Here is a 55,682-nt window from a genome sequence, read left to right as displayed (position 1 = left end):
GTCGTCGCCCAGGTGGGCTGACCGCACGCCACCGCTACGTCACCAGTCGATCTTCGGGGAGCGGTAGAAGTCGACGCCCATCGCCTCCCATCGCGGGGCCTCCGCCGCAAGGCGGGTGCGCATCGACGACCAGTCGTGGGTCGACCACGGGGACCAGCCCAGCTCGGCGATCGCGGGCAACCTCGGGAACGCCATGAACTCGATGTGGTCGCTGTTCTCCAGGGTCTCCGACCACAGCGCGGCTTCCACGCCCAGGACCGACGACTCCTGTACACCCTCGACGAACGTGCCCGGGTTCCAGTCGTACGCGTCGTCCACCTCGGTGAAACCGGCCCACGACAGGCCAAGCGGGGTGTTCTCGTCGTACTTCATGTCGATGTACGCCTTGCTCGCGGGCGACATCAGGATCTTGTGCCCTTGTGCGGCACCCTCGCGTACCAGGTCGTTCGTGTTGGTGGTGCCCCAGTACTGGGCGACGGCCGACGTCGGCGGGGTGGCCTTCAGGTACTCGTGCCAGCCGAGCAGCTGCTTGCCGGTCGCCTCGACCATCGGGAAGACCCGGTCGAAGAACTTGATGAAGTCCGGGTCGGTCGTCGAGTGGGCCTCGTCGCCGCCCAGATGCAGGTACGGGCCGGGCGTCAGTTCCGCGACCTCGGTGATCACGTCCTGCACGAACTGGTACGTGATCTCCTTGTCGATGCACAGCGAGCTGAACCCGACCTCGATACCGGTGTAAAGCGGTGGGGCCACGCCGTCACAGTTCAGCTCCGCGTACGACGCGAGCGCGGCGTTCGTGTGCCCCGGAATGTCGATCTCCGGGACGATCGTGATGTTGCGGGCCGCCGCGTACGACACCAGGTCGCGGTACTGCGCCTTCGTGTAGTACCCGCCGGGACCGCCGCCGACCTCGGTTGAGCCGCCGTGCGTCGTGAGGTTGGGCCAGCTCTCGATCTCGATGCGCCAGCCCTGGTCATCGGCCAGATGCAGGTGCAGGCGGTTGATCTTGTACAGCGCGATCTGGTCGATGTACCTCTTCACCTCGTCCGGGTTGAAGAAGTGCCGCGCCACATCGAGGTGCGCGCCGCGGTACTCGAACCGCGGATAGTCGACGATCTTGCCGGCGGGCACGGTCCACGGGCCGCGCTGCTTGGTGCGCGATTCGACGGAGCCGGGCAGCAGCTGCCGCAGCGTCTGCACACCGGTGAAGAGACCGGCCGGGGTCCGCGCCTTCAGCGACACACCCCGCCGGTCGACCTTCAGTTCGTAACCCTCGGTGCCCAGCCGCGCCGGGACGTACCCCAGCGACAGGTCGATGCCGCTGCCTTGGCGACGGTCCGTCACCACCGGCAGCCGGTACCCGGTCGACGGGCGCAGCACGCCGGCCAGGAAGTTCCCGACGCCCTTCGCGGCGCGGTCGACGGTGATCGCGGTGCCGGGCGACAGGGTGAAACCGCCGCCGTGGCGGTCAGGTGTGACCGACACGGGGGCCGGTATCACCTGGGTCATACGGGACTCCTCAGCAGTGGTGGCCGAGGTGGGCACACCAAGGCCTAGCAGGGCCATGCCGCCGATGGCCAGCACGACTAGCGAACGGGACGCAGGGAACCTGGACACAAGATCCTCCCGAAAGGTTCGGACCTCCAGGTATAAGTGGTCCAGACCACCAGGTCAACCCTTGAGCGCTCCAGCGGTGGCCCCGGACACCAGCTTGCGCTGCACGATCAGGAAGAACACCAGCGCGGGCAGCGCGTACATCACCGAGGCCGCCATGATGCCGCCCCAGTCGGTGCCGAACACCGTCTTGAACGTCGACAGCCACACCGGCAGCGTCTGCTTGTCCTTGTCACGCATGAACACCAGCGCGTACAGGAACTCGTTCCACGCCGTGATGAACGCGAACACCGACGTCGCGACGAGCCCGGGCCCGAGCAGCGGCAGCACGACCCGGCGGAACGCGCCGAACCGGCCGCAGCCGTCGACCATCGCGGCCTCCTCCAGCTCGTACGGGATGCCCTGCACGAACCCGCGCAGCGTCCACACGGTGAACGGCAGCGTGATCGCGAAGTACACGAGCAGCAGCGACGGCAGCTTGTTGAGCAGCCCGGCGTCCTGCATGAGCAGGAACATCGGGATGAACAGCGCCTCCATCGGTGCCATCTGCGCGATCAGCACCAGCAGCAGGAACCCCTTGCGGCCGCGAAAGCGCAGCCTGGCCAGCGGGAACGCCGCAAGCACCCCGGCAACGAGCGAGCACAGCACGGCGCCGACCGTCACGATGAGACTGTTCGACAGGTGCGTGAGGAAGCCCGGCTTCTCCCACGCGCTCACGAAGTTGTCGAACGTCACCGACAGCGGGATCAGGTCGTAGTCCGGCGTCAGCAGCGCGGTCGACGGCTTGAGCGAGCTGGTCAGCAGCCAGTAGGTGGGGAAGGCGAAGAACAGCGCCACCACCACGCCGACCGTGTTCAGCGCGATCCGCTGACCCTTGGTCTTCACCGTGCCTCCTCTTTCGCTCCGCAAGCTCCGCTCATGAAACGTCAGCCTCCCGACTGCGCAGCAGCAGCTGCAGGTAGCGCGCGGTGAGCACGACGAGGACGAGGATCATCAGGACCGCGACCGCCGACGCGATGCCGAAGTGCCGCCCGGCGATGCCCCGCAGGTACAGCAGGACCGGCAGCGTGGTGCTCTCGCCGTCCGGCCCGCCGCCGCGGATCGCCCAGACCTGCGCGAACACCTTGAAGTCCCAGATCACCGACAGGAACGTGGCGAGCGTGACCAGCGGCCGGATCGCCGGCCAGGACACGGTCGTGAACGACTGCCATGCGGTCGTGCCGTCCATCGCCGCCGCCTCGTACAGCTCGCGTGGCGCCTGCAGCAGGCCCGCGTAGATCGTGAAGCAGACGAACGGCACGGCCTGCCACAGGATCAGAAGACCGATCACGGTGAGGGTGCTCGTGCCGGACGAGAACCACGAGTAGCCCTGGAACGAGTCGAAACCCAGCTTCACCAGCGTCTTGTTGAGGATCCCGTACTGCTGGTCGAAGATCCACTGGAACACCGTGGTGGTCGCGAGGATCGGCGTCGCCCACGCCAGCACGAGCGTGACCTGCACGAACACCCGGACCGGGCCGGAAACGTGCCGCATGAGCAGCGCGATCAGCAACCCGGCGACGACCGTGCCCGCCACGACCGCGCCCGTGAACACGATCGTCCGCAGGGTGATCGTCCAGAACTCCGGGTCGGACAGCACCTTCGCGTAGTTGTCGAACCCGACCCAGACCAGTTCGCCGCGCACCAGCTCACCGAGGTCGAGCTTGCGGAAGCTGATGCCGATGACCTGGATGGCGGGCCAGGCGAGCAGCACCAGCATCACGATCACGGCCGGTGCGAGGAGCAGATAGGGGATCGTCTTCTCACCGAGTCCGACGCGCTTGCGCCCCGACGCGCGCGCCGGTGCCGGCGGGGAGGTCCCCGCCGGCACCTTGGTGTGGATGGTTGCCGTCATCAGCCGGTGAAGGCGGCGTCCAGCGCGGTGTCCGCGTCCTTGGTCGCGGTGTCGATGTCCTTTGTGCCGGTGAGGTAGGCGGTGAGCATGTCCTTCAGCGGGTTCTGACCTGCCTCGATGGTCGCCCACGTCGGGGTGGCCGGGACCGACCGGCCGTTCTTCGACGCTTCCGCCATCGCCTTGCTGACCGGGTTCGCGTCCAGCGCGGACAGGTCGGTCGAGGCACCCGGCACCATGCCGGCCTCGGCGAACTGCGTCTGGTACTTGTCGGACAGCATCAGGCGCAGGTAGTCCTTCGCGAGCTCCGGGTTCTTGCTGTTGAGCGGGATCGCGAGGTTCGAGCCGCCCTGGAACACGGGCGCGGTCTCCCCGGCGTTCTTCGACGGGATCGGGAACGCGGAGCTGCTCTTCTCGATGTCCGGGTTGTCCTTCGCGGCGGTGCCCAGCTCCCACGGCAGCGCGACCATCATGGCGACCTTGCCCTGGCCGTAGATGCCTGCCTGCTCGGGGTTCTGCTCGTCGTTGTCCTTCGGCGCGGTGGTGCCCGACGCCTCGACCAGCTCCTTGTAGAACTCGAGACCGGCCTTGGCCTCGTCGGAGCTGACGGTCGCCTTGAACTCGGTGCCCTTCGCCTCGGCGATGTCGCCGCCCTCGTCGTAGATGAAGGACAGCAGCGTGTACCAGTTCTGGCCGGGCAGGTAGAGCGCCTGGAACTGCGGGTCACTGCCGAACTTGGCGCGCAGCTTGGTGATCGCGTCGAGCCACTCCTGGCGCGAGGTCGGCGGTGCGGTGATGCCGGCCTGCTCGAACATGTCGGTGCGGTAGATGACCGAGCGGTTCGCGGCGTAGAACGGCGTGGAGTACTGCTTGCCGTCCCACTCGCCGGAGGCCTTCAGCGAGTTCAGCCACTGGTCGCCGTTCATGCTGTCGACGTCACCGGTCAGGTCGGTCAGCACGCCGTCGTCCGCGAACGATGGCGCCTGGGTGTTGCCGAGCTCGATGACGTCCGGCGGGTCCTGGCTGGCCAGGGCCGTGGTGAGCTTGTCCTGGATGCCGTTCCACTCCTGGACCTCGTACTTGACGGTGACCTGGTCGTTCGCGCCCTCGAACTCCTTGTTGAGGGCGTCGGTCAGGGTCTCGGGAGCCGAGCCGTTCATCAGCCAGACCGTCAACGTGCGCGGGCCGCCGCTGCTCTCTTCGCTGCTGCCGCCCCCCGAGCCGGCACAGCCGGCCGTGGCTAACGCGATGGCCGCGGCACCGGCCATCACCTTCGTCAAGCGCTTCACGATCTTGTCCTTCCATGCGCTGGCCGCGCGATCACCCAGTGGTATAGACCTACTGGTATAGACCTAGTGGTTTAGACCAATGGGTGAACTTTGGGCGCACGAGGGCGCTGTGTCAAGACAAACCTGGAAGACGTTGCCGGTCTGTTTTGGTTACACGTCAACGAGATGTGCGATTGGTGCGAGAACTACTCACGTATTCGGGTGGGCGGGGCGCGGGGGCGGCGTGTGGGAGGCCGTCTCCGCAAGTCGCACACCTACCGGGCGGCAGGTACGCGATTTGGGCGAGGGGTGGCCTCCGGCCCCCGGTTGCCAGCCTACGACCGGGCACCGACGGCGACGGTCGATCGTGGGCCGTCCTGTGGACAGATCACCCGGCTGTGGACAACTCGCCACGATCGCGTCTTGGCAGGTCAGAACTGTCGGTGGCCTGCCGTAGCGTGGTTCGAGGGGGCCGGCGGCCACGCCCGGCACCGTGGGCGGCGGAGAGGAGTCCGCTTCGCCTAGGGTTGGGTCGTGAGTACACATTTCAATGTCGTGGTTCTCGGGGCCGGACCCGGTGGGTACGTGGCCGCGGTGCGGGCGTCGCAGCTGGGGCTCTCGACCGCGGTCATCGAGGAGAAGTACTGGGGCGGTGTCTGCCTCAACGTCGGCTGCATCCCGTCCAAGGCGCTCCTGCGCAACGCGGAGCTGGCGCACATCTTCACCACCGAACAGAAGACGTTCGGCATCCAGGTCGACGGCACCGTCCGGTTCGACTTCGGGACCGCACACGCGCGCAGCCGCACCGTCGCCGACGGGCGGGTCAAGGGCGTGCACTACCTGATGAAGAAGAACGGCATCACGGAGTTCACCGGCCGCGGCACGTTCACCGGCCCGAACGAGATCGAGGTGAACGGCGAGACCGTCACCTTCGACAACTGCATCATCGCCGCGGGCGCCTCCGCGAAGTTGCTGCCCGGCACGTCGCTGTCCGAGCGGGTCGTGACCTACGAGGAGCAGATCCTCACCGACGAGCTGCCCGGCAGCATCATCATCGCGGGCGCGGGCGCGATCGGCGTCGAGTTCGCCTACGTGCTCGCCAACTACGGCGTCGACGTCACGATCGTCGAGTTCCTCGACCGGATGGTGCCGCTCGAGGACGCCGAGGTGTCCAAGGAGCTGGCGCGCCACTACCGCAAGCTCGGCGTCACCGTGCTGACCGGCACGAAGGTCGAGTCGATCGACGACTCCGGCGACCAGGTCACCGTCGAGGTGTCCACCAAGGGCGAGCGCAAGACGCTCAAGGCCGACAAGGTCATGCAGGCCATCGGGTTCCAGCCGAACATCGAGGGCTACGGCCTGGAGAACACCGGCGTGGCGACCACCGAGCGCGGCGCCATCGACGTGGACGAGCGCAGCCGCACGAACGTCCCGCACATCTTCGCGATCGGCGACGTGACCGCGAAGCTCATGCTGGCCCACAACGCGGAGGCCATGGGCATCGTCGCGGCCGAGACCATCGGCGGCGTCGAGACCATGGCGATCGACTACCGCATGGTCCCGCGCGCCACCTTCTGCCAGCCGCAGATCGCGAGCTTCGGCTACACCGAGGAGCAGGCCCGCGAGGCCGGCTATGACGTGCAGGTCGCGAAGTTCCCGTTCACCGCGAACGGCAAGTCGCACGGCCTCGGCGACACGCGCGGCTTCGTGAAGCTGCTGTCGGACAAGAAGTACGGCGAGCTGCTCGGCGGCCACCTGATCGGCCCGGACGTCACCGAACTGCTGCCCGAGCTGACGCTGGCCCAGCAGTGGGACCTCACCGTCCACGAGGTCGCACGCAACATCCACGCGCACCCCACGCTGAGCGAGGCCGTCAAGGAAGCGGTTCACGGCCTGGCGGGCCACATGATCAACCTCTGACCCGGCGCGGCCGGAAGGGCCCCTTCAGGACGGTCACCGTCTCGAAGGGGCCTTCAGCGCATCAGGCCTCGCCGCCGCGGAGGACGGGGCGGAGCGCGTCCAGCACGCCAGGGTCCTCGATCGTCGAGGGGACCGGCTCGTCGCGGCCGTTGGCGATGCCGCGCATCGTCTTGCGGAGGATCTTCCCGGAACGGGTCTTCGGCAGGCCGTCGACGACCGAAACGTCGCGGAACGCGGCCACCGGGCCGATGTCGCGACGGACCGCGGCCACCAGCTCCGACCGCAGCGTCTCCTCGTCGATGTCCACGCCCGCCTTCAGCACCACCAGCCCGCGCGGCAGCTGCCCCTTCACCGCGTCCGCGACCCCGATCACCGCACACTCCGCCACCGCGGGGTGCGACGCCAGCACCGCCTCCATCGACCCGGTCGACAGGCGGTGCCCGGCCACGTTGATCACGTCGTCGGTGCGGCCCATGACGAACACGTACCCGTCCTCGTCGACGTAGCCGCCGTCGCCGCTCAGGTAGTAGCCCTCGTAGCGGGACAGGTACGACTCGACGTAGCGGTCGTCGTCGCCCCACAGCGTCGGCAGGGTGCCGGGCGGCAGCGGCAGCCTGATCGCGATCGCGCCCTCCTCACCGCGCGGCATCTCGTTGCCGCCTCCGTCGAGGATCCGCACGTCGTAGCCCGGGACCGGCACGGACGGCGAACCCGGCTTGATCGGCAGATCGTCGAGGCCGCGCAGGTTCGCGCAGATCGGCCAGCCCGTCTCGGTCTGCCACCAGTGGTCGACTACCGGCACGCCGAGCTTGTCGCTCGCCCAGTGGTAGGTCTCGGGGTCCAGCCGCTCACCGGCCAGGAACAGCGTCTTGAAGCCGGACAGGTCGTACTTGGCCAGTTCCGCCGCGTCCGGGTCGACCCGCTTGATCGCGCGGAACGCCGTCGGCGCGGTGAACAGCGCCTTCGCCCTGTGCTCGGCGATGACCCGCCAGAACGCGCCAGCGTCCGGGGTGCCGACCGGTTTGCCCTCGTAGAGCAGGGTTGTCGCGCCGATCATCAGCGGGGCGTACACGATGTAGGAGTGACCTACGACCCAGCCGACGTCCGACGCGGTCCACCACACCTCGCCCGGGTGGAGGTCGTAGATGTTCGGCATCGACCACGCCAGCGCGACCGCGTGCCCGCCGTTGTCGCGGACCACGCCCTTCGGCTTACCGGTCGTGCCGGACGTGTACAGGATGTAGAGCGGATCGGTCGCCGCCACCGGCACGCACTCCGCGGGGGACGCCGTCGCGACGGCCTCGTCCCAGTCCACGTCCCGGTCGCCCAGGGTCGCGATGGCCTGCTCCCGCTGCAACACCACCACCGCGTCCGGCTGGTGCGCGGTGGCCGCCAGCGCCTCGTCGATGATCGGCTTGTACTCGACCACCCTCGTCGGCTCGATGCCGCAGGACGCCGCCACGATCACCTTCGGCGTCGCGTCCTCGATGCGGCTGGCCAGCTCCCGTGGCGCGAACCCGCCGAACACCACCGAGTGCACCGCGCCGAGGCGTGCGCAGGCGAGCATCGCGACGACCGCGCGTGGCACCATCGGCATGTAGATGATCACGCGGTCGCCCTTGCCGACCCCCAGGTCGCGCAGGACGCCTGCGAACACGGCCACCTCGTCACGCAACTCGCGGTAGGTGAAGGACGTCCTACTGTTCGTGACGGGGGAGTCGTGGATCAAGGCGGTCTGGTCCGCGCGACCATTGGCCACGTGCCGGTCGAGCGCGTTGTGGCAAGTGTTGAGCACACCGCCGGGGAACCAGCGGTACAGCGGGGCCGTCTTGTCGTCGAGGGCTCTGTCCGGCGGGTTTACCCAGTCGATCGACTCGGCGGCCGCCAGCCAGAAGGCTTCCGGGTCCGCGAGACTCCGTCGGTACGCGTCCTGGTAGCTACCCATGGAAAGTCAACTTAGCCCTCTGCGGCAACCTGGTCACCGTCGTCAGCGTCGACATAACAGCTCGACATAGGGTGGATCCACGAACGTGTTCGTCTGGTCTCATGGACTGAAGGGAGGAGAGGGACTGTGAATCTGCTTGTCGAGATGGGTAGTTCGCTGATCTCTCTCGCCCACGACCTCTTCCAGCCCAACTTCTGCCCTGGTGAATGGGTGTGGGCGACAGTGATGGCGGGTTTCCTGGTCGGGCTGCTGCCCGCGCTGGGCGCCGTGCTGATCGCACTCGTCCGCAAGGGCACGGGCAATACCTACAACCCCGTCACGCTCTCCGTGTTCGGCCTGATCGGAGGCGTGTTCGCGTTCCTGCTGCCGTGGCTGTACACGATGGGGACGTCCGAGACGTTCCTGACCGTGTACGGCAACCGGCGGGCCAACATCGCGCGCAACACCGGTACCGGGCTCACCATCCCCGAGGCCGACTCGATGGAGCGCGGTGTCTGTGGCTGGGTGGATCAGCAGGACTACTTCCTCGGCGGCAGGCCGACGGTGTACGAGGTGCTGTTCCACCCGTTCGAGAGCGGCCCGATGCTGCTGTTGCGGTACGCGATGTTGATCCTCGTGCCGGGCATCGCGCTGCTGTTCGTGTGGCTGCAGTCCCGCCTCGCGTTCCGGCGCGGGGCGAAGTGGCCCGGCCGGTTCTTCTGGGTGCCGTTCCTGGCCGCGCTGCTGCTGAGTGCCGCGGTGAAGGTCAACGTCGCGACCTACATGTGGGTCGGGCTGCTGCTGGCGAGCGTCCTCGGGATGCTGCCGTTGCTGGTGGTGGGGCCGCCGAGCTGGTCGGTCATCGAGCGGCGGCAGAAGGCGGAGGGCGCGGCCGAGCAGCGGCGTGCCGAGCAACGGGCGGAGCAGCAACGGGCCGCCCAACTGCCGCCGAGGCAACAGCAGCCGCCGCCCTACGTGCCACCGCCACCGCCGCCGCCGTACGTGCCGCCGTCGCAGTCCCAGCCGGCGCGGACGCCGCCGCCGACGAAGGTGGCGCCGCAGATGCCGGAGCCGGAACCGGACCGGCAGGCGCTCGCCGCGCTGGCCGCCGACCCGGGGCCGCTGCCGTTCGCGTCGGAGAAGCCGACGACGGTGCTCAAGCCGTCGACGGGGCGGTTCCAGCGGTTGCGCCAGCTCGGCACCGGCGGGTTCGGCACCGTGTGGCTCGCGAAGGACACGCAGCTCAACCGCACCGTCGCGATCAAGATGGCGCACGCGCCGGACGCCGAGACCGAGGAGCGCATGCTGCGGGAGGCGCGGGCGCTGGCCGCCGTGCACCACCCGAACTGCGTGCGGGTGTACGACATCGTGTCCGAGGCCGACGGGCTCGGGCTGATCATGGAGTACATCGAGGGCGAGCAGCTCGCGGAGGTCGTGCACGGCAAGAGCACGCTGTCCGACCTGCAGGCCGCGCGGCTGTGGCTGACGATGGCGGGCGCGTTGATGGCCGCACACGCCAAGGGCGTCCTGCACCGGGACGTGAAGCCGGCGAACGTGATCGTCGACCCGGACGGCAACCCGCACCTGATCGACTTCGGGATCGCGCGCTCCAAGGGTGATCAGACGCTGACCGCCGCCGGGATGATGGTCGGCACGCCGGACTTCCTCGCGCCGGAGACGGCGACCGGTGCGCAGGCGACACCCGCGTCGGACGCGTGGCAGCTGGCCGCGACGGTGAGCTTCGCGCTGGCCGGGAACCCGCCACGCGGGGTCCGGGAGAACGCGATGGCGGCACTGATGGCGGCGGCGAAGGCCGAGCCGCTGTCACAACTACCGCACCGGAGCACACACCTGCGACTACTGACCGCGTCCCTGGACAAGGACCCGGCCCGTCGGCCCACTCTGGCAGCCATCCAACGGGAAATGACCGCATGGATCGCCCGCGCAGGCCAGGAAACAGCAGGCCCAGTAACACAGGTAGTCCCAAGAACCCAAATAAACCCAAGCAACTAACCCCGCGAGTCCACGGTTCGGAACCCGCGAGTCCACGGTTCGGAACCCGCGAGTCCACGGTTCGGAACTCGCGAGTCCACGGTTCGGAACTCGCGAGTCCACGGTTCGGAACTCGCGAGTCCACGGTTGGGGACTCGTGAGTCCACGGTTGGGGACTCGTGAGTCCACGGTTGGGGACTCGCGAGTCTGCCGTTCAGGACATCCGAGTTGGCGGTTCGGCTCTAACGCTGTTCGACCCGAAACGCCAACTCATCGGTCCCGAACCGAAGACTCGCGGGTTCCGAACCGTGGACTCGCGGGGTCTGAAGCGTGGACTCGCGGGGGTTCAGGTGGGTTAGCGCCAGCTTGGGAGCCATAGTTCGGATTGCCAGTGGCCTTCTGTGATGGAGTCGCCGTTCAGGATTGGCCACAGCCAGACGAAGTTGGCGACTACCAGGCCCACGTACAGGGCGACTACGAGCATGCCGGTGCCGCGGCGTTCGTAGCCGTCTCGCACCGTGCCCATGATCTGGCCGAGGACCAGGACTATGCCCAGTACCAGGAACGCGGCCATCGGGGTCGCGTAGAAGAAGTACATCTGGCGGTCCAGGTTGGTGAACCACGGCAGCAGGCAGGTCAGGTACGCGACCACGACCGCCGCGTAGCGCCAGTCCAGCCTGCCGATCATCCGCCACAGGCCCCAGCCAAGCACCGGCAGTGACACCCACCAGAGAGCCGGCGTGCCGATCAGCATGGTGGCGCTGACGCACCGCTTCTCACCACAGGAAATGGTGCCGCTGTCGTAGTAGTAGAGCATCGGGCGCAGGCCCATCGGCCACGTCCACGGCTTCGACTCCCACGGGTGCTGGCTCGTCGCCGGTGTCTTGAGGTTCTCGTGGAAGTCCAGGACGTTGCCCGAGTACTGCCACAGCGACCGCAGCGCCGTCGGCAGGAAGTCGTACCAGCCGTGGTGGTTCGCCGCGTCCGCGAGGTGGCGGTCGACGCCCGTCTCGGACATCATCCAGCCCCACCACGTCGCCAGGTACACGAGCAGCGCGACGCCGACCAGCGCCCACAGACCCGGCAGCACGTCCCGCACGATCGAGCCCACCCACGGCCGCGCCACCCCCGCGGAACGCCGGGCCGTCGCGTCCCAGAGGACCGTCATCAGGCCGAACGCCATGACGAAGAACACACCGGACCACTTCGACCCGCACGCCAGGCCCAGCGACACCCCGGCCAGGAAGCGCCACCAGCGAAAGCCCAGCCACGGCCCGTACGCCGTCTCGTTGGCCCAGCCCTCGCGGACCGCCACCGCCAGCCGTTGCCGCACCTGATCTCGGTCGAGCAGAAGGCAGCCGAACGCCAGCAGTACGAAGAACGCCAGGTAGATGTCGAGCATGCCCATGCGGCTCTGCACGTGGGACACGCCGTCGCAGATCAGCAGCACACCCGCGATGCCGCCCAGCAGCGTCGACCGGGTCAGGCGGCGGGCGATGCGGATGATCAACAGGATCATCAGCGCACCGGCGAGCGCCGCGGTGAAGCGCCAGCCCCAGCCGTTGTAGCCGAACAGGAACTCGCCGACCGCGATCAGCTGCTTGCCGAACGGCGGGTGGACGGTCAACTCGTAGGCGGGGTTGTCCTCGTACCCGCCGTTGCGCAGCATCTCCCACGCCTGCGGCACGTAGTGCTTCTCGTCGAAGACCGGCGTGCCCTTGTCGGTGGGAAAGCCCAGGTTCTGGAACCGGACGAGGCCGCCGAGGATCGCAAGGAAGCCCGCGACCAGCCAGCCACGGAGGCGGTCGGCCGGCATGGGCTTGCCGATCAGGTGGATCTCGGCGAGGTCACCCTCGGACAGCGGTCTCCCGCCCGCGCCACCCAGGTCGGGTGTTTCCGCGGTTCGGCGGGTGACGGTGAGGCTCACGTCGCCCCCTCACCGGCTCGGTGTCGCCGCTCGCGGTCGCCCTGTGTCATTGGTTCGCGCGCAAGCTCCCTCACGGGCAGACATCGTAGGCGGCCGCATGTGGCATCCGCGTCGGGATCGCCGAGTCGGGCCGTGTTGACTGTCGGTGATGGCTGAACACGCTGGACCCGATGGCAGGCTGGTGCTCGCGGCGACCCCGCTAGGGGACTCGCGGGACGCGTCTCCGCGTCTCGCCGAGGCCCTGCGCGGCGCGGACGTGATCGCCGCGGAGGACACCCGCAGGACCCGCGCGCTCGCCGCCGCGCTCGGCGCGGCCCCGACCGGCAGGGTGGTGAGCTTCTACGACGCCGTCGAGACCAGCCGCATCGGTGGGCTGGTGGCGGCCGTCGAGCAGGGACAGACCGTCCTGCTCGTCACCGACGCGGGCATGCCAAGCGTGTCCGACCCCGGGTTCCGCCTGGTCGCGGCCTGTGTGGAGAAGGGCCTGCCGGTCACCTGCCTGCCGGGCCCGTCCGCGGTCACGACCGCGCTCGCACTGTCGGGGCTGCCGTGCGAGCGGTTCTGCTTCGAGGGATTCGCGCCGCGCAAGGACGGGGAGCGGCGGCGGTTCTTCACGGCGCTCGCCGACGAGCCGCGCACGGCCGTGTTCTTCGAGTCGCCGCACCGGATCGCCGCGACCCTGGCGACCGCGGCCGAGGTGCTTGGCGCGGACCGGCGGGCGGCGGTGTGCCGGGAGCTGACGAAGACGTATGAGGAGATCCGCCGCGGCGGCCTCGGTGAGCTGGCCGAATGGGCAGAGGACGGCGTGCGCGGCGAGATCACCGTCGTGGTGGCGGGCGCGCCGCCCCGGCAGCGGGACATCGGGGACCTGGCGGAAGAGGTCCGCCGCCTCGCGGACGATGGCATGCGGCTCAAGGACGCGGCCGCGCAGGTCGCCGCCGCGCACGGGGTGAGCAAGAAGGCGCTGTACGACGCCGCGCTTTCCGTTTGACCTGGAGTGCGCTCCAGGGTGTTGGGTGGAATCGACACCCACACCGGAGGAGGAGCACGTGGACAAGCGCACGCTCGGTGACCTGGAGGTTTCGGCACTCGGGCTCGGCTGCATGGGCATGTCGCAGATCTACGGGCCTGCCGACGACACCGAGTCGATCGGGGTCGTCCACCGTGCGATCGAGCTGGGCGTGACCTTCCTCGACACGGCCGACGTCTATGGCGAGGGCCACAACGAGGAGCTGGTGGGCCGCGCCATCGCGGACCGCCGCGACCAGGTGGTGCTGGCCACCAAGTTCGGCATCCGCCGCATCGTGGGCGGCGGGGTGGTCGAGGTCGACGGCAGTCCGGAGTACGTCCTCGGCGCGATCGACCGGTCACTGACCCGGCTCGGCGTGGACACGATCGACCTCTACTACCTGCACCGGCGCGACCCGGACGTGCCGATCGAGGACACCGTCGGCGCGATGGCGGAGCTGGTGACCGAGGGCAAGGTGCGCCACCTCGGCCTGTCCGAGGTGAACGCGGAGACGCTACGCAAGGCGCACGCGGTGCACCCGATCACCGCCCTGCAGTCGGAGTACTCGCTGTTCAACCGCGACTTCGCGGCCGCGGTCCTGCCGACCGCGATCGAGCTGGGCGTGGGCGTCGTGCCGTACTCGCCGGTGGGCCGCGGCATGCTGACCGGCGACCTCGACACGATGCGCAACCTGCCAGACGACGACTTCCGCCGCGGCCTGCCGCAGTTCCAGGGCGAGAACCTGGCCAGCAACATCGCGCTGGCGGAACGTGTCCACGGCGTCGCGAAGACCCTCGGTGTGACGCCGGTCCAGGTGGCGCTCGCGTGGCTGCTCGCGCAGGACGAGCACGTCGCGCCGATCCCGGGCACCAAGCGGGTGAAGTACCTGGAGGAGAACGCGGGCGCGGCCGACGTGACGCTGACCGAGGGCCAGCTGGCGGAGATCACGTCGGCCATCCCGGCAGGCGCGGTGTCCGGCGCCCGCTACACCCCGGAGGGCCTGCGGGCCGTCAACCGCTAGGTGTTCTCCTTCTGGAAGGTCCGCGCGCCCCACCACACGGCGAGCACGGTGATCACCAACAGCACGACACTGCCGGTGAGCAGGCCGTCCACGGAGAAGTCACCCCGGAACGACGCGCGTTCGGCGTCCATCACGTGTGCGAACGGGTTGATCCGCGACAGCACGTACAGCCATCGCGGCGCGAGGTCCGTGGTGATCGGGATCAGAATGCCGGTGAGCAGCAGCAACGGCACCGAGATCGTGGTGAGCAGCGCGGGGAACGCCTCCTCGTTGCGCACCAGCAACGCCATCGCGTACGACGCCGAGGACAGCGTGACCGCCAGCAGCATCACCATGATCAGGCACAGCAGCACCCCGCTGACCGGCGCACGCATGCCGAACACCAGGTAGGCCACCAGCAACAGCAAAAGCGCCTGCACCACCAGCTGGACGGTGTCGTGCAGGACGCGGCCCAGCAGCAGCGCCAGCCGCGACACCGGCGTCACCCGAAGTCGTTCGACGACCCCGTTGCGCAGGTCGCTCAGCAGCGCGAACCCGGCGAACAGGCTGCCGAACAACCCGAGCTGCACCAGCAGCGCGGGCGCGAGGATCTGCCAGCTGTCACCGGGTGGGAAGCCGGGCGTCGAGGAGACGATCTTCTCCATCAGCGGCCCGAACAGCATCAGGTACAGCAGCGGCTGCATGATCCCGATCAGCACCCACGCGGGGTTGCGCAGCGAGATCGCCATGTGGCGGCGGAAGACCAGCCAGGTGTCAAGCAACATCGGCAGCCCCTTCCGCGTCGCGAAGGGAGCGCCCGGTCATGGTCAGGAACACGTCGTCCAGCGACGGCCGCTGCACCTGCAGCGAGGTCATCGGGATCCCCTTCCCGTCGAGCGCGCGCAGCAGTTCTGGCAGCGCGGTGTCGCCGCGTGGCACCCGGAAGCGCACGGTGTTCTCCACGGTCGTCACGTCGGTGGCGCCGGGCAGCTGGGCCGCGACCTCGGCCGCGTCGGCGACCGACTCGGCGGGCACGTCGACCGCGACACCGTCGCCGGACACCTGTGCCTTCAGCTCGTCGGGCCTCCCCTCCGCGACGATCCTGCCGTTGTCGATCACGAGGATCCGGTCGCACAGCGAGTCGGCTTCCTCGAGGTAGTGCGTGGTGAGGAAGACGGTCACGCCGTGTGCTGCCCGCAGGGCGCGGATGTGCTCCCACAGGTTCGCCCTGCTCTGCGGATCGAGCCCGGTGGTCGGCTCGTCGAGGAACACGAGGCCGGGGGAGTGGATCAGCCCGAGCGCGATGTCCAGCCGCCGCTTCTGGCCGCCGGACAGCGTGCGCACGAACCGCTGTTCGAGGCCGGCGATGTCGAGCTGTTCGGACAGCTCCGCGCCGCGCCGGACGGCTTCCGCCTTGGACAGCCCGTAGAACCGGCCCTGGATCTCGATCTCCTCGATCACCCGGCACTCGGGCGCGGTGCCGCCGCCCTGGGCCACGTACCCGATCTTCTTGCGCACCCCGACCGGGTCGGCGAGCAGGTCGACGCCGCCGACCGTCGCGGTCCCCGCGGTGGGGCGCAGGAGGGTGGTGAGCATGCGCAGTGTGGTGGTCTTGCCCGCCCCGTTGGGGCCGAGGAACCCGACCAGCTCACCGGCGTGGACGTCGAGGTCGACCCCTCGTACGGCCTCGACGTCACGGCCCCGGGCCTTGAAGGTCCGCGCGAGACCGCGTGCTTCGATCATGCCTGTCCTTTCGTAGTCAAGTTTGACTAGAGCGCGGACAGCATGACCCTGTGGCGTGCGTTAGTCAAACTTGTTTAGTTGGCGTGCCGAAGGCGGCTTCCCCGTCGTCCGCCATCACGTAGCCGCCGGACTCGAGGCGCGCCACCAGCCCGCGCAGCCACTCGTCCGTCGCGTCCATCGACGCCAGCCACAACCGGTACAGCTCCCCGACGTGTTCCGGCTGGCCCCAGCCCGACCCGTGCTCCAGCAGGTCCCGCGCGCTCGCCCGCTGCCCGGCGAGCTGGGTGATCCGGTGGCGCAACAGGCTCAGCGCCTTCGCCCTCGGCAGCGCGGGCAGGAACGTCACCGCGGCGGCCAGCCGGTACGCGCCCTGCGCCGAGTCGTCGCTCTCCGCCAGGTACTTGGCGAGCAGCAGCTGGAACTCGGTCTCGCCGTCCGGCGTGAGCCGGTAGGCGGTGCGGTCCGGGCCGCCGGGCTGGTCGTCGGTCGGGACCACCTCCAGCAGCCGGTCGGTCTCCATCTTCTTCAGCGCGTGGTAGATCGACCCGGGCGCGACGTTCGCCCACTTGTCCGCGGACCAGGACAGCAGCTCACGCCGCACCTGGTACCCGTGCGCACTGCCGTACATGCGCACGACCCCGAGCACCAGCAACCGCGTGGCCGACACCCCTGCCTCCCTGCAACCCGTTCGAACTCGGTAGACGCTGCTCCGTAGGCTATTCCGACATGAGCAACCCCGTGCTGACAGCGGTGGCCTGGCCCTACGCCAACGGTCCCCGCCACATCGGTCATGTGTCCGGATTCGGAGTCCCGTCCGACGTCTTCTCCCGGTACATGCGCATGGCCGGGCACAAGGTGCTCATGGTGTCCGGTACCGACGAGCACGGCACGCCGATCCAGGTCCAGGCCGACAAGGAGAACGCGACGCCGCAGCAGACCGTCGACAAGTACTCCCGCCAGATCGGTGGCGACCTGCAGGGGCTCGGGCTGTCCTACGACCTGTTCACCCGCACCACGACGGGCAACCACTACAAGGTCGTGCAGGACCTGTTCAAGGCGTTGTGGCGCAACGGATACGTCATCCCGAAGACCCAGCTCGGCGCCATCAGCCCGTCGACCGGCCGCACGCTGCCCGACCGTTACATCGAGGGCACCTGCCCCATCTGCGGCTACGAGAGCGCCCGCGGCGACCAGTGCGACAACTGCGGCAACCAGCTAGACCCCGCCGATCTCAAGAACCCGCGCTCGAAGATCAACGGTGAGACGCCGGAGTTCGTCGAGACAGAGCACCTGTTCCTCGACCTGCCGTCGTTCGCCGGCTCGCTGGGGACCTACCTCCAGTCCCGGCAGGACTGGCGGCCGAACGTGCTCAAGTTCAGTCAGAACCTGCTCGGCGACCTCAAGCCCCGCGCCATCACCCGCGACCTCGACTGGGGTGTGCCGATCCCCCTGGACGGGTGGAGCGACCGGCCGATGAAGCGGTTCTACGTGTGGTTCGACGCCGTCATCGGTTACCTGTCGGCGTCCGTCGAGTGGGCCCGCAGGACCGGCGACGACGACGCGTGGCAGGAGTTCTGGACCAACCCCGACGCCCAGGGTTACTACTTCATGGGCAAGGACAACATCGTCTTCCACTCACTGATCTGGCCGTCGCTGCTGCTCGGCCAGAACGGCGCGGGCGACAAGGGCGGCGAGCCGGGCTCCTTCGGCACGCTGAACCTGCCGACCGAGGTGGTGTCGTCGGAGTTCCTGAAGATGAGCGGCGCCAAGTTCTCGACCTCCAGGGGCACCGTCATCTACGTGCACGACTTCCTGCGTGAGTTCGGGCCGGACAGCCTGCGCTACTTCATCTCGGTCGCGGGCCCCGAGACCCAGGACGTCGACTTCACGTGGGAGGAGTTCGTCCGCCGCACCAACTTCGAGCTGGCCAACGAGTGGGGCAACCTGGTCAACCGGTCGATCTCGATGGCGCACAAGAACGTCGGCGCCATCCCGAACCCGACCGCGCTCACCGACGACGACGAGACGCTCAAGGCGTTGTCGCGGGGTGCGTTCACCGTCGTGGGCGACCACCTGCGGAGCTCGCGGTTCAAGCAGGCCGCGTCGGAGGCCATGCGCGTGGTCAGCGCGGCGAACAAGTACATCTCCGACCAGGAGCCGTGGAAGCGCAAGGACGACGTGGCCCGCCGCGACACGATCCTGCACACCGCGTTGCAGGTCGTGCAGGACGCCAACACGCTGCTGACCCCCTTCCTGCCGCACGCCTCGCAGAAGATCCACGAGGCGCTGGGCGGCACCGGTGTGTGGGCGGCGCAGCCTGAGCAGCGCGACGTCGAGGACCTCGACGTGCCCGGCCAGATCAACCCGATCCTGACCGGTGACTACGCGGGCGAGCAGGCGACGTGGTCCTCGACGCCCATCGAGGTCGGCCGTCCGCTGGACAAGCCGTCCCCGCTGTTCACGAAGCTGGACCCCAAGCTCGGCGAGACCGGGCCGGAGTGGGCGCCGGTCGTCAGCTGATGGGCAAGCGTGAAGGGGAGCGTCCTCCGGTCCCGGAGGCGCTCCCCGTGCCCATCGTCGACGCCCACACGCACCTGGACGCCTGTGGCGCCAAGGACGCGGCAGGCGTCGCCGAGCTGGTCGACCGGGCAGCGTCGGCGGGCGTGACACGGGTCGTGACGGTCGCGGACGACCTCGCGGCGGCTCGGTGGGCCGCGCGGGCCGCGACGTGGGACGAGCGCGTGTGGGCGGCCGTCGCGGTCCACCCGACGCGCACGGCGGCGTTCACCGACGCCGACCGCGCCGAGATCGAGGCCCTCGCCCGGCAGCCGCGCGTGGTGGCCGTGGGGGAGACCGGTCTCGACTACTACTGGGACTACTCGCCGCCGGAGGCGCAGCAGGAGGCGTTCCGCTGGCACATCGACCTCGCCAAGCGGGTCGGCAAGCCGCTGATGATCCACGACCGGGACGCCCACGAGGACATCTACCGCATCCTGGAGGAGGAGGGGGCGCCGGAGAAGGTCGTCTTCCACTGCTTCTCCGGGGACGCGGAGTTCGCCCGCCGGTGCGCCGACAAGGGGTACGTGCTGTCGTTCGCGGGAACCGTCACATTTCGCAACGCGCAGCCCCAACGTGACGCGGCCGCACTCATTCCCACTTACCAGATCCTCATCGAGACCGACGCGCCGTTCCTGACGCCGCATCCGTTCCGCGGCAGGCCGAACGAGCCGTACTGCGCCGCGTACACGGCCCGTGCCATTGCGCAGCTCAGGAAGGTCGATGTGGCGGAGCTGGCCGCCGAGGTCACCGCGACCGCTGAACGCGTGTTCGAACTCTCCGGGGCTACGTCCAGTGAACCCTTTGATCGCGAAGGGTGAGCGTTACAACGATCGGGTGACGCTCGCTACTCCATTCGTGGAGTGAGCAGGATCACGACACCCATCGAAGTGTTTGCGCAACCTGCCCGTCACCGTTACTGTCCCGTGACCGTACCCAGGACGAGGATGTTCGGGGGGAAAGCCCGTGGTGAGGCCGGAGTTGGTCGGGGACCGGTGGCCAGCCGCGGGGAGTCGTAACAAACGAAAGCGCGTATGCCGCGCAGTAGATGGGCACGGCTACGGCCTTCTGGAGGTATCGACCCAGTGACTGGTTCCGGAAACAGACCGGTTGGTAACGGCTTCGCCGACACCGATTGGTTCACCCCGGTCGTAGCCGGCGCGGCCACCAGCACCGCAGTCCTCGACGGGGACTTCCGTGCGTGGCGTTCCGAGTTCCCCGACTTCCACGAGCTGCCGGACGCCGACGAGAGCGCCTACTCCGGCTCCCTCGCGATCACGGACCAGGACGTCCGGGTCGCGCTCGGCCCGCAGGCCGACGAGCTCATGGCGGCGGCCGACGTCGACGTCGACGAGCTCATCCGGCTGATCAACGCCGAGACCACCGTCCTGCCCGTCATCCCGGACGCACTGACGCCGGACGGGCGCGCGTACGCGCTGCCGCTGACCGAGACCGACGATGCTCCGCCCGAGGTCGTCACCGGCATCAGGCGCTGGAAGAAGTCGGTCCTCAAGGCGACCATCGCCTCGATCCTGGTGTCGCTGATCGGCGGCGGTGCCGCGGCGATCGCGATGAACAAGTCCGTCACGGTCGACATCGACGGTGAGGCCCACCAGGTCAGCACGTACGCCGACACGGTCGGCGAGGTGCTCGAGGACGAGGGCATCGCCGTCGGCAGTCACGACGCGCTCTCCCCGTCCCCCTCCGCCGCGATCAACGACGACGGCAAGATCGTCCTCCAGCGCGGCCGCCAGATCCACATGACGATCGACGGCGAGAAGCGGGACCTGTGGGTCCGCTCCACCACCGTCGGCGAGGCGCTGCAGCAGCTGAACCTGTCGACCGAGGGCGCGAAGCTCTCGCACGACGAGAACCACGAGATCCCCCTCAACGGGATGTCGCTCGAGGTCAAGACCCTCAAGAACATCACGTTCTTCGACGGCGGCAACGCCCCGAAGGGGATGAAGACCAACGCGGTCACCGCCGGTGAGCTGCTCAAGGACCTGAAGCTCTCGCTCGGTCCCGAGGACACCATCACCCCGGCCTCGGACCTCAAGATCACCGACGGTGCCGAGGTGCGGATCACCCGCAACGGCGTCACGGTCATCAACCAGACCGAGAAGGTCGAGCCGCCGGTCCAGGAGATCGAGGACCCGAACGCCGACGAGGGCACCGAGGTCGTCGTCGACCCGGGTGCCGAGGGCGAGCGCATCGCGACCTACCGCATCACCGTGAAGAACGGCAAGGAGACCGGTCGCGAGGAGATCGGCTCCAAGGTCACCAAGGAAGCCAAGCCCAAGGTCGTCCGCGTCGGCACCAAGGAGCCCCCGGTCCCGGTCATCTCGGACGGCGAGGTGTGGGACCGGCTCGCGCACTGCGAGGCCACCGGCAACTGGGCCATCAACACCGGCAACGGCTACTACGGCGGCCTGCAGTTCAACAAGAGCACCTGGGACGCCAACGGCGGCGGCATGTACGCCGAGTACCCGCACCAGGCGAGCCGTGAGCAGCAGATCGCGATCGCGACCAAGGTCCGCGACAACCGCGGCGGCTACGGCGCATGGCCGCACTGCGCCAGCAAGCTCGGCCTGCCGACGTAGACCCCCTGGTTCCAGGCACTGTGGGCCGGCTCCCGTTCAGGGACCGGCCCACAGCCGCGTCGCGAGCGGGGCTGGCTACGCTTCGCGGGTGACTGAGGCTGACGTGAGTGCCCTCCTCGGGCCCGCCGAGATCCGGCGGCTGGCCGCGGCGCTGGACGTCCGCCCCACGAAGAAGCTCGGCCAGAACTTCGTCCACGACCCCAACACCGTGCGCCGCATCGTGACCGCAGCGGGCGTGACCGCCGACGACACCGTCCTCGAGGTCGGCCCTGGCCTCGGCTCGCTGACCCTGGCCCTGCTCCCCGCCGTCCGCGAGGTCGTGGCCGTCGAGATCGACCCCGTCCTCGCGGAGCGTCTCCCGAGGACCGTCGCGGAACGCGCGCCCGCCATCGCCGACCGGCTCACCGTCGTCAACGCCGACGCGCTCCGGGCCACCGCCGACCAGCTCCGCAACCCGACGGCACTCGTCGCGAACCTGCCCTACAACGTCTCCGTGCCCGTCGTGCTGCACCTGCTCGCCGAGCTGCCGACGATGCGCCGCGCTCTGGTGATGGTCCAGGCCGAGGTCGCCGACCGGATGGCAGCGGGCCCCGGTTCCAAGGTCTACGGCATCCCCAGCGTCAAGATCGCCTGGTACGCCGAGGCGCGCCGGGTCGCGACGGTGCCGAGGAGCGTCTTCTGGCCCGTCCCCAACGTCGACTCCGCGCTCGTCCTCCTCACCCGCCGCGAGCCGCCGGAAGGCGACCGCGCAGCGGTGTTCTCCCTGGTGGACGCTGCCTTCGCGCAGCGCCGCAAGACCCTCCGGGCAGCGCTCGCGACCTGGGCGGGAACGGCCGACCGGGCCGCCGACATCCTCACCCGGGCGGGGGTCGAACCGACCTCGCGCGGGGAAACGATCACGGTCGGTGAGTACGCCGCCATCACCCGAATGGCGGGTAAGGGCCGGCCGTAAGGGATGTGATCCTCCGAATATCAGGACTCAATTCGGCACGGCGTGGGTTGCGAAGTAGTGGGTTCGTCAGGTGTACTACTTGCAGATTTCCATCCCGAGCGGCCGAGAGACCTGGCTCTGAGACGCCGCAGCAACCACCCACCGCGGGCAGGTGCTACCGCCAGGAGCGATGGAGGAGTGAGAACGGTGCAGATCCTCACCACCAGGCGGGTCATCGACCAGTGCAAGCGCACGGTCACGGGCTGTCGTTGCATGCGCTCATCGATCTGAAGCTGATTCGAGCCAGCCGACTCCCCTGAGCCCCGACCGTGGGGCCACCTCACCTTCACGCGCGAGAGCCCGGCTCCGCGCGCGCCTGCTCTGGAGCACACATCGTGATCACCCTTGAGAACCTGACCAAGTCGTTCCGAAGTACTACCGGCGCCGTGGTCGCGCTGGATGACGTCAGCCTGAACGTCGAAGCCGGTGTGATCGCCGGCGTCGTGGGCCCCGCCGGGTCCGGCAAGTCCACCCTCGCCCGCGTGCTCGCCCTCCGCGAGCGTCCCGACAGCGGTGTCTTCCGCCTCGACGGGCTCAACACCGCGGCGCTCGACCCGCGCAGCCTCCGCGCGGCCCGCTCGCGCATCGGCGTCGTCCCGGCAGGCGAGTCGCTCCTCGCGCAGCGCACCGCGGCGGGCAACATCGCGCTCCCGCTCGAGCAGGCGGGCGTGGACGGTCCTCGCCGCCGCGAGAAGGTCGGCAAGCTGCTCGACCTGATCGGGCTCACCGACAAGGCCGCCATCTACCCCGACCAGCTCACCGCGGGCCAGCGGCAGCGGATCGCGATCGCGCGTGCGCTCGTCGGCGAGCCGACCGTGGTGCTGGCCGACGACCCGACCGGCGGCCTGGACGCCACCGGCGCCGCCGGTGTGCTCGCCGTGCTCGACCGGGCCCGCGCCGAGCTTGGCGCGACCGTCCTGGTCGCCACGACCGACGCCGGTGTGGTCCGCAAGATCGCCGACGACGTCGCGGTGCTGGAGGACGGCCGCATCCTCGAACAGGGCAGGCTGCTCGACCTCGTGCAGGACCCCGACAGCCGCGTCGCGCGGTCGGTGCTGCCCGCGATCGAGACCACCGCGCCCGGTGTCGCGGACATCGTGCTGGTGGGCTTCGCCTCGATCGGCGCGCTGCTGCCGGAGGCCGCGAGCCGGTTCGCCACCGAGATCACCGTGGCGGGCGGCGGCGTGACCAAGATCGGTGAGACGCCGGTGGCACGGTTCCGCCTCGGCATCACCGGTGACCGGACCGACGCGGCGCTGGGCTGGCTCGCCGAGCGGGGCGCATATGTCCAGCGTGCGCTCACCGGACCCCGGGCGGTCGCGGCGGCATAAACGGCCGGTCCGGGTGGTGGTCGGACAGGGCCGTAGGCTTGATTGCGTGCTTGCGGTTGTGCCCCGCCCGGTGACCGTCCGGGTGCCGTCGAAGGTGAACCTGTACCTGGCCGTTGGCGACCTGCGCAGGGACGGTTTCCACGAGTTGACGACCGTCTTCCAGTCGCTGTCGCTCACCGACGAGGTGACGGTCGCCGTCGCCGACGAGCCGGGCGTCGAGGTCCAGGGCGAAGGCGCGTCGGCGGTGCCGACCAACGGGGCGAACCTGGCGTGGCGGGCCGTGGAGGAGCTGGCGCGCCACGTCGGCCGCGACGTCGGCGAGCTGAAGGTGCGCGTGCTGATCCGCAAGGGCATCCCGGTGTCCGGCGGCATGGCGGGCGGCAGCGCCGACGCGGCGGCCACCCTGGTGGGGCTCGCGAACCTGTGGAAGCTGGAGATCGGCCGCGACGAACTGGCCGGGGTCGCCGCCAACCTCGGCAGCGACGTGCCGTTCATGCTGCACGGCGGCACCGCGCTCGGCACGGGCCGGGGCGAGGCCATCGTGCCGGTGCTCTCGCGCCACACCTACCACTGGGTGCTCGCGTTCGCCCGCGGCGGCCTGGCGACCCCGAAGGTCTACGGCGAGCTGGACCGGCTCCGGGCCGAGGGCGAGCCGCCCCGCGTCGGCGAGGTCGAGCCGGTGCTGGAGGCACTCGCGTCGGGCGACCCGCGCCAGCTGGCCCTGTTGCTGGGCAACGACCTCCAGGCGGCGGCGGTCTCACTGCGACCGGGCCTGCGGCGCACGCTGCGCGCCGGGGTGGCGGCGGGCGCGCTCGCGGGCATCGTCTCCGGCTCCGGCCCGACGTGTGCCTTCCTGTGCGCGGACGCCGACGACGCCCTGCGGGTGGCGGCCGAGCTGTCGGGTGCGGGCGTGTGCCGCACCGTCCGCGTGGTCCACGGCCCGGTCCCGGGCGCCCGCGTCATCGGCGGCGACGACGAACCACGCGCCGCGCCGCCGCAGGTGCACGCCTGACCTCACCGGCGCGGGTCGCGGGCGCATGACGAGCACCCTGGCGGGATCGGTAACGTTCCTGTTCGTGGTCAACCTGGTCAACCTCGAGACGGTCGCCAAGAGCTACGGCGTGAAGCCGCTGCTCGATGGCGTCTCACTCGGTGTCGGCGCGGGTGACCGCATCGGCGTCGTCGGTCTCAACGGGGGCGGCAAGACCACCCTGCTGGAGGTCATGGCCGGGATCGAGCCGCCGGACGACGGGCGGGTGAGCCGCGTCCGCGGGCTGCGGCAGGCCGTCGTCACGCAGCGCACCGAGCTGCCCGAGGACTCGACGGTCCGCCACGCCGTGCTCGACCCGCTCGGCATCACCGAGGAGCACGAGTGGGCCGCCGACCCGCGCGCCCGCTCGATCCTCGGCGGCCTCGGCATCACCGCGTTCGGGCTCGACTCGCCCGTCAGGGACATGTCCGGCGGGGAGCGGCGCCGCGTCGCGCTCGCCGCCGCGCTCGTCCAGGAGCTCGACCTGCTGATCCTCGACGAGCCCACCAACCACCTCGACGTCGAGGGGGTGCGCTGGCTCGCCGACCACCTGCTCGCGCGCGGCTCCGCGCTCGTCGTCGTCACCCACGACCGCTGGTTCCTGGACACCGTCTGCACCCGCACCTGGGAGGTCGTCGGCGGCAAGGTCGAGCAGTACGAGGGCGGGTACGCCGACTGGGTGTTCGCCCGCGCAGAACGTGCCCGGCTCGCCGCCACCCTCGAGGAGAAGCGGCGCAACCTGGCCGCCAAGGAGCTCGCGTGGTTGCGGCGCGGCCCGCCGGCACGCACGTCCAAGCCGAAGTACCGGATCGAGGCCGCCGAGACCCTGATCGCCGACGTGCCGCCGCCCCGGGACTCCGTCGAGCTGCTGGCGTTCGCGAAGCGGCGGCTCGGCCGCACCGTGCTGGAGCTGGAGGACGTCACGCTCCGCGCGGGCGACAAGCTCCTCGTCGAGAACCAGACCTGGCGGATCGGGCCCGGTGACCGCATCGGCCTCGTCGGCGTCAACGGGTCCGGCAAGACGACTCTGCTGCGGCTGTTGGCCGGTGAGCGCGAACCGGAGTCCGGCAAGCGGATCCAGGGCCAGACCGTGCGCTCGGCGTACCTGTCGCAGGAACTGCACGACCTGCCGGGCACGCTGCGGGTGCTGGAGGCGGTCGAGGAGGTCGCGCGCCGCGTGACGCTCGGCAAGCAGGAGATGTCGGCGTCACAGCTCGCGGAACGCTTCGGGTTCCCGGCCGCGCGCCAGTGGACGCCGGTCTCGGAACTGTCCGGCGGCGAGCGGCGGCGCCTGCAGATCGCGCGGCTGCTCATGGCCGAGCCGAACGTGCTGCTGCTCGACGAGCCGACCAACGACCTCGACATCGACACGCTGCAGCAGCTGGAAGATCTGCTCGACTCGTGGCCGGGCACGCTGGTCGTGGTGTCACACGACCGGTACCTGGTGGAGCGCGTGTGCGACACGGTCGTCGCGCTGCTCGGTGACGGGCTGATCACCGACCTGCCGGGCGGCATCGACGAGTACCTGGCCCGCCGGGACGCGGCGCTCGCGGCACCCACGCAGAAGGCGCCGCCCGCCGAGGACCGCCCGAGGTCCGGCGCCACCGAGCGGCGGGCCGCGCAGAAGGAGCTGGCGCGGCTGGAACGGCAGCTGGACAAGCTGTCCACGCGTGAGGTGGAGCTGCACGAGGCGCTCGCGGCGGCCGCGACGGACGCGGAGCGGCTGCTGGCGCTGGACGCCGAGCTGCGCACCGTCCTCGCGGAGAAGTCGACGGTCGAGCAACGTTGGCTGGACGTGGCGGACGTGGCCGAATAGCCCCATCTAGGCTTGGCACATGAGTCGTTTCGTCGACAAGCTGGTCGCCACCGCCGGTGATGGTGGCCAGCGGCGCGGAGTCACCACGGGCGAGCCCGGCACACCGGTGCACACCACGTGGGCCCAGGTCCATGAGCAGGCCAAAGCGATGGCGGGTGCGCTCGCCGCCCACGGCCTCGCGCGCGGCGACGCGGTGGCGGTGCTCGCCGCGGCCCCTGCCGAGATCGGCCCGGCCGTGCAGGCGGTGTGGCTGGCGGGGGGCAGCGTCACGATGCTGCACCAGCCGACGCCGCGCTCGGATCTCGGGCTGTGGGCAGAGGACACCGTGCGGGTGCTCAACATGATCGGGTCGAAGCTGGTGCTGCTCGGCGACCCGTTCGACCAGCTCGCGCCGGTCCTGGAGCAGCACGGCATCGGCTACCTGCTGATCAGCGACCTGGCCGAGGGCACCCCGCTCGAGACGTTCGTCGAGGTCGACGAGGACGCACCGGCGCTGCTACAGCTGACCAGTGGCTCGACCGCCGACCCGAAGGCCGTGCGGATCACCCACGGCAACCTGCTGGCGAACATCTCCGCGATGGCCGACCGCGCCGAGCTCGACCCCGAGCACGACGTGATGGTGTCGTGGCTGCCGATGTTCCACGACATGGGCATGGTCGGCTTCTACACCACACCCATGGCGTGGGGGATCGAGCTGGTCAAGGTCACGCCGGTCGACTTTCTCACCGGGCCGCTGCTGTGGGCGAAGCTGATCACGAAGTACGGCGGCACGATCACCGCCGCCCCGAACTTCGCGTACGCACTGCTGGGCCGCCGCCTCGGCGGCGAGGACGACGACGCGGGGTACGACCTTTCGAAGCTGCGGATCGCCCTGAACGGCGCGGAACCCATCGACGAGAAGGCGGTGGCGGCGTTCGTGACCGCGGGCGCCCGCTTCAAGATGCCTGCCGAGTGCGTGTTCCCGGCGTACGGCATGGCGGAGGGCACGCTCGCGATCTCCTTTGCCAGTCCCATGATCGGCATGCGACTGGACCACCTGGACGCGGTGTCGCTCGAGGAGGAGAACCGCGCGGTCCCGGTCCCGGCCGACACCGACGAGTCGTCCCGCAGGACGTTCGCGATTCTGGGCCCGCCACTGGACGGTTTCGACGCGAGGATCGTGTCGGTGTCATCCGGTGCGGTCGTGTCGGAACGCGAGGTGGGCGAGATCCAGGTCCGTGGTCCGTCGGTGACGCCCGGCTACCTGACGGTCGACGGTCCGCTGGCGACGCTGAACGACGACGGCTGGTTACCGACCGGCGACCTCGGGTACATAGTGGACGGTGAGATCGTCATCTGCGGCCGCGCGAAGGACGTGATCATCCTGGCGGGCCGCAACATCTATCCGACGGACATCGAACGCGCGGCGACCTCTGTGGACGGTGTGCGTGCGGGCAACGCGGTGGCGGTCCGCCTTGACGCGGGCACCCGTCGCGAACGGTTCGCGGTGGTGGTGGAGTCGAAGTTCGCCGGCGACGCGGAGAAGGAGAAGGCGCTGCGCAAGAACGTCGGCGCACGAGTCTTCGAGGCGGTGAACGCCCGCCCGTCGGCGGTGCTGGTGCTACCGGCGGGAACGCTGCCGAAGACCCCGTCGGGCAAGCTCCGCCGAGCCGCGGCCGGCGAGCAGCTGGCGGAGTCGATCAAGGCCGCTTCGTAGGCAGGGCGTCGAGCCAGACCTGACGGAGAGCGTCGACGGCGCCGGTGTGATAGCCGCCGGTGCCGGTGAGGGTGAAGGTGAGGTCGGCGAGCTGCTCGCGATCCGGTGCGGTCGTGAGCAGCGTCATCAGGCGCGCCACATCGGCGGGTGCGTAGCCGGGTTCACCAGGTGGCGCTGGAGGGAACGGCAACGACGCCTCGTCGGGAGCGGCTTCCGCTTCGGCGGCCGCGGCTTCCGCTTGCGGGGTGTCGGCGGCCGGTGCTGCTGGTGGCTCCGGCTCGACCACCTCCGACATGGCTGCCGCACGGAAGGCCGATGCCGCCTGCCCAGCCTCCACCGACGCGGGCACCTCGACCGAAGGCGTATGAATGGGACTCTCGTCCGGCTCCGGCTCGGGAGGAACGCCGGTTTCGTCGGTGTCCGCCGGTACGCTGGGATTCGGGGGGCCGGAGGCCGCCCCATCCTCCCGCTTCAAGGGCTCCGTACTCGGCGATGGCATGGACGGCGGCATGGATGGCGGCTGCGCGAACAGCATCGGATTCGTCAGCTCGGCAGGCGTCGGCGGCGGCACCTGCCGCGGCTGACTCGCCGAGAACGGCACCCAGGCGGCCGTCGCACCACCCGAGAACTTCGACTCACTCGCGGACGCCTCGTCCTGGTTGAACGGTCTGGCCCTGGCCTGGCCAGGCATTCCGCCTGCGGCGTTCGTGCCACTCCCGGCAGGCAGGCCACGCGGCGGCGTCCCACCCGAGCCGGGCTCGCGGCCTGCGCCGAAGCCGCGCCGCCAGCCTGAGCCGGGTGTGCCGTTCGCGGTGGGAAAGCCGCCCGGGGGTGTCCCGCCTGGGCTGGGGTTGCGGCCGTGTTGGCCCGCGCCGGGGCCGCCTGTGGTGGGGGTGTTGTTCGTGGTGGGGTAGCCGCCCGGGGGTTTTCCGCCTGGGCTGGGGTTGCGGCCGGTGTCGTGTTGGCCACTCGTGTTGGGTGTGCCGTTCGCCGTGGGGTAGTTGCCTGGGGGCGTTTCGCCGGTGTCGCGGCCGTGTTGGCTGCCCGTGGTGGGTCCGCCCGTGGTGTGGGTGTTGCTCGCGTTGGGGAAGCCGCCGGAGGGTGTGCTGCTTGAGTTGGGGTTGCGGCCGGTGTCGTGTTGGCCGCTCGTGTTGGGTGTGCCGTTCGCGGTGAGGTGGCCGCCCGGGGGTGTTCCGCCGGTGTCGCGGCCGTGCTGTCCCGGGGACCCGGGCCTCCAGCCTGAGCCGGGCGTGCCATTCGCGGTGGGGAAGCCGCCCGGGAGCGTTCCGCCCGAGCCTGGGCCGCCCGCGGCGGGAAAGCCTGGGGGCGTGCCACCCGAGCGACGGTCCAGTTCCTCCACCACGAGGTCGAGGAACTCGTCCACCTGATCCTCGTGGTACCCGCGCCGGATGAACGGCGCCGCGTCGAACTCGACCTCGCGGACCTCGCGGGCGGTGAGGGAGTCCCTGCCGGCGAGCGTGGCCTGCACGCGGTCGAGGAAGTCGTCGACCTGGTCCTCGTGGTAGCCGCGGCGGCCGAGTGGGGCCCGGTCGAAGGTCACCACGTCGACCACGATCGGGGTTAAAGGCACGTCCATCGGGTGCTCCCTAGCGAGCGTGGAAGAGGTTCTGAGCCGCCTCCAGGCCCTTGCTCACCAGCGCCTCCGTCGCGTCGGCGCAGTGGTCGACGGACAGCGCGAGCTCTTTGCGTTCTGTGGCCGAGAAATCCCGCAACACGAAGTCGGCGGGATCCATGCGTCCCGGCGGTCGTCCGATGCCGAACCGTACCCGCAGGTAGTCGCGCGTGCCGAGGCTTTTGGAAATCGAACGCAGACCGTTGTGGCCGTTCTCGCCGCCGCCGAGCTTCAGGCGCACCGCCGCGTACGGCAGGTCCAGCTCGTCGTGGACGACGACCACCTGCGCGGGATCGATCTTGTAGAACCGGGCCGTACCCACCACCGGGCCGCCCGAGACGTTCATGAACGACCGTGGTTTCGCCAGCACCGCCCGGCGGCCGCCCAGCCTGCACTCCAGCACCTCGGCGCCGGCCTTGTGTGCCTTGAACTTGCCGCCGACGCGGGCCGCGAGCTCGTCGACCACGAGAAAACCCACGTTGTGCCGGTTGGCGACATAGCGCGGCCCGGGGTTGCCGAGTCCCACGACCAGGACCGGCTCGTCAGCGGAGGCGGAAGTCATGCCTGAAACGCTAGCCGGGCGGCCCCAGAAGGGACCGCCCGGTCAGTGAACTCTCAGTCCTCGGTGGACTCGGCGGTGGCAGGCACCTCGGCCGTGTCCTCTTCCTCCGGCTCGCCGCCGTCCATCTCGCCCGCGGTCGGGGCCGTGTTCACGGCCACGATCAGCGTGTCGGGGTCGGTCACCAGCTCGGCACCCGACGGCAGCGTGACGTCCTTCGCGAGGATCTGCGTGCCGGCCTCGACACCGTTGACGGACACCTCGAACTGCTCCGGGATGTGCAGCGCCTCGACGGACACCTCGATGGTGGTCGCGTCCTGGGTGACGAGCGTGCCGGGAGTGGCCTCACCGGTGATGACGACCGGCACGTCGACCGAGATCTTCTCGCCGCGCTGAACCAGCAGCAGGTCGACGTGCTCGATGTAGTTCTTGATCGGGTGGGTGGTGACGGTCTTCGTGAGCGCCAGCTCGCTGGAGCTGTCGATCTCCAGCGTCAGTACGGCGTTCTGACCGTGCTCACGGACGACGCGGGCGAACTCGAGCGCCGGCAGGGCCAGGTGCTTCGGGTCGGAACCGTGGCCGTAGAGCACCGCGGGGATCTTGCCGGCGCGACGGGTGCGGCGCGCGGCGCCCTTGCCGAACTCGGTACGGGCTTCGGCAGCGAGACGGACCTCGGACACGGTGGTGCACTCCTTGCTACATGAACCTTGGGGGCGGCGGCGACCTGCGGCGACGAGATATGAGCGCGCGGCAGTCAAGCCGCCGCGTCGATCACGCCGGGCTGGACGCCCGCCCTCGCCGAGGCAACCCCGGTAGTCTACGCGGCCATGTTCCGCAAGGGTATCGGGGTCCCTTGCGGAACATTCACGCGTTGGCGGCCGAGGCGAGAAACCGCTCGATGGCGGCGGGGCCGCGGAGCCGGTGGACCGCAGCGCCGCCCGCGTGCTCGCCGACCGCGGCCAGCACCACGGGGAGGCCGCGGCGCCGGTAGGTGAGCAGCCAGTGCCAGAACGCCCGGTTCTCGCGTGACCTGCGCAGGGCCCGCCACGCGCACCGCCAGAGCGGGAAGTCCAGCACGACCACGGTGTCGGCGGCCCGCAGCCGTACGGGCAGCACGTCGTAGGGGCCGAGATCGCCGTCGAGCACCCACCGCGCGTCCCGCACGAGCCCGCGCTGGACCTCCGCCCACCGATCCTTGGCCATGGGCGTCAGATCCGGCGGCCAGAAGTGCTTGTCCAGCTCGACGACCGGCAGGTCCAGCGCGGTACCGAGGCGGGCGGCGAGGGTCGACTTGCCAGCACCGCCCCGGCCGAGGACCACGACCCTCCGCATGCGACGGACCGCTCAGGCGTTGCCGTCGAACAGGCTGGTCACCGAGCCGTCCTCGAAGACCTCCTGGATGGCCCGTGCCAGCAGCGGCGCGATCGACAGGACGGTCAGCTTCGGGAAGCGCTTCTCGTCGGGGATCGGGAGCGTGTTGGTGAACACGACCTCCTTCGCCCCGCACGACGACAACCGCTCCGGCGCCGGGCCGGACAGCACGCCGTGCGACGCGGCCACGACCACGTCGGCGGCACCCTCGTCAAGCAGCTGGTCCACGGCCTTCGCGATGGTGCCGCCGGTGTCGACCATGTCGTCGATCACCACGCACAGCCGGTCGCGCACCTCGCCGACCACGCGGTTGGCGACGACCTCGTTGGGCCGTAGCGGGTCGCGGGTCTTGTGGATGAACGCGATCGGCACGCCGCCGAGGTCGTCCGCCCACTTCTCCGCCAGCTTCGTGCGTCCGGCGTCCGGCGACACGACCGTCACGTTGTCGGTGCCGTACTGGTCCTTCACGTAGCGCGACAGCAGCGTCTGTGCGAACAGGTGGTCCACCGGGCCGTCGAAGAAGCCCTGGATCTGCGCGGTGTGCAGGTCGACGGTCATGATCCGGTCCGCGCCGGCGGTCTTGAACAGGTCGGCGATGAGCCGGGCCGAGATCGGCTCGCGGCCCTTGTGCTTCTTGTCCTGCCGTGCGTACGGGTAGAACGGCATGATCACGGTGATCCGCTTGGCCGACGCCCGCTTCAGCGCGTCGACCATGATCAGCTGTTCCATGACCCACTGGTTGATGGGCACGCAGTGGCTCTGGATCACGAACGCGTCGCAGCCGCGGACCGACTCCTCGAACCGGACGAAGATCTCGCCGTTCGCGAAGTCGTAGGCCGACTGCGGCGTGATCGACACGTTGAGGTGCTTCGCGACCTCCTCGGCGAGCTCGGGGTGCGCCCGCCCGGAGAAGAACATCAGGTTCTTCTTCGGCGTGCCGATCTTGGCGTTCATGATGATGACTCCTCCGACTCGGACGTGATGCCCAAAGCGCGCCGGGCGGCGTCCGCCGCCGGCGTGCCCGGCCGCTTGCGCAGCACCCAGCCCTCGATGTTGCGCTGCGAGCCCGCGGACACGGCGAGCGCGCCAGGCGGAACGTCGTCCCTCAGCACGGCCCCCGCCCCGCTGTACGCGCCGTCGCCCACGTTGACCGGCGCGACGAACATGTTGTCGCAGCCGGTGCGCGTGTGTGACCCCACGGTCGTGCGGCGCTTGGTCACTCCGTCGTAGTTCACGAACACGCTCGCGGCGCCGATGTTGGAGTAATCGCCGATGGTGGCGTCGCCGACGTAGGAGAGGTGCGGCACCTTCGTGCCGGTGCCGATCTCGGAGTTCTTGACCTCGACGAACGTACCGATCTTGCCCTTGTCGCCCAGCACCGTGCCGGGCCGCAGGTAGGCGTAGGGGCCGACGTTCGCGCCGTCGCCGATCGCCGACTCGCTGCCGTGCGTGCGCACCACCTTCGCCGCCGCGCCGACGCGCACGTCGGTCAGCGTGGTGTCCGGGCCGATGGTCGCGCCCTCACCGACGGCGGTGGTGCCGCGCAGCTGCACGTTCGGCTCCAGCACCACGTCGCGGGCCAGCTCGACGCCCGCGTCCAGCCACACCGTGGCCGGGTCGGTCATGGTGACGCCCGCGCGCATCCACTGCTCGGTGAGGCGCCGGTTCATCTCCCTGCCCAGCGTCGCGAGCTGCACGCGGTCGTTGACGCCCTCGACCAGCCACGGGTCGGTGCAGGTCCACGAGCCGCAGCGGTGCCCGTCGCCGCGGGCGATGGCGAGCACGTCGGTGAGGTACTGCTCGCCCTGGGAGTTGTCGGTGGACAGGCGCCCTAGCGCGTCGGCCAGCACCGCGGCGTCGAACGCGTACACCCCCGAGTTGATCTCGGCGATGGCCGCCTGCTCCGGCGTGGCGTCCTTCTGCTCGACGATCGCCGCGACCGTGCCGTCGTCGTCCCGCACGATGCGGCCGTAGCCGCGCGGGTCGGCGACCTCGGCGGTCAGCACGGTGACCGCGTTGCCCTTCTCCCCGTGCTCGGCGAGCAGCGCGGACAGGGTGGTGGTGTCGAGCAGCGGCGCGTCGCCGTAGGTCACGAGCACGGTGCCGGTGAGGGTCGCGGGCAGCACGTCGAGCGCGCAGCGGACCGCGTGGCCGGTGCCGTGCTGCTCCTCCTGGACCGCGACGGTGATGGTCGCGACGATGTTCTTCTCGACCTCGGTGAGGTGTTCGGTGACGGCGTCGCGGCCGTGACCGACGACCACCGCGACGCGGGCGGGGCGCAGCCCGGCGGCGGCGCGGACGGCGTGCTCGACGAGCGAGCGGCCGGCCATCCGGTGCAGCACCTTGGGGGTGCGTGACCGCATCCTGGTGCCCTCACCGGCGGCGAGGATGATCGTGCTGACTTCTCCGAGCCCGGACGAGCCCTCCGGCATATCAGCCGTCTCCCTTGGCGCGTGATCGATTCCGAGGACCGGTCGTCCGGCCCCGGATCTCGATCCTACGGGTCTCCAGCGACCACCTACGCAGGGTCGCCCGAGTACTCCTCGACGGACTCCGCCGTGTCCGGTTCGTCCTCGGGCGCGGCGTCGGAGATGGCGACCACGTCGTTGCCGCCCTTGCGTTTCGCCTGGTACATGGCGGCGTCCGCGCGGGCGAGCACACGGGCCGCGGTTTCCCCGGGACGGAGCGACACCACGCCGACCGAGAGTGTGACGCCGTGCGAGAGGTCCAGCGGGAGCCCCTGCACCGCGTCGGCGGCACGGCGCAGCGCGGCGGCGGCCGGCTCCAGTGGCGCGCCGGGCAGCAGCACGATGAACTCGTCGCCGCCGTAGCGGGCCACCATGTCCGAGCCGCGCAGCGTGTCGCGGACCGTGCTGGCGATCACCCGCAGCACGTCGTCGCCGTCGGCGTGGGACAACTGGTCATTGACGTTCTTGAACCTGTCGAGGTCGACCAGCGCGATCGCGAGTGGCTTCTCGCCGACCTGTGTGGACAGCTCCTCGAGCCGTTCGTCCAGCGCGCGCCGGTTCGGCAGGCCGGTCAGCGGGTCCTGCAGTGCCTGGCGGGCGACCGTGCCGTGCTTGCGGGACAGCCGTTCGTGCTCGCGGCGGGTATCGAGCGTGGTCTTGCGGGACAGCCGCTGGTCGGACAGCTGCGCCTCCAGCTCCGCCACGTACATCTGCAGCGCGCTGGTGGTCCGCTCGCCGCCGTCGTCGCCGCCCGCGAGGCTGGACAGCCGCGCGAACTCGCGGATCAGGCACAGGTACAGCCCCTGCTCCGCCTGCGCGCTGTGGAGCCGTTTCTGCACGTCACCGAGGGTCGTGATGGCTTCCTCGAGGTGCCCGGTGTGTTCGAGGCAGCGGGCGAGCGCGATGCCGACGAAGATCAGCTCGCGTTGCGGAGCCAGGCCCAGCAGCCCGTAGAGCCGGTCGAGGTGCTCGCCGCTGGGGTTGCCGAGCGCGTGCGCGGAGCCGATGACCGGGACCTGGTCGGCGGCCGACCGGTCGGGCATGCGGCGGAACAGCGACTCGCGGAACGGCAGTTCGATGTCGCCCGCCATGGCCGCGGCCTCCGCGAAGTGGACCGCGGCCTCGGCGGCCTCGCCCGCGCGCTCGAGGCGCAGGCCCCAGCCGAGCTGCAGGCGGGTGCGGGTGAGCAGGTGCATGGAGATGTCGTGGGAGCCGACGCCGCCCCGGATGTGCCGGTTCGCCCTCTTCATCACCTGGTCGGCGACCTCGTACACGCCGAGCTGGGCGAGGACGGTGCCGAGGTCCATGAGCGTGGAGGTCATCAGCACGTGCCATGTGCGGCTGCCGAACATCGGGTCCGGCGGGATCTTCTCGTCGATCATCGCGAGGCCGACCGCGACCTCGGACAGCGCGTCGTCCTCCTCGCCGGTCAGCAGCAGGCGGGTGCCGGCCAGCGCGTGCGCGTCGGCCTCCAGCACGAGGAGCTTGTTGCGGCGGGCGTGGGAAAGGAACTCCTCGACCATGTCGCCCGCCGACTCCGCGGACTCGCTGTCGATCACGCGGATCACGGTCGCGGCACGCAGCAGCTGGCCGACCAGCCGTGGCTCGTCCCGTCTGCGGGCCTGTCTGAGGAGGTGGTCCATCTCGTGGATCGTGCCGACGTTCGCGATCTCGTCGCCCGCCGCGACGTTGCGGGCCGCCTCGACCCGTACACCGGCCTGCGTGATCGCGAGCAGCTCCCGGGCGCGGCCGACCAGCCACGCGTCGGAGCGGTCGTCCAACGCGGGTCGGTCAGCGTCGAGTCTCGAATCTTCTCGCTCGCCGCCATCCACGTGGCTGTCCACCTTCATCGGAACCAAAGCGTGCCCGCCGTGCGCGGACAGCTCCGCCGCCAGGGATCGAACCTGGACCATCAGAACCAAAATCTGAGGTGCTGCCTTTACACCACGGCGGAACGCGGACGGAGTAACCGCCCACGGTTGGACATCGTGGCATGCATGACCCCGCGGTGGCAGTGGTACCCGGCCGATCGTCAGGAAGCGCGTCCGAATGGGTGTGACGCGGCTCACGTGTGTGGTGGGGCCGCGGCTTCGCCTGGTTCATTGGAACCCGTAGGTTACGGTTGCGTAGGCGAGGCTCGCCTAACCATGTGGAAGACGGGGTAGCTAGATGACGACGACCCTCGATGAGACATCCGGTGGTGCCGCGTCCCCGGACAGGGCCCCGAAGCCCGTCACGGTGGGCCGCCGCAGGAACTATGTCCAGCTGGGGGTGTACATCTTCATCCTCGTGCCGTTCGCCGCGCTGATCGCGGCGGTGCCACTGGCATGGGGATGGGGTCTCACGTGGGTGGACGTGATCCTCGCGTTCGCCTTCTTCTACCTCACCGGTCACGGCGTGACCGTCGGCTACCACCGGTACTTCACGCATGGCTCGTTCAAGGCCAAGCGGCCGCTGAAGGTCTTCCTCGCGATCGCGGGCAGCATGGCCGTGCAGGGCCCGCCGATCATCTGGGTCGCCGACCACCGGCGTCACCACGCGTTCTCCGACAAGGAGGGCGACCCGCACTCACCGTGGCTGTACGGCACCGGTCCGATCGCGCTGGCCAAGGGCTTCTGGCACGCGCACATGGGCTGGCTGTTCGACCGCGACATCACCAACAAGGACCGCTTCGCCCCCGACCTGATGGCCGACAAGGACATCGTGCGGGTCAACAACACGTTCGCGATCTGGACCGTGCTGTCGCTCGGGCTGCCCGCGCTGCTCGGTGGGCTCATCACCTGGTCGTGGTGGGGGGCGCTGACCGCGTTCTTCTGGGCGGGCCTCGTGCGGGTCGCGATCCTGCACCACGTGACCTGGTCGACCAACTCGATCTGCCACATGATCGGTGACCGGCCGTTCGTGTCCCGCGACAAGGCCGCCAACGTGTGGCCGCTCGCGATCCTGTCGTTCGGCGAGTCGTGGCACAACCTGCACCACGCCGACCCGACCTGCGCACGTCACGGCGTCAAGAGGGGCCAGCTCGACACGTCGGCGCGGATCATCTGGGCCTTCGAGAAGTTCGGCTGGGTGCACAGCGTGCGCTGGCCGACCCCGGCCCGTCTCGCCAAGATCTCGGCTGGCGCGGACGTCTCCTAGCGCGTAATTGCCCGCCGACCGTCGGTGGTTGCCTCTAGGGTGACTGAAATGGCGGTCAGGCGGCGGGAACGTGCTCGTACAGCGCCTCCTCGACGAGGGAAGGCGTCTGCACCCCGGGTACGCATGACAGGCGAGGAGCGGCGGCAGCAACTGCTGGACGTTGCGCGTTCGCTCTTCGCCGAGAAGGGGTTCGACGGCGCGTCGGTCGAGGAGATCGCGCACCGGGCGAACGTGTCCAAACCGGTGGTCTACGAACATTTCGGTGGCAAGGAAGGCGTGTACGCGGTCGTGGTCGACCGCGAGATGCACTTCCTCCTGACGCAGATGACCACCGCGCTGGAGGAGGACGCACATCCACGGCTGCTGCTCGAACGCGCGGCGGCGGCACTGCTGGACTACGTCGAGGGGTCGGCCGACGGGTTCCGGATCCTCGTCCGCGCCTCGCCGGTCGCCTCGTCCACCGGGACGTTCTCGTCGTTGCTGAACGACATCGCGACGCAGGTCGAGAGCATTCTCGGGGTGCAGTTCAGCTCACGCGGCTACGACCCGAAGCTGGCCGCGCTCTACAGCCAGGCGCTGGTGGGGATGGTCGCGTTGACCGGGCAATGGTGGCTCGACTCGCGTCAGCCGGGCAAGGACGAGGTGGCCGCGCACCTGGTGAACCTCTCGTGGAACGGGCTGTCGCACCTGGAGGACGCACCCGGCCTGCGCGAGCAGCACTGAGGCATCAGCACTGAGGCATCGGCACTGAGGCATCGGCACTGAGGCATCGGCACTGAGGCATCGGCACTGCGACATCGGCACTGCGACATCGGCACTGCGACATCGGCACTGCGACATCGGCACTGCGACATCAGCACTGCGACATCAGCACTCAGCGGTCCGCCAGCAGGTTCTCCAGTTCGGCCACCGTCTGCTCGGTGATGTCCTCGGGAGCGGGCAGCAGCGCGGACAGGCCCCACACGCGGCCGCGTGTCCAGGTGTCCTCGTCGACGCCCAGCTTGTCGAGGTCCGCGTCGATGTCATGTGGATCCGCCACCGCTCCATCACACCGGACCCGTCCAGCCGATTCAGGCGAGGTAACCGTGCAGGTGTGCCGCGCCCGCGAGCATCGCGCGGGTCCGGTCGACCAGTGCCGCGTGCCGTGTCGCGACCGCCGCCAGCAGTGCGTCGCCGCTGCCCGACTCCCGCAGTCCGGCCAGTACCGGCCTGATCTGGTTCAGGCCGTACCCGTTCTGCCGCAACATGGTGATCATGCGTGCGTCCCGCGAGGTCGATCGGCCTCACGCCGGGGTGACGCGCAGCAGCTTGTCGTCCGTTCCGTTGCTCGTCGTCAGGTACAGGGCGCCGTCGGGGCCGCTCCGTGCCGCACGCAGCCGACCGAACGTGTCCGTGAACTCCTTCGGCACCGACACAGACGCCACGTCACCTTGTTCTGTCAGGGTCAACAGAACGACCTTCTCGCCCTTCAGTGCGGTGATCACCAGGGTGCCGTTCAGTGCGCCCCACTGGTCGCCCTCCAGGAACGTCGCCGCGCACACCGCCTCGGTCATGTCGCCGGTCTGCCACTTCGCGGGCACCGCGTCCGGGAAGCGCTGAAGATCGGTCATCTCGACGCCCTCGTCGTAGCCGCCGACCGTGCCGCCCTGCGACGGGTCCCAGCCGTAGTTCTTGCCTGGCTGGACCAGGTTGACCTCGTCGTTCTTGCCGGGGCCGTGCTCGGCGGTGAACACCTGGTCGGAGTCCGGCCGCAGCGCGACGCCCTGGATGTTGCGGTGGCCGTAGGTGTAGACGTACCGCTCACGCTCGTTCTCCGAGCCGATGAACGGGTTGTCCGCCTTCGGTTTCCCGGTCTCGATGTCGAGCCGCAGGACCTTGCCGCCGAGGTTCGTGCGGTCCTGCGGGAAGTTTGCGCGTGCGGTGTCGCCGGTACCGACCAGCAGCGCGCCGTCGCGGGCGAGCGTGGGCCGGCAGCCGGAGTGCCGCCCGGACGGGTTCAGCGGCAGCCCGGTCAGCAGCTCCTTCTCCCGCGTCGCGATCCGACCGTCGTCGGCGAGGCGCCATGTGACGAGCCGGATGTCGGTCGGCTCCCCGTTCTCCGTGTGGGTCTGGCAGGTGGTGAACCGGCGCGTCTCCTCGAAGTCCTGGTGCACGACGAGCCCCAGCAGACCGCCCTCGCCCTGGACGAGCACATCGGACAGGTCGGCCTTGACGTCCGTGACCGTCGCGCCCGGTTCGCTGCTCGACAGGAGTGCGATTCGCGCAGGCCGCTGCGAGACGAGAACCTTGCCGTCGGGGAGGAACCCGATGTCCCAGCCGTGCGACAGCCCACCCGCGACCGTCTCCACCTTGAGCTGCGGGACCTCGGTGCTGCTCGGCGTGGTCGGTTCGCTCGACCCGCTCCTCGGTACCTGGCCGGTGCCGTCACGCTCCGCCGGTGTGTCGGTGCAGGCGGTGAGCATGGTGAGAGTCACTGCGACAACGAGCAAACTCGTCCGGGTTCGCATGGGTCCAGAATGCCCGGACACGCGTCGCACTGGTGTGTGGTGACGCAGGTGAGGAGAGCGCATGAGCGACGACTGGTGGGTGGAACGCCATCAGAACAAGCGGCTCGCGGGTCTGGAGGAGGACCTGGGTTACGTCAGCGCGTCGCTGTCGTCCGCGCGAGCCTCACAGAACCGGCTGAAAGCCGAGTTGTCGAAGGTCAGCGGATCACTGGAGCAGCGGCTGAACCGGCTCTCCGCCGCGTTCGACGCCTTCGTGGAGATCAGTGACCTGCGGGTGACGCTCGGCCTGTTCGACTCGCACGGGCGGGTCCGGCACCAGGCCAAGCAGTTGCTGGCCGGCGCCGGGCTGCCGGACGTGTCCGACGTGGACGGCTACTGGCTCGCGCCCGCGTTGATCGCGCTGCGCGGGGTGGCCGACGGTGTCGTCGACGACGAGGCGCTCGGGCTGGCGACGGCCCGGGATCCGTTGCGCACCGGCACGTTCCACGCGTTGCTCACGTCCGTCCTGGGTGGCCGGTCGACGGTGCCGTCGCTCGCGCCGGTGCTGACGGCGCTGCCAGAGGAGGTGTCCACGTACCAGCGTGCCGTATGGCTGCTCGCCGCCGACGGGTTCTTCGGTGCCGAGGGGTGGGAGCTGGCGCGGGAGCGGTGTGCGGAGTTCGTGGCGGGCGTGACCGACGGGTCGCTGGTCCCGGTGCTGCGGGACGTGGCGGTCGCGAAGGCGGTCGTGGCGGTGCCGAAGGAGCTGGACGGCGGGGGTTCCATCGCGACGGCGCTGCACGCGTGCGAGAAGCTGACGGTGCTGCGTGCCTGGGTCACCGACGCCCTGGACGGTTACACGAACGAGCCCGCCGCCGCGCCGGACGAGCTTGCTCGCACGGCGCTGGAGCTGCTGATCGACGAGGGCAGCGCGGTCGAGCTGCCGCTGCTCGCGCGGGAACGGGAGCTGCGTGCGGTCATCGAGGGCAAGGAGACCGCGAAGTCCACGTGGGACAGTCCGGTGGGGACGGCCGCGGCGTTGCTGCGTGCGGACATCTCGTCGGAGCAAGGGAATCGCCGTGCGCTCGCGGTGCGCGCGAGTACGCCCGTCCTGCTGACCCTGGCGGAGGAGTTCGCGACGACGGCACGTGCGGAGGCGCCGGCGTCGCTGTCGGTCCGCACCAGGTACGGCCAGGTGACGATCACGCCGACCGGCCCGGACGCGACGTCGATGCAGCGGGCGCGGGACCTGGTGGCGCGGTCGGCGCGGGTGGAGTCCCAGCGCAGGAACGTGGCGATCGGCGCCGCGGTGATGGGTGTCCTGCTGGTGGTGCTGGCGGTGTTCGCCGGGTGGGGCTGGGTCGTGCCCGCGGTCGTGGCGTTCGGGGTGGCCGGCTACCAGTGGTTCGCGGACGGCAGGGAGCGCAAGCGCGCGCAGGAGCAGGCCGCGCAGTCGGCACGCTCGCTCGACGCCGATGTGGAGCAGCGGGTCGAGACGTTCGCCAAGACCAAGCGTGAGCTGGCCGACCGGCAGTCCGTGGTGGACGAAGACCTGACCGCGTTGCGTGCGGCGCTGGCGTGAGATCGTGAGCGGGTGACGCTGAGACTGGAGATCGAGGACGCGGTCGCGACGCTGACCATCGACCGTCCGTCGAAGCGCAACGCGATGAGCTTCGAGATGTGGTCGGCCATCCCCGGCCTGCTCGACAAGGTCGCCGAGGACGATGCGGTGCGTGCCATGGTCATCCGGGGCACGGACCACTTCTCCTCGGGCGCCGACATCAGCGAGTTCGCCACGCTGCGTGCCGACGCGGCGGGCGCGGCACGCTACGGCGCGGCCGTGCTCGCGGGCGAACGCGCCATCGCGGGCCTGCCGAAACCGACGATCGCCGCGATCACCGGGGTCTGTGTCGGTGGCGGCTGCGAGATCGCGCTGGCCTGCGACATGCGGGTGGCCGCGCCGGGTGCCCGCTTCGGCATCACCCCGGCCAAGCTCGGCATCGTCTACAACTTCACGTCCACGAAGCAGCTCGTCGATGTGGTGGGCCCGGCGTGGGCGCGGCAGATCTTGTTCACGGCCGAGATCCTCGACGCGGACACGGCGCTGCGGATCGGCCTGGTCAACGAGCTGACCGCCGAGCCGGTGGCCCGCGCGCTCGAGCTGGCGGCGACCATGGCCGCGAGGGCGCAGGTGAGCGTCCGGGGCGCCAAGACGATCATCGGCAAGATCACCGAAGGCGAGCACGAGGACGACGAGGTCCACGCCCTGTACACGGAGTCGGTGCAGAGCGCGGACTACGCCGAGGGTGTTGCCGCGTTCCTGGAGAAGCGCAGCCCGCGGTTCTAGTCACGCGAGCGGGCATGAAATCGGTGGCTCTGGGCACGTAGGGTGGGTACGAGAACCCCTTCCGCCGGGCTCGTCCCGGGCAGGGGTATGTCCGCGCGTGCTCCGAGGGGTATCTCCAGTGTCGCTGTCCGGTCTGCTGCAAGCAGTGCTGCCCGACCCCGCCCTGACCAAGATCACCGAGTCCGCCGGGGCGGCAGGCCTCGAGCTGGAAGGCCCCACCGCCGTCCGGCCACTGGTCACGGCCGCCCTGGCCGCACGGAGTCCCGTCCTCGTGATCACCGCGACCGGCCACGAGGCAGACGACCTCACCGCCGCGCTCCGGGACCTGCTGGACAAGGATTCCGTCGTCGACTTCCCCTCGTGGGAGACGTTGCCGCACGAGCGCCTCTCTCCGCGCGCGGACACCGTCGGCCGCCGACTCGAGGTGCTGCACCGGCTCCGCCGCGACGACCCGCCGCGGGTCGTGGTCGCCACCGTGCGCAGCCTCATCCAGCCGATGGCACCCGGCCTCGGCAAGCTCGAACCGGTCCACCTCGCCGTCGGCGAGGAGCAGGACTTCGACGGCGTCGTCGAACGCCTCGTCGAGCTCGCCTACACCCGCGTCGACATGGTCGAGAAGCGTGGCGAGTTCGCCGTCCGCGGCGGCATCCTCGACATCTTCCCGCCCACGGCGGAGCACCCGGCCCGCGTCGAGTTCTGGGGCGACGAGGTGTCGGAGATCCGCTGCTTCGCCGTCGCCGACCAGCGCTCGCTGCCGACCGAGATCACCGAGGTCAACGCCCCGCCCTGCCGTGAGCTGCTGCTCACCGAGGACGTCCGCGACCGGGCGATGGAGCTCGCCGAGGAGCAGAACGCGGGCGGCTCGGCCGACGCCCACCTCGCCGAGATGCTCGTCAAGCTCGCCGACGGCATCCCCACCGAGGGCATGGAGGCGCTGATCCCCGTCCTGTGCGATGGCGAGCTGGACCTGCTCACCGACGTCCTGCCCGAGGGCGCGCACGTCCTCGTCATCGACCCGGAGAAGGTCCGCACCCGCGCCCACGACCTCGTCCGCACCGGCCAGGAGTTTCTCGAGGCCGCGTGGATGGCCGCGGCGGGCGGTGGCAAGGCACCGCTCGACCTCGGCGCCTCGGCCTACCGCGGCCTCGGCGAGATCGCGCAGCACGCCCGCGACACCGAGCACCCGTGGTGGACGCTCTCGCAGCTCACCACTCCCGACGAGCACGTCGTCCAGCTCGACATCGCCGGTGTCGAGGGCTACCGGGGCGACGTCGCCCGTGCCTTCACCGACCTCCGCGCCCACACCGCCACCGGCGGCGCCGCCGTGCTCGTCGTGCCCGGCGCGGGTACTGCCCGCCGCGCGGTCGAGCAGCTCTCCGAAGCCGACGTCGCGGCCACCTTCGTCGAGGAAGGTCTCACCGGACCACCCGCGAGCGGCATCGTCACCGTCGTCCGCGGTGCCCTCGAGGAAGGCTTCCTCGCGCCGGAGTGCGCCCTGGTGGTGCTCACCGAGACCGACCTCACCGGCGGCAGGCACGGCACGTCCACCAGGGACCTCTCCGCGAAGATGCCGTCCAGGCGGCGCAACGCGGTCGACCCGCTCGCACTCAGGACCGGCGACTACGTCGTCCACGAGCAGCACGGCATCGGCCGCTACGTCGAGATGGTCCAGCGCACCGTCGGTGGCGCGACCCGCGAGTACCTACTGCTCGAATACGCCTCCTCCAAACGCGGTCAGCCCGGTGACCGCCTGTTCGTGCCCACCGACCAGCTCGACCAGGTGTCCCGCTACGTCGGCGGTGAGCTGCCCACCCTCAACAAGCTCGGCGGCTCCGACTGGAAGAACACCAAGGCCAGGGCCCGCAAGGCCGTCAAGCAGATCGCGGCGGAGCTGGTACAGCTCTACGCGGCCCGCCAGTCCGCGCCCGGTCACACGTTCGGCCCAGACACCCCGTGGCAGCGCGAGCTCGAGGACGCGTTCCCGTTCACCGAGACCCCGGACCAGATGGCCGCGATCGACGAGGTCAAGGCCGACATGATGCGCAGCGTCCCGATGGACCGCGTGATCTGCGGTGACGTCGGTTACGGCAAGACCGAGATCGCCGTGCGTGCCGCGTTCAAGGCGGTGCAGGACGGCAAGCAGGTCGTGGTCCTGGTGCCCACCACGCTGCTCGCCCAGCAGCACCTCAACACGTTCACCGAGCGCATGGCCTCCTTCCCGGTCACCGTGAGGGGCCTGTCCCGGTTCACGCACGGCCCGGACGCCGAAGCGGTCATCGAGGGCCTCGCCGCCGGTGAGGTCGACGTGGTGATCGGCACACACCGCGTGCTGCAGACCGGCATCCGCTACAAGGACCTCGGCCTCGTCATCGTCGACGAGGAGCAGCGGTTCGGCGTCGAGCACAAGGAGCACATCAAGGCGCTCCGTACCCACGTCGACGTGCTCACGATGTCCGCGACCCCGATCCCGCGCACGCTCGAGATGTCGCTCGCGGGCATCCGTGAGATGTCGACCATCCTCACCCCGCCCGAGGACCGGCACCCGATCCTCACCTACGTCGGCGGCTACGACGACAAGCAGGTCGGCGCCGCCATCCGCCGCGAGCTGCTGCGCGACGGCCAGGTGTTCTTCGTGCACAACCGGGTCTCCTCCATCGAGAAGGCCGCGCGCAGGCTCCGCGAGCTGGTGCCGGAGGCCAGGATCGTCACCGCGCACGGCCAGATGAACGAGGACCGCCTCGAGAAGATCATCGAAGGCTTCTGGACCCGCGAGTTCGACGTGCTGGTCTGCACCACGATCATCGAGACCGGCCTGGACATCGCCAACGCCAACACCCTGATCGTCGAGCGCGGCGACCTGCTCGGCCTCGCTCAGCTGCACCAGCTCCGCGGCCGCGTCGGCCGCGGCCGCGAGCGTGGCTACGCCTACTTCCTGTACCCGCCGGAGGCGCCGCTCACCGAGACCGCTCACGACCGGCTCGCCACGATCGCGCAGAACACCGAGCTGGGCGCGGGCATGGCGGTGGCCATGAAGGACCTGGAGATCCGCGGCGCGGGCAACATCCTCGGCGCGGAGCAGTCCGGCCACATCGCGGGGGTCGGCTTCGACCTCTATGTCCGGCTCGTCGGTGAGGCGGTCGAGGCGTTCCGCAAGCACGCGGGTGCCGAACCTGGCGAGGAGGAGGAAGAGCTCGCCGAGGTGCGGGTCGACCTGCCGGTGGACGCCCACATCCCGCACGACTACGTGCCGGGCGAGCGGTTGCGGCTCGAGGCCTACCGCAAGCTCGCCGCGGCAGGCGACGCCGAGGCGCTCGCCGCTGTCGAGGAGGAGCTGAAGGACCGCTACGGCAACCCGCCGCTGCCGGTGCAGCGCCTGTTCGCGGTGGCGGCGTTCCGCCAGAGGTGCCGAGGGCACGGCGTCACCGAGGTGACGGTGCAGGGCAGCACGATCCGGTTCGCGCCGGTCGCGCTGCGCGACTCGCAGCTCGTGCGGCTGAAGCGACTGCACCCCAAGGCGAACTACAAGCCGGTGAGCGAGCTCGTCACCGTGCCTCGGCCGACGGAGGGCGCCGCGGGTGGCCGGATCGGTGCGCCGCCGCTGCGTGACGTCGAGCTCCTGGACTGGTGCGCAAAGCTCCTGGACTCCCTGGTGATCGCCCCCGCTCCGGTTGGCTAGCGGGCTGTGAGAGGCTTGGCGACCGTGACGAGTGTCCTTCGCCGTGCCGTAGCGCCGATCGCCGCCGTGACCGCGCTGGTTGCGACGTTGTCCGCGTGCGGGACCGGGCCAAGCCAGGTGAACTCCGCTGTCATCCTCGATGACCACGTGATCTCGGTCGACGAGGTGCAGGCCTTGATCGACAAGGTGGTCGAGGAACCGGCCGCGCGGCCTCTTGCCCAGCAGCGCAAGCTCGACCTCGTCGCGCGCGAGGTCGTGTCGCAGCTGATCACGCATCAGCTCCTCACCGAGGTCGCCAAGGAGGAGGACCTCCAGGTCGACCAGGAGCAGCTGTCGCTGCTCCGCGAGCAGGACCCCCTCGGCCAGGAGCTGCCCACCGACGGCAGTGTGCCCGCAGAGCAGCTGGTGCCCGCGCTCGTCAACCGGGCCCGAGGGTTCGACGCGTACGCGACCGACAACCTGCTGCTGATCGAGCTGGCCAACAGCTACCTCGGCCGCGTCGACGTGAAGTACAACGTCGCGGGGCTCTCCGACTACGACGACGCCAAGGCGCTCGCGGAGAAGGTCGCCGCGACCCCGGAGAACGGTCCCTCTCTCATGCGGGCCGCCTCGACCGAGGAGCTGCCGCCGCAGCTGAACTCGGACACCGGGCCCGGCCCGCTGGCACTCCAGCTGATGGTGCCGGACGACTCGGTGCTCCTCATCAACCAGCCGTCCTCCGAGCAGAGCGCGGCCGGCTTCTTCGTGGTGCAGGTCCTGTCGAAGAAGGTGGCGTCGAGCCCGTCGCCCGACTTCGACCCGAGCCAGGTCGACCCGAGCCAGCTGCCGCAGTACGGCAGGTACCTGCTCCGTGAGCACCTGCTCGGCAGGAGCCTTCGGGTGAGCCCTCGCTACGGCGTGTGGAACCTCGCGGAGATGAAGGTCCTGCCCAAGTCCGAGGCCGGAGTCGCCGGGCTCTTGCTGCTGCCAGACGCCGACAAGTCGTGACGCCCGCGGCCGGGCCCACCCAGTCGGGAACGGCCGTCGTGCTGCTCGGGCCCGGCGATTCGGTCCCGGCCGCCGCCCTGTCGCTGGTGCGTGGCGCGGCGGCCGTGTACACGACAGAGGACGCGCCGCCCCCCGCCGCGCTCGCGGAAGAGGCGTTGTCCGGCCGGCTGGTGCTGCTGGCCGCCGACCTGGACCACCCCGCGGCCGCCGCTCTCCTCGCTCGCGGTGCGGCGATCGTGCGGCCGGAGCCGGTGTACGGCGCCGGCCTGCTGGACGCGGTCGCGGTGATGGACCGGCTGCGCTCGCCGGGTGGCTGCCCGTGGGACGCGGAGCAGACGCACGACTCGCTGAAGCAGTACCTCGTGGAGGAATGCTTCGAGCTGCTGGAAGCCATCGAGGACGGTGACCGGGCCGCGTTGCGCGAGGAGCTCGGCGACGTGCTGCTGCAGGTGCTGTTCCACTCCCGTGTGGCACAGGAATCGCAGGACGCCCCGTTCTCCATCGACGACGTCGCGGCCGAGCTGGTGACGAAACTGGTCGGCCGCCATCCGCACGTGTTCGCGGGCGGTGATCCGGCGGTGCGGGACGCACGCACGCAGGAACACCGCTGGGAACAGCTGAAGCAGCAGGAGAAGAAGCGCGAGTCGAGTGTCGACGGGGTGGCGATGGGACAGCCCGCGCTGGCACTGGCCGCGAAGCTGGTGCAGCGCACGGCACGGGCCGGGCTGCCTGCCGATCTGCTGCCCGGCTCGTCGCTGTTCGCGGCGGCGGCCCGGTCGAAGCTCGCGGGCGACGATCCGGAGGGTGTGCTGCGCGCGGACGCCAGGAAGTTCGCGGCGGACGTGCGTGCCGCGGAACAGGCGGCCCGCTCCGAGGGCGTGGACCCGGCCGCCATGGACGCGGCGGAATGGCGCCGGTTCTGGCCGTCCTGACGATCGTGGCTCCGGGGTGACTGGCTTGTGTCATGCCCCCACAATGCGGGCGATCACGGCCGTTGTCTCCCACAAGCCCGAGCGAATGGGACTTTCGTCCGGACTCGTCCACCGCGACCCACTGGACACAAAGGACTGAACGGGGCCGGTGACCGGCCAGACCGGCTGGTGACGGGCATCGAATTCCGGTGGGGAACCCGCGCGAACGGCGGTCGGCGCCCGCCGCCGCGTCGCTCGCGGAGCGCGGCACCGGACGGAGCCGATCGACCCGTGCCGCGGCGGCGGGCGGCCGGTGTGACGAACTACTGGAAAACCGCAGTTTTCCGAGCCAATGGGCCATTCGCTCGCATTGGTTCCGCACGCTGCCCTTTTAGGCCGTCACTTAGTCGGTGATCGCGGCTAACGTGGCGGCCGTGAACGACGCCTACCTCCGATTCCCACACCTCCACGGCGAACTGGTCACCTTCGTGGCCGAGGACGACGTGTGGCTCGCGCCGCTGGGCGGCGGCCGGGCCTGGCGAGTCTCCGCCGACCAGGTCTCGGTCGGCTCCCCGCGCTTCTCCGCCGATGGCACCCGGCTGGCCTGGACCAGTTGGCGCGACGTCGAGCCGGAGGTGCACGTCGCCCCCGCCGACGGCGGCCCCAGTCGTCGCCTCACCCACTGGGCCGATGTCAACACCGACGTGATCGGGTGGACGGCGGCGGGCGAGGTGCTCGCCGTCAGCACCGTCGGGCAGCCGAGCATCCGCCGCACGTGGGCCTACGCGGTCGATCAGGAGGGCGGGACGCGGAAGCTCCCCTACGGGCCGGTCGGCGGCATCGCGACCAGCGAGGACGGTGCCGTCCTCCTGCTGGGCGCCACCTCGCGGGAACCGGCGTGGTGGAAGCGTTATCGCGGCGGCACGGTTGGCAAGCTGTGGCTCGACGCGGACGGGTCCGGCGAGTTCGCCCGTTTCCTACCGGACATCGGCGGCAACCTCGCGTCGCCGATGTGGGTGGGCGACCGGATCGCGTTCCTGTCCGACCACGAGGGGATCGGCGATCTGTACTCGTGCCTGCCGGACGGCGGCGACCTGCGCAGGCACGCGGTCGACGCCCCCGGCGAGTTCTACGCCCGCAACGCGACGACCGACGGCCGCCGCGTGGTTTTCCACCGCGCTGGCCGGTTGTGGCTGGTCGACGGGCTCGACAGCGAGCCGAGGGAACTGGACGTCCGGCTCGGCGGCCCACGGCTCGCGCGGGTCCCGTACCCGGTGCGGGCGGCCGACGAACTCGGTGATCTGGGGCCCGACCACACCGGCCGGGGCAGTGCCATCGAGGTACGCGGGACCGTGCACTGGCTCACACACCGGGACGGGCCGGTGCGTGCGTTGTCGGCGGAGCCCGGGGTGCGGGCCAGACATCCGCGCACGCTCGGCGAGCAGGTCGTGTGGGTGACCGACGCCGAGGGTGAGGAGGCGCTGGAGATCGCGCCGGTCGACGGGGCCGTGGCAGGCGCCGCGCCACACCGCGTCGGCGTCGGCAGGCTCGGCAGGGTCCTCGAACTGGCGGCGTCGCCGGACGGCAGGCGAGCCGCCGTCGCGACGCACGACGGTCGCGTGCTGCTCGTGGAAGTGGACACCGGTGAGCTGCACGAACTCGTCCACACCACCGATGGAGACCCGTGCGACCTGGCGTTCTCGCCGGACTCCGCGTGGCTCGCGTGGTCGCACCCCGGTCCGAGTCCGTTGCGCAACATCAGGATGGCCAACACCACCGATCTGTCCATAGTGGACGTGACGCCGCTGCGGTTCGTGGACTCCGATCCCCAGTTCACGGTCGACGGCAAGCACCTCGCGTTCCTGTCGATGCGCAGCTTCGACCCGGTCTACGACACGCACGTGTTCGACATGTCCTTCCCGTACGGGACCAGGCCGCACCTGGTGCCGCTCGCGGCGACCACGCCGTCGCCGTTCTCACCGCACCTGCGGGGCAGGCCGGTGGACGACGAGCCGGACGGCAAGGACAAGGACAAGGACGGCGACGACGACGCGCCGCCGCGCACCACGCTCGACCTGGAGGGCCTTGGCGAACGAGTGGTCGCGCTGCCGGTGCACGCCGCCAGGTACGGCCACCTTCTCGCGGTGAAGAACGGCCTCGTGTGGCTGCGGTACACCCTGTCCGGGGTGCTCGGTCACGACGGGAACGGCGAGGACGACGACGGCGAGAAGACCGTCCTCGAACGCTACGACTTCACCAAGCGCAAGCACGAGACACTGGCCGAGGGTGTCGACGGTGTGTGGGTGACCGGCGACGGCGAACGGCTCGTGGTGCGCGAGGGCTCGCGGCTGCGGGTGCAGGCGTCCGACGCCAAGGCGGACTCGTCCGATGACGGTGGCGACGACATGCGGGTCGACCTGTCGCGAGTGCGGGTGCAGGTGGACCCGGCGGCGGAGTGGCGCCAGTCGTTCGACGAGGCGGGCAGGCTGATGCGCGACCACTTCTGGCGCGCGGACATGAACGGCGTCGACTGGCCCGGTGTGCTGACGCGGTACCGCCCGCTGGTCGAGACCGTCAACTCGCATGACGAACTTGTCGACCTGCTGTGGGAGGTACAGGGCGAGCTGGGCACGTCACACGCGTACGTGACGCCACCCGGCGATGGGGTGGAGCCGGCGCGACGGCTGGGGTTGCTCGGTGCGGACCTGGTGCGCGACGGTGGGGTGTGGCGGATCGAGCGGATCCTGCCCGGCGAGTCGTCCGACCCGCGTGGGCGTTCACCGCTGCGCGCACCCGGGGTGGCGGTCCGCGCCGGCGACGCGATCGTCGCGGTCGACGGCCGCGCGGTCGACCCGGCGGTGGGGCCGTTCCCGCTGCTCGCGGGCACCGCGGACAAACCGGTGGAGCTGGTGATCGCCCCGGGCGGCGGGGGCGCGAACCGGAGCGTCGTGGTTGTGCCGCTGTTGGACGACATGCCGTTGCGCTACCACGACTGGGTGGCTGACCGGCGGGCGTACGTGCACGAGACGAGCGGCGACCGGCTCGGCTACGTGCACGTGCCGGACATGGTCGCGAACGGCTGGGCCGAACTGCATCGCGACCTGCGCCTGGAGGTCCGGCGCGAGGGCCTGATCGTCGACGTCCGCGAGAACCGGGGCGGCCACCTCTCCCAGCTGGTGGTGGAGAAGCTCGGTCGCAAGATCATCGGCTGGCAGATCAGCCGCGACGCGAACACCGCGGAGAGTTACCCGCACGACGCCCCACGCGGCCCGGTGGTGGCGGTGGCGAACGAGTTCTCCGGCTCCGACGGTGACATCGTCAACGCGGCGATCAAGGTCCTTGGCATCGGCCCGGTAGTCGGCACCAGGACGTGGGGCGGCGTCATCGGCATCGACATGCGCTACCACCTGGTGGACGGGACCTTGGTCACCCAGCCCCGGTACGCGACGTGGCTGGAGGGCCCCGGTTGGGGACTGGAGAACTACGGCGTCGACCCGGATGTCGAGGTCGTGATGGCTCCGCAGGACCACGCCGCCGGCCGGGACCCGCAGCTGGACGCGGCGATCCGGTTGGCGCTGGAGTCGTTGGAGGTGACGCCCGCGGCTGTTCAGCCTGAGTTGCCGCCGTTGGGTTGAGGTGTCGGCCGCGGTTCCCACCTCCGGGTTGTTTTCGCATGACTCCTACTCGCGTAGGTGGACACGGTTCTCGCGTCTGTGGCTGTATGAGGCGGTGCGTGGGTTTGATCCGCAGGTCGAGGAGATGATGTTGGCCAACCAGGCCAACTGGGATCAGCGCACGCCCATTCATCTCGCCAGTGCGTTCTACGGTGTGGACGGATCCCGGGAGCCGGACACCTGGTTCGCCGACTACGAGTGGGCCGACCTCGGTGACCTTCGGGACGTCGACCTGCTGCATCTGCAGTGCCACCTGGGGGTGGAGTCCATCGCGCTGGCCCGGCGTGGCGCACGGGTTGTCGGATTGGACATCTCCGGTGAGTCCGTTGTCCAGGCGCGGTCCGTCGCCAGGCAGCACAACGTGGCGGTCGAGTACGTCCAGGGGAATGTCTATGACGCGGTCGACGCCGTCGGGGGACGGCAGTTCGATGTGATCTACACCGGGAAGGGCGCTCTCTGCTACCTGCCCGACCTTCCCCTGTGGGCGGACGTTCTTGCTCGGCTGTTGCGGCCCGGTGGGTCGTTCTACGTTGTCGAGTTTCATCCGCTGCTGTACTCGCTCGGGGTGGTGCCGCCGGACGGGGAGGAGGAGTTGTTGTTGCGCAACGATTTCCTCTCCGGGCGTGGGGCCGAGGAGCGGGACGCCACCTACACCTACACCGACGGTCCACCGCTGACCGACGCCCGCGTCTCCTACGAGTGGCGGCACGAGATCGCGGAAGTCGTCAACGCGCTCGTCGGGGCCGGGCTGCGCATCGAGCGGCTTCGGGAGTCCGCCAGCCTGCCCTGGCCTCGGTGGCCGGGGATGGTCCGGGACGAAGACGGGTGGTTCCGGCTGCCCGACGACGCGCCTCGGATTCCCCTGCTCTACGCCCTGGCCGCCCGGAAGGGACTAGCCAGTCCGCCTCCCCGGCATTAAGAGTGTTGGTTCCGGCCCAGCGCAGGCGCCGGACATCGAGGTGGTTGGTGGCTGAGTGCCGTCACGGTCCCCTGAGGTCACTGTTTCAGGTCCAGGCCCTCGCGCAGGTCCATGGACAGGCCAGCGGGCCGCCCTGGCGGTGAGCGTCGTCGTGACCTGACTCACATTCCTGCGCGAACCCGAGCCCCAGCCGGTTGCGGCGACGATGTGTTCATCGTTGCCTGGATCAGCTTGTTCGGCCAGGTCGGGCTTGGAATCGTCACTCGGATGGGCGTGTTTCGCGACGCTTTCCGGCCGGGTGAGTCACACCACGCCGCGTGGATACGTAGCCTGGACTTCGTGTCCTCTCCCGTCCCGACGATCGATCGTCTCGCACCGGAGCCTCCGCCTCGCCGCCGACTCGGCTGGTTGATCTTGTTGGTGGCGGCGCTGATCGCGGGCGTGACGGTCATCGTGATCGGGTTCAACCGTGCCGACCCGCTGACCGCGCCCGCCCCGCCGCCACCGGGCTTCGAGGTGCCGGAGCTGAACGTGGCACCCGGCGCCGCGATACCGACGGCCACCGCCGTCGCGCAGGGCAGGACCGGCACGAGCTTGTCGGCGTGGGCGGAGCGGCTGTCGGAGAAGACCGAGATCCCGGCCCGCAGCCTCGTGGCGTACGCGGAGGCGGAGATCGCGGTCCGGACCGCCAACCCCGCCTGCAAGATCAACTGGGCCACGCTGGCGGGGGTCGGGCGGGTCGAGTCGCACCACGGCCGGTACGGCGGTGCCGACATCGGCGACGACGGCGTGCTGGCGCCGCCGATCATCGGCATCCCGCTCGACGGCTCGCCAGGCGTGCGGGCCATCCCGGACACCGACGGCGGCCGCCTCGACGGCGACACCCGGTGGGACCGCGCCGTCGGCGCCATGCAGTTCCTGCCGACGACGTGGGCGCGCTGGGGTGCACGGGCAGCCGGCGACGGCGCCGAGCCCGACCCGCAGGACATCGACGACGCGGCGCTGTCCGCGGCCACCTACCTGTGCGCGTCCGGCGGTGACCTGTCGAGCGCCGCGGGGTGGTGGGAGGCCGTGATGACCTACAACAGGTCGGTGACCTACGGCAGGAACGTGTTCGACGGCGCGGACGCGTACGCGAAGGCCGCGGCCAAGCTCTAGCGATCCCGTTCGACGGATAACCTCGCGCTGACCTCGCCGAGTGCCTCCTGGTAGGCGGGGTCGGGGTGCATGGCGACCGCCAGCCGCAGCTGGGTCTGCGCCTCCGTGAGCCTGCTCATCCGCTGCAGCGTCTTGCCGAGCGCGAACAACGCGTAGTGGTCGGTGGGGTCCAGCTCGATGACGCGGCGGAACGCCTGCTCGGCGCGGCGCAGCTGCGCGGAGATGAGGTAGGCGCGGCCGGCGAGCAGGTGCACGGACGACTTGTCCGGCTCAGCCTCGAGAATCGGTCCGAGCGCCGCCAGGGCATCCAGCGGCCGGCGTTGTGCCACCAGCGACTCGGCGCGGCGGAACGCCTCGAAGTAGCCCTGGGCGTCTCCGGTCATGGTGCGCTCAACGCTACCCGTGAGCGCGCTGTTCCTGAAGATCCACGTGGGTGATCACGCTCCGTTCTCCCGGCGATGCGCGTGCCTCCAACGGGGGAAACCACGGGCTGGGTACTCTCGTGTCGAGTCATCCCTGAACCGGTTGAGGAGCAAGCACGTGGCGGTAATCGAGCAGGTCGGTGCGCGGGAGATCCTGGACTCACGCGGTAACCCGACCGTCGAGGTGGAGGTCGCACTCGACGACGGCACGCTGGCCCGCGCGGCGGTGCCGTCCGGGGCGTCCACGGGTGAGCACGAGGCCGTCGAACTGCGCGACGGCGATGCCAAGCGCTACTCCGGCAAGGGCGTGGAGAAGGCCGTGGCGGCGGTGCTCGACGAGATCGGGCCTGAGCTCGCCGGCGTGGACGCCGTCGACCAGCGGATCGTGGACCAGAAGCTCGTCGACCTTGACGGCACGCCGGACAAGTCGCGGCTCGGCGCGAACGCGATCCTCGGCGTCTCGCTCGCCGTCGCCAAGGCGGCCGCGGAGTCGAGCGGACTCGAGCTGTTCCGCTACATCGGCGGCCCGAACGCGCACGTGCTCCCGGTGCCGATGCTGAACATCCTCAACGGTGGCGCGCACGCCGACACCGACGTGGACATCCAGGAGTTCATGATCGCGCCGATCGGCGCGGAGTCCTTCCGCGAGGCCCTGCGCTGGGGCGCGGAGGTGTACCACTCGCTGAAGTCGGTGCTCAAGGGCCGCGGCCTCGCCACCGGCCTCGGCGACGAGGGCGGGTTCGCGCCGTCGCTGTCGTCCAACCGCGAGGCGCTCGACCTGATCGTCGAGGCCATCGAGAAGGCGGGCTACAAGCCGGGCTCGCAGGTCGCGCTCGCGCTGGACGTGGCCGCGACCGAGTTCTACTCCGACGGCGCGTATGTCTTCGAAGCCACCAAGCGCAGCGCGGAGCAGATGGCCGCCTACTACGGCGAGCTGGTCAACGCCTACCCGCTCGTGTCGATCGAGGACCCGCTGTCCGAGGACGACTGGGACGGCTGGGTGCGCCTGACCGACGAGATCGGCGAGCGCGTGCAGATCGTGGGCGACGACCTGTTCGTCACCAACCCGGAGCGGCTCGAGGAGGGCATCGCCCGTCGCGCGGCCAACGCGCTGCTGGTGAAGGTCAACCAGATCGGCACGCTGTCCGAGACGCTGGACGCGGTGAACCTCGCCACCTCCTACGGCTACCGCAGCATGATGAGCCACCGGTCGGGCGAGACCGAGGACACCACGATCGCGGACCTGGCCGTCGCCACCGGCGTCGGGCAGATCAAGTCGGGCGCCCCCGCCCGCGGCGAACGCACCGCCAAGTACAACCAGCTGCTGCGCATCGAGGAGATCCTCGGCGACGCGGCACGCTACGCGGGCGACCTCGCCTTCCCCAGGTACAACTCCGAGAGCTAGTGTCCCGAACCGGAAATCTGGCACAAAATTCGGCGGCCCAGCTTCCTTCTGGCGGCGTTGCCGATCCACCCAAGTACGACCCGGTACGAGAGAGGATCGGTGCCTTGCCGGCAGAAACCTGGATCCACCGACTCACGCACCGCATTTCCGGTTCGGGACACTAGGCCCATGGCCGACCGCGAGCCCGGACGGGACACCGAACGACGGCGTGCCACCGGTGGCA

General features: G+C 70.1%; 43 protein-coding genes, 1 tRNA gene and 1 riboswitch. Of the genes, 23 read left to right on the top strand and 21 right to left on the bottom strand.

All coding sequences use genetic code 11. The features are described from left to right. Positions 1-39: 39 nt before the first annotated feature. From WBA97_RS03370 to WBA97_RS03355, 4 genes are all read right to left on the bottom strand, one after another. Positions 40-1,563: a beta-N-acetylhexosaminidase gene (locus tag WBA97_RS03370; RefSeq protein WP_424229172.1), complete on the bottom strand. Its 1,524-nt coding sequence runs from the start codon at positions 1,561-1,563 to the stop codon at positions 40-42. A gap of 105 nt (positions 1,564-1,668) precedes the next feature. Next, the gene (locus WBA97_RS03365; RefSeq protein WP_424229168.1) at positions 1,669-2,496 is read right to left on the bottom strand and encodes a carbohydrate ABC transporter permease; all 828 of its coding nucleotides are present in this window, start codon (positions 2,494-2,496) and stop codon (positions 1,669-1,671) included. A 31-nt stretch (positions 2,497-2,527) separates the two neighbouring features. After that, the gene (locus WBA97_RS03360; protein ID WP_424229167.1) at positions 2,528-3,505 is read right to left on the bottom strand and encodes a carbohydrate ABC transporter permease; all 978 of its coding nucleotides are present in this window, start codon (positions 3,503-3,505) and stop codon (positions 2,528-2,530) included. Then, the gene (locus tag WBA97_RS03355; RefSeq protein ID WP_424229166.1) at positions 3,505-4,791 is read right to left on the bottom strand and encodes a sugar ABC transporter substrate-binding protein; all 1,287 of its coding nucleotides are present in this window, start codon (positions 4,789-4,791) and stop codon (positions 3,505-3,507) included. The genes WBA97_RS03360 and WBA97_RS03355 overlap by 1 nt, the downstream gene beginning before the upstream one ends. A gap of 513 nt (positions 4,792-5,304) precedes the next feature. On the opposite strand from WBA97_RS03355, the gene lpdA reads away from it, so the two are divergent. Further along, positions 5,305-6,690: a dihydrolipoyl dehydrogenase gene (gene lpdA, locus WBA97_RS03350; RefSeq protein WP_424229165.1), complete on the top strand. Its 1,386-nt coding sequence runs from the start codon at positions 5,305-5,307 to the stop codon at positions 6,688-6,690. Between the two features lie 61 nt (positions 6,691-6,751). Here lpdA and WBA97_RS03345 read toward each other — a convergent pair whose 3' ends face one another. Next, positions 6,752-8,635, bottom strand: a complete 1,884-nt coding sequence (locus WBA97_RS03345; protein ID WP_424229164.1) for a propionyl-CoA synthetase — start codon at positions 8,633-8,635, stop codon at positions 6,752-6,754. A 126-nt stretch (positions 8,636-8,761) separates the two neighbouring features. Between WBA97_RS03345 and WBA97_RS03340 the strand changes: the two genes are divergently transcribed. Next, positions 8,762-10,627 carry a serine/threonine-protein kinase gene (locus WBA97_RS03340; protein ID WP_424229163.1) on the top strand — a complete coding sequence of 622 codons (1,866 nt, stop codon included), beginning with the start codon at positions 8,762-8,764 and terminating at the stop codon, positions 10,625-10,627. Positions 10,628-10,961: 334 nt separating this feature from the next. Here WBA97_RS03340 and WBA97_RS03335 read toward each other — a convergent pair whose 3' ends face one another. Then, the gene (locus tag WBA97_RS03335; protein WP_424229162.1) at positions 10,962-12,533 is read right to left on the bottom strand and encodes a dolichyl-phosphate-mannose--protein mannosyltransferase; all 1,572 of its coding nucleotides are present in this window, start codon (positions 12,531-12,533) and stop codon (positions 10,962-10,964) included. Between the two features lie 148 nt (positions 12,534-12,681). Between WBA97_RS03335 and rsmI the strand changes: the two genes are divergently transcribed. Then, complete coding sequence (gene rsmI, locus WBA97_RS03330; protein ID WP_424229161.1) at positions 12,682-13,524, top strand: 16S rRNA (cytidine(1402)-2'-O)-methyltransferase; 843 nt, start codon at positions 12,682-12,684, stop codon at positions 13,522-13,524. A 25-nt stretch (positions 13,525-13,549) separates the two neighbouring features. Then, positions 13,550-14,563 carry an aldo/keto reductase gene (locus WBA97_RS03325; protein WP_424229160.1) on the top strand — a complete coding sequence of 338 codons (1,014 nt, stop codon included), beginning with the start codon at positions 13,550-13,552 and terminating at the stop codon, positions 14,561-14,563. On the opposite strand, the gene WBA97_RS03320 is transcribed toward WBA97_RS03325, so the two are convergent. The 3 genes from WBA97_RS03320 to WBA97_RS03310 all read right to left on the bottom strand — a co-directional run bounded on the left by WBA97_RS03320 (position 14,560) and on the right by WBA97_RS03310 (position 16,952). Continuing rightward, positions 14,560-15,327, bottom strand: coding sequence for an ABC transporter permease (locus WBA97_RS03320; RefSeq protein WP_424229159.1), 768 nt, complete (start codon positions 15,325-15,327; stop codon positions 14,560-14,562). The two genes, WBA97_RS03325 and WBA97_RS03320, sit on opposite strands and share 4 nt — an antisense overlap. Then, positions 15,317-16,285, bottom strand: coding sequence for an ATP-binding cassette domain-containing protein (locus WBA97_RS03315; RefSeq protein ID WP_424229158.1), 969 nt, complete (start codon positions 16,283-16,285; stop codon positions 15,317-15,319). Before WBA97_RS03315 ends, WBA97_RS03320 begins: the two co-directional genes overlap by 11 nt. 64 nt (positions 16,286-16,349) lie before the next feature. Further along, complete coding sequence (locus tag WBA97_RS03310) at positions 16,350-16,952, bottom strand: PadR family transcriptional regulator (protein ID WP_424229157.1); 603 nt, start codon at positions 16,950-16,952, stop codon at positions 16,350-16,352. A 59-nt stretch (positions 16,953-17,011) separates the two neighbouring features. Here WBA97_RS03310 and metG point away from each other — a divergent pair, with 59 nt between their 5' ends. The 8 genes from metG to WBA97_RS03270 all read left to right on the top strand — a co-directional run bounded on the left by metG (position 17,012) and on the right by WBA97_RS03270 (position 28,305). After that, a complete protein-coding gene (gene metG / locus WBA97_RS03305) occupies positions 17,012-18,805 on the top strand; it encodes a methionine--tRNA ligase (protein WP_424229156.1) in 1,794 nt (597 codons plus the stop codon). Next, a complete protein-coding gene (locus tag WBA97_RS03300) occupies positions 18,805-19,662 on the top strand; it encodes a TatD family hydrolase (protein ID WP_424229155.1) in 858 nt (285 codons plus the stop codon). Before metG ends, WBA97_RS03300 begins: the two co-directional genes overlap by 1 nt. Positions 19,663-19,875: 213 nt before the next feature. Then, positions 19,876-21,441 (top strand): transglycosylase family protein, encoded by a 1,566-nt coding sequence (locus WBA97_RS03295; protein ID WP_424229154.1) that lies wholly within the window; start codon positions 19,876-19,878, stop codon positions 21,439-21,441. Between the two features lie 88 nt (positions 21,442-21,529). After that, the gene (gene rsmA, locus WBA97_RS03290) at positions 21,530-22,393 is read left to right on the top strand and encodes a 16S rRNA (adenine(1518)-N(6)/adenine(1519)-N(6))-dimethyltransferase RsmA (protein WP_424229153.1); all 864 of its coding nucleotides are present in this window, start codon (positions 21,530-21,532) and stop codon (positions 22,391-22,393) included. Positions 22,394-22,479: 86 nt separating this feature from the next. Continuing rightward, positions 22,480-22,569, top strand: a riboswitch (SAM riboswitch). A 198-nt stretch (positions 22,570-22,767) separates the two neighbouring features. Next, positions 22,768-23,763, top strand: coding sequence for a methionine ABC transporter ATP-binding protein (locus tag WBA97_RS03285; RefSeq protein WP_424229152.1), 996 nt, complete (start codon positions 22,768-22,770; stop codon positions 23,761-23,763). Positions 23,764-23,809: 46 nt separating this feature from the next. Continuing rightward, positions 23,810-24,775 carry a 4-(cytidine 5'-diphospho)-2-C-methyl-D-erythritol kinase gene (locus tag WBA97_RS03280; protein ID WP_424229151.1) on the top strand — a complete coding sequence of 322 codons (966 nt, stop codon included), beginning with the start codon at positions 23,810-23,812 and terminating at the stop codon, positions 24,773-24,775. A 64-nt stretch (positions 24,776-24,839) separates the two neighbouring features. Then, entirely contained in the window at positions 24,840-26,609 is a 1,770-nt protein-coding gene (locus WBA97_RS03275; protein WP_424229171.1) for an ABC-F family ATP-binding cassette domain-containing protein, read from the top strand. A 19-nt stretch (positions 26,610-26,628) separates the two neighbouring features. After that, a complete protein-coding gene (locus WBA97_RS03270; RefSeq protein ID WP_424229150.1) occupies positions 26,629-28,305 on the top strand; it encodes a fatty acyl-AMP ligase in 1,677 nt (558 codons plus the stop codon). Here WBA97_RS03270 and WBA97_RS03265 read toward each other — a convergent pair. From WBA97_RS03265 to WBA97_RS03230, 8 genes are all read right to left on the bottom strand, one after another. Further along, a complete protein-coding gene (locus tag WBA97_RS03265; RefSeq protein ID WP_424229149.1) occupies positions 28,289-29,902 on the bottom strand; it encodes a DivIVA domain-containing protein in 1,614 nt (537 codons plus the stop codon). The genes WBA97_RS03270 and WBA97_RS03265 overlap by 17 nt on opposite strands. Before the next feature lie 10 nt (positions 29,903-29,912). After that, entirely contained in the window at positions 29,913-30,500 is a 588-nt protein-coding gene (gene pth / locus WBA97_RS03260; protein WP_424229148.1) for an aminoacyl-tRNA hydrolase, read from the bottom strand. Between the two features lie 53 nt (positions 30,501-30,553). Beyond that, on the bottom strand, positions 30,554-31,177 hold the full coding sequence (locus WBA97_RS03255) for a 50S ribosomal protein L25/general stress protein Ctc (RefSeq protein WP_424229147.1): 624 nt from the start codon (positions 31,175-31,177) through the stop codon (positions 30,554-30,556). Between the two features lie 184 nt (positions 31,178-31,361). Then, entirely contained in the window at positions 31,362-31,829 is a 468-nt protein-coding gene (locus WBA97_RS03250) for a DNA topology modulation protein FlaR (protein ID WP_424229146.1), read from the bottom strand. 12 nt (positions 31,830-31,841) lie between these two features. Continuing rightward, the gene (locus tag WBA97_RS03245) at positions 31,842-32,822 is read right to left on the bottom strand and encodes a ribose-phosphate diphosphokinase (protein ID WP_424229145.1); all 981 of its coding nucleotides are present in this window, start codon (positions 32,820-32,822) and stop codon (positions 31,842-31,844) included. Continuing rightward, a complete protein-coding gene (gene glmU, locus WBA97_RS03240) occupies positions 32,819-34,300 on the bottom strand; it encodes a bifunctional UDP-N-acetylglucosamine diphosphorylase/glucosamine-1-phosphate N-acetyltransferase GlmU (RefSeq protein ID WP_424229144.1) in 1,482 nt (493 codons plus the stop codon). The genes WBA97_RS03245 and glmU overlap by 4 nt, the downstream gene beginning before the upstream one ends. An 86-nt stretch (positions 34,301-34,386) precedes the next feature. Further along, the gene (locus WBA97_RS03235) at positions 34,387-36,249 is read right to left on the bottom strand and encodes a GGDEF domain-containing protein (RefSeq protein WP_424229143.1); all 1,863 of its coding nucleotides are present in this window, start codon (positions 36,247-36,249) and stop codon (positions 34,387-34,389) included. After that, a tRNA-Gln gene (locus tag WBA97_RS03230) sits at positions 36,220-36,290 on the bottom strand. The genes WBA97_RS03235 and WBA97_RS03230 overlap by 30 nt, the downstream gene beginning before the upstream one ends. Positions 36,291-36,505: 215 nt before the next feature. Between WBA97_RS03230 and WBA97_RS03225 the strand changes: the two genes are divergently transcribed. Then, complete coding sequence (locus tag WBA97_RS03225) at positions 36,506-37,474, top strand: acyl-CoA desaturase (RefSeq protein WP_424229142.1); 969 nt, start codon at positions 36,506-36,508, stop codon at positions 37,472-37,474. A 123-nt stretch (positions 37,475-37,597) separates the two neighbouring features. Further along, positions 37,598-38,197: a TetR family transcriptional regulator gene (locus WBA97_RS03220; protein ID WP_424229141.1), complete on the top strand. Its 600-nt coding sequence runs from the start codon at positions 37,598-37,600 to the stop codon at positions 38,195-38,197. 151 nt (positions 38,198-38,348) lie between these two features. Here WBA97_RS03220 and WBA97_RS03215 read toward each other — a convergent pair whose 3' ends face one another. Genes WBA97_RS03215 through WBA97_RS03205 form a run of 3 tightly spaced genes read right to left on the bottom strand, consistent with a single transcriptional unit; the run spans position 38,349 to position 39,936 of the window. Next, on the bottom strand, positions 38,349-38,513 hold the full coding sequence (locus tag WBA97_RS03215; RefSeq protein ID WP_424229140.1) for a hypothetical protein: 165 nt from the start codon (positions 38,511-38,513) through the stop codon (positions 38,349-38,351). Positions 38,514-38,544: 31 nt separating this feature from the next. Beyond that, positions 38,545-38,730 (bottom strand): hypothetical protein, encoded by a 186-nt coding sequence (locus WBA97_RS03210; RefSeq protein WP_424229139.1) that lies wholly within the window; start codon positions 38,728-38,730, stop codon positions 38,545-38,547. Between the two features lie 27 nt (positions 38,731-38,757). After that, positions 38,758-39,936, bottom strand: a complete 1,179-nt coding sequence (locus WBA97_RS03205) for a PQQ-dependent sugar dehydrogenase (RefSeq protein WP_424229170.1) — start codon at positions 39,934-39,936, stop codon at positions 38,758-38,760. 106 nt (positions 39,937-40,042) lie between these two features. Here WBA97_RS03205 and WBA97_RS03200 point away from each other — a divergent pair, with 106 nt between their 5' ends. The 8 genes from WBA97_RS03200 to WBA97_RS03165 all read left to right on the top strand — a co-directional run bounded on the left by WBA97_RS03200 (position 40,043) and on the right by WBA97_RS03165 (position 53,632). Then, positions 40,043-41,542, top strand: a complete 1,500-nt coding sequence (locus WBA97_RS03200; RefSeq protein WP_424229138.1) for a hypothetical protein — start codon at positions 40,043-40,045, stop codon at positions 41,540-41,542. 12 nt (positions 41,543-41,554) lie between these two features. After that, the gene (locus WBA97_RS03195; protein ID WP_424229137.1) at positions 41,555-42,307 is read left to right on the top strand and encodes an enoyl-CoA hydratase/isomerase family protein; all 753 of its coding nucleotides are present in this window, start codon (positions 41,555-41,557) and stop codon (positions 42,305-42,307) included. A gap of 124 nt (positions 42,308-42,431) precedes the next feature. After that, the gene (gene mfd, locus WBA97_RS03190; protein ID WP_424229169.1) at positions 42,432-45,983 is read left to right on the top strand and encodes a transcription-repair coupling factor; all 3,552 of its coding nucleotides are present in this window, start codon (positions 42,432-42,434) and stop codon (positions 45,981-45,983) included. Positions 45,984-46,007: 24 nt separating this feature from the next. Further along, positions 46,008-46,970: a hypothetical protein gene (locus WBA97_RS03185; protein WP_424229136.1), complete on the top strand. Its 963-nt coding sequence runs from the start codon at positions 46,008-46,010 to the stop codon at positions 46,968-46,970. Further along, on the top strand, positions 46,967-47,902 hold the full coding sequence (locus WBA97_RS03180; RefSeq protein ID WP_424229135.1) for a MazG family protein: 936 nt from the start codon (positions 46,967-46,969) through the stop codon (positions 47,900-47,902). Before WBA97_RS03185 ends, WBA97_RS03180 begins: the two co-directional genes overlap by 4 nt. Before the next feature lie 413 nt (positions 47,903-48,315). After that, on the top strand, positions 48,316-51,516 hold the full coding sequence (locus WBA97_RS03175; RefSeq protein WP_424229134.1) for a S41 family peptidase: 3,201 nt from the start codon (positions 48,316-48,318) through the stop codon (positions 51,514-51,516). Positions 51,517-51,610: 94 nt separating this feature from the next. Further along, a complete protein-coding gene (locus WBA97_RS03170; RefSeq protein ID WP_424229133.1) occupies positions 51,611-52,474 on the top strand; it encodes a class I SAM-dependent methyltransferase in 864 nt (287 codons plus the stop codon). A 408-nt stretch (positions 52,475-52,882) separates the two neighbouring features. After that, positions 52,883-53,632 (top strand): murein transglycosylase, encoded by a 750-nt coding sequence (locus WBA97_RS03165; RefSeq protein WP_424229132.1) that lies wholly within the window; start codon positions 52,883-52,885, stop codon positions 53,630-53,632. Here the strand turns inward: WBA97_RS03165 and WBA97_RS03160 are convergent. After that, the gene (locus tag WBA97_RS03160; protein WP_424229131.1) at positions 53,629-54,015 is read right to left on the bottom strand and encodes a tetratricopeptide repeat protein; all 387 of its coding nucleotides are present in this window, start codon (positions 54,013-54,015) and stop codon (positions 53,629-53,631) included. The genes WBA97_RS03165 and WBA97_RS03160 overlap by 4 nt on opposite strands. Before the next feature lie 157 nt (positions 54,016-54,172). Between WBA97_RS03160 and eno the strand changes: the two genes are divergently transcribed. Then, positions 54,173-55,459, top strand: coding sequence for a phosphopyruvate hydratase (gene eno / locus WBA97_RS03155; protein ID WP_424229130.1), 1,287 nt, complete (start codon positions 54,173-54,175; stop codon positions 55,457-55,459). The last annotated feature ends 223 nt before the right edge of the window (positions 55,460-55,682 follow it).

This window comes from Actinophytocola sp., from assembly GCF_049647105.1.
Classification (GTDB): Bacteria; Actinomycetota; Actinomycetes; order Mycobacteriales; family Pseudonocardiaceae; genus Actinophytocola.
Note: the sequence above shows the minus strand (reverse complement) of the source record. Positions and strands in the feature narration are given on the sequence as shown.

Bases quoted from the DNA above. Each gene is read 5' to 3' on its own strand.
- WBA97_RS03370 (WP_424229172.1), bottom strand. From the start codon at position 1,563: ATGGCCCTGCTAGGCCTTGGTGTGCCCACCTCGGCCACCACTGCTGAG.
- WBA97_RS03265 (WP_424229149.1), bottom strand. From the start codon at position 29,902: ATGGACGTGCCTTTAACCCCGATCGTGGTCGACGTGGTGACCTTCGAC.
- WBA97_RS03160 (WP_424229131.1), bottom strand. From the start codon at position 54,015: ATGACCGGAGACGCCCAGGGCTACTTCGAGGCGTTCCGCCGCGCCGAG.
- WBA97_RS03345 (WP_424229164.1), bottom strand. From the start codon at position 8,635: ATGGGTAGCTACCAGGACGCGTACCGACGGAGTCTCGCGGACCCGGAA.
- WBA97_RS03315 (WP_424229158.1), bottom strand. From the start codon at position 16,285: ATGATCGAAGCACGCGGTCTCGCGCGGACCTTCAAGGCCCGGGGCCGT.
- WBA97_RS03210 (WP_424229139.1), bottom strand. From the start codon at position 38,730: ATGATCACCATGTTGCGGCAGAACGGGTACGGCCTGAACCAGATCAGG.
- WBA97_RS03235 (WP_424229143.1), bottom strand. From the start codon at position 36,249: ATGGTCCAGGTTCGATCCCTGGCGGCGGAGCTGTCCGCGCACGGCGGG.
- WBA97_RS03225 (WP_424229142.1), top strand. From the start codon at position 36,506: ATGACGACGACCCTCGATGAGACATCCGGTGGTGCCGCGTCCCCGGAC.
- pth (WP_424229148.1), bottom strand. From the start codon at position 30,500: ATGACTTCCGCCTCCGCTGACGAGCCGGTCCTGGTCGTGGGACTCGGC.
- WBA97_RS03360 (WP_424229167.1), bottom strand. From the start codon at position 3,505: ATGACGGCAACCATCCACACCAAGGTGCCGGCGGGGACCTCCCCGCCG.
- WBA97_RS03205 (WP_424229170.1), bottom strand. From the start codon at position 39,936: ATGCTCACCGCCTGCACCGACACACCGGCGGAGCGTGACGGCACCGGC.
- WBA97_RS03270 (WP_424229150.1), top strand. From the start codon at position 26,629: ATGAGTCGTTTCGTCGACAAGCTGGTCGCCACCGCCGGTGATGGTGGC.
- WBA97_RS03220 (WP_424229141.1), top strand. From the start codon at position 37,598: ATGACAGGCGAGGAGCGGCGGCAGCAACTGCTGGACGTTGCGCGTTCG.
- WBA97_RS03300 (WP_424229155.1), top strand. From the start codon at position 18,805: ATGGGCAAGCGTGAAGGGGAGCGTCCTCCGGTCCCGGAGGCGCTCCCC.
- glmU (WP_424229144.1), bottom strand. From the start codon at position 34,300: ATGCCGGAGGGCTCGTCCGGGCTCGGAGAAGTCAGCACGATCATCCTC.
- WBA97_RS03295 (WP_424229154.1), top strand. From the start codon at position 19,876: ATGCCGCGCAGTAGATGGGCACGGCTACGGCCTTCTGGAGGTATCGAC.
- metG (WP_424229156.1), top strand. From the start codon at position 17,012: ATGAGCAACCCCGTGCTGACAGCGGTGGCCTGGCCCTACGCCAACGGT.
- WBA97_RS03250 (WP_424229146.1), bottom strand. From the start codon at position 31,829: ATGCGGAGGGTCGTGGTCCTCGGCCGGGGCGGTGCTGGCAAGTCGACC.
- WBA97_RS03245 (WP_424229145.1), bottom strand. From the start codon at position 32,822: ATGAACGCCAAGATCGGCACGCCGAAGAAGAACCTGATGTTCTTCTCC.
- rsmI (WP_424229161.1), top strand. From the start codon at position 12,682: ATGGCTGAACACGCTGGACCCGATGGCAGGCTGGTGCTCGCGGCGACC.
- WBA97_RS03320 (WP_424229159.1), bottom strand. From the start codon at position 15,327: ATGTTGCTTGACACCTGGCTGGTCTTCCGCCGCCACATGGCGATCTCG.
- WBA97_RS03200 (WP_424229138.1), top strand. From the start codon at position 40,043: ATGAGCGACGACTGGTGGGTGGAACGCCATCAGAACAAGCGGCTCGCG.